This is a genomic window from Streptomyces sp. MMG1121, assembly GCF_001280015.1.
In the GTDB taxonomy this organism is placed as follows: Bacteria; Actinomycetota; Actinomycetes; order Streptomycetales; family Streptomycetaceae; genus Streptomyces.
In genome coordinates this window covers 1-56,590 of record NZ_LGDV01000189.1, presented here as the reverse complement: position 1 = coordinate 56,590, position 56,590 = coordinate 1, and the positions used below count along the sequence as shown (strand labels likewise).

Here is a 56,590-nt window from a genome sequence, read left to right as displayed (position 1 = left end):
ACATCACCGGCGGCGAGACCACGAGGGCCGCGGCGAGATCGAGCCGGCGGCGCATGCCTCCGGAGTAGGTCTTGGCGGGGCGGTCGGCGGCGTCGGCGAGGTGGAACTGCTCCAGCAGCTCCGCCGCGCGCGCCTTGGCCGCCTTCGCCCGCATCTGGTAGAGCTGGCCGACCATCTGCAGGTTCTCCCGGCCGGTCAGGTACTCGTCGACCGCCGCGAACTGGCCGGACAGGCCGATGGAGCGGCGGACGGTGTCGGGATGCCTGAGTACGTCGACACCCGCGACGACCGCCTTGCCGCTGTCGGGGCGCAGCAGGGTCGTCAGGCAGCGGACGGTCGTCGTCTTGCCCGCGCCGTTCGGCCCGAGCAGGCCCAGGACCGTGCCCTCGGGCACGTCCAGGTCGACGCCGTCCAGAGCCCTTACGTCGCCGAAGGTCTTCACGAGGCCTTCCGCATAGATGGCGCCTGGCATGTCTTTTCTCCACGTCGTCGGGGATGGGACGTCCGGAGTTCTCCGGCAAGGGCTAGGTTTGCGCGCTCGGACGCGCCTGCGATGTCCGGTGCGGGCAGGTGGTCCGGCGGCCACACGACACACCATAACGCGATGTATCGCGTCTCTCAATGGGATTTGCTCGAACGGGTGACGGGTTTCCAGAAGGGGCAGGGCCGCGGCCCCTGCCGGGCCGGTGCCGGACTCAGTCGATGACCGTGTAGCCCGAGTCCCGCAGGGCCTGGCCGACCTCGGCGCAGTGCGCCGGGCCCTTCGTCTCGAGCTGCAGCTCCACCTCCGCCTCCGTGAACCCGAGCCGGGGATCGGTTCGTACGTGGCTCACGTCGAGGACGTTGGCGTCGACCGCCGACAGCACCCCGAGGAGTGTGGCGAGGGCACCCGGACGGTCCGTCAGCCGCAGCCGTACGGCCAGGTAACGGCCCTGCGCGGCCATGCCGTGCCGCAGCACGCGCTGCATCAGCACCGGGTCGACGTTGCCGCCGGAGAGCACCGCGACGACCGGGCCCTCGAAGGCGTCCGGCGCGGCCAGCAGCGCCGCCACCGGGCTCGCCCCGGCCGGCTCCACGACCAGCTTGGCCCGCTCCAGGCACAGCAGCAGCGCCGCCGACAGCTGGTCCTCGCCGACCGTGCGCACCTCGTCGACCAGGTCCTTGATGATCCTGAACGGCACCGCGCCCGGCCGGCCCACCTTGATGCCGTCGGCCATCGTCACCGGGTTCCGCACCGACACCGGGCGCCCGGCGGCCAGCGAGGGCGGATAGGCCGCCGCGCCTTCCGCCTGCACTCCGACGATCCTGACGTCCGGCCGGATCGCCTTCACCGCGACCGCGATGCCGGCCGCGAGCCCGCCGCCACCGATGCCCACCACGATCGTGCGCACCTCCGGGCACTGCTCCAGGATCTCCAGACCGACCGTGCCCTGACCGGCGATGACGTCCGGGTGGTCGAAGGGGTGGATGAACACCGCGCCCGTCGCGGCCGCGTACTCCTCGGCGGCGGCCAGTGTCTCGTCGACGACCTGGCCGTGCAGGCGCACCTCGGCGCCGTACTCCCGCGTCGCGCTGATCTTCGGCAGCGGCGCACCCTCGGGCATGAACACCGTGGCGTGCACGCCCAGTAGTGCGGAGGCCAGCGCCACGCCCTGCGCGTGGTTCCCGGCGCTCGCGGCCACGACACCGGCCGCCCGCTCCTCCGGCAGCAGCCCGGCGATGCGCACGTAGGCGCCGCGCAGCTTGAACGAGCCGGTCCGCTGGAGGTTCTCGCACTTGAGCTGCACCGGCGCCCCGACCAGCTGGGACAGGTGCCGGCTGCCCTCCATCGCGGTCATCCGTGCCACGCCCGAGAGCATCTTCTGGGCGCCGCGCACATCGTCGAGGGTGACGGAACGCAAGGAGTCAGCCGTGCCGTAGCTCATGACTCCAGCATCGCAGTTCACGGTCGTACCCGGCTGGTGTGACCAAGCTCCGAGACCGGTTCGCGCAGCGCCGGTACGGTCCGCGCCCGGGCCGCGTACCCTGTCCCCCAACCCAGCAGCCCTTCATGAAGCGAGCCTCCGGCCATGCCCACAACACCTGAAATGTCGATGGACATGACGACTGTCGGTGACCCCGGTCTTCTCGACATCCTCCAGCACGAGGTAGCGGTGTTCGCCCGCCGTGCCGAACAGACGCGGCTCGGCGGTGTCGGGCAGGTGCGCAACTCCATGGACCGCGCGGCGTATCTGCTGCTCAACCGCCTCGACAACGAAGGCCCGATGGGTGTCAAGGCGCTCGCCGCGAGCATGGGCATCGACTCCTCCACGGTCACCCGGCAGGTGGCTCCGCTGGTCGACACCGGGCTCGTCAAGCGCACCTCGCATCCCGAGGACGGGCGGGCCGTGGTGCTTCAGCTGTCCCCGCGCGGGGCGGCGCGGCTGGAGGAGGTGCGCTCCTCCAGGCGTCAGCTGATGGCCGAGCTGACCGACGACTGGGCACCGGAGGAGCGCGAGCAGTTCTGCTCGCTCCTGACGCGCTTCAACCACGCGCTCTCCGCGCGGATGACGCTGCCGGGCACCCCGCAGACGGAACAGCCGCCGGCCTCCTGATCCCGGCAGGCGGCACGCGCAGGACCCCGGCGGGCGGCGGTCGGTCCCGGCCCCTTGACCCCGGGCCACCGCTGGCCTCATATGAGACCGGGTCCTGCGTCGTACGCGGTTCACCTGTCCCGTACCGGACAGGGCCCCTCTAGGGGGGAGGCGCGGTGCGTGATCGGCGAGCGGCCCGAGATGCCCGCCGGGCCCGGGAGTTCGAGGCGTTCGTCGCGGGCGCGGCCGGCCGTCTGCTGCACGCCGCCACGCTGCTCACCGCGGAGGCGCCGGACGCCAACCCGCGCGCGCGGCGCCTGCTGACACAGGCGCTGGCGCACACGTACGCGCGCTGGGACCGGCTGCGCGGCGAGGATCCGTACGACTGCGCCCGCCAGCACCTCGCCGGCCGCTTCGCGCGCGCGACCTGGCACCGGTACGGCGCCTTCGGCCGCGCCCGGCCGGATCCGCGCAGCCCGCTCGCCGCCCTGGCCCCGCAGGAACGGCTGGTCCTGGTGCTGCGGCTCTACGAGGGCGTCGCCGAGCAGCAGACCGCGGCCCTGCTGGGGCTGCCGGCCGAGCGCGTGCACACCATCTGCGACCGCGCGACGGCCACCCTGCTGCATCCTGCCCGCCCGGCCGCCCCGCGCGCGGTGGGCCCGAAGGTGGCGCCGTCATGAGGCGGGGCGGCCGTCCCGAGGCATGCGGTGCGGCCCGCGGCGCCGTGGTGCGTCGCGGTCGTGGGCGCACGTGGAGGATGCCGTGAACCGGCCGGAACGGGAGGCCGCCGTGCGGCAGATCATGGAGCAGGCCCCGGCGCCGCTGCCGCCGGACCTGTACGCGGAGGCGGTGCGCCGCGGTGAGCGCATGCTGCGGCGCGCGCGGCTGGTCCGCCGGATGCTGTGGCTGCTGGCCTGCGCCGCGGCCGTCGCGTTCAGCGTGTGGGCGGCCCACGCGCACCCGTGGATGCTGCCGCCCTCCCAGACGACCCCGCCGGTCACGGGCTGGTGAGCCCACCGGCGCGTGCGTCTGCGGGCTCGGGGCTCCGGTCTCGGCGGTCGCGGCTTGCCGCTTGAGGCCCGTGGGCCTGCGGTGCGGACCCGCCGACCGCCCGTCGGAGGGGATCCGCGCACCGGCCCGCGCCACCGGCCGGCGCCTCCGCGGGCGCCGGCCGCACGGGCTGATGTGGCTGCTAGCCCAGGGCCTGCTGGAGGTCCTGGAGCAGGTCGTCGACGTTCTCGATGCCGACCGACAGGCGCACCAGGTCGGCCGGGACCTCCAGCGCGGAGCCCGCCGCGGAGGCGTGCGTCATCCGGCCGGGGTGCTCGATCAGGGACTCCACGCCGCCGAGCGACTCGCCGAGCGTGAACACCTTGGCGCGGTTGCACACCTCGACGGCGGCCTCCTCGCCGCCCTCGACACGGAAGGACACCATGCCGCCGAACGCCCGCATCTGCTTGGCGGCGATCTCGTGGCCGGGGTGCTCGGGCAGGCCCGGGTAGAGCACGTGCGTCACGCGCGCGTGCCGGGTCAGCATGTCGGCGATCTTCGTGGCGTTCTCGCTGTGCCGGTCCATGCGCACCGCGAGGGTCTTGGTGCCGCGCAGCACCAGCCAGGAGTCGAAGGGGCCGGCGACGGCGCCCATCGCGTTCTGGTGGTAGGCCAGCTCCTCGCCGAGCGCCTGGTCGGAGACGATCAGCGCGCCGCCGACCACGTCCGAGTGCCCGCCCATGTACTTGGTCAGGGAGTGCACGACGACGTCCGCGCCGAGCGACAGCGGCTGCTGGAGGTAGGGCGTGGCGAAGGTGTTGTCGACGACGAGCTTCGCGCCCGCGTCGTGGGCGACCTGGGCGACGGCGGCGATGTCGGTGATGCCGAGCAGCGGGTTGGAGGGGGTCTCCACCCAGACGGCCTTGGTCTTCGGGGTGAGCGCGGCCCGCACGGCGGCCGGGTCGCTGGTGTCGGCGACGGACCACTCCACGCCCCAGCGGGTGGCGACCTTGGCGAACAGGCGGAAGGTGCCGCCGTAGGCGTCGTTGGGGATGACCACGTGGTCGCCGGGGGTGAGCAGTGTGCGCAGCAGGGTGTCCTCGGCCGCGAGACCGGACGCGAACGCGAGGCCGCGACGGCCGCCCTCCAGCGCGGCGAGGTTCTCCTCCAGGGCGGTACGGGTGGGGTTGGCGCTGCGGCTGTACTCGTAACCGCCGCGCAGCCCGCCGACGCCGTCCTGCTTGTAGGTCGAGACCTGGTAGATGGGCGGGACGACCGCGCCGGTGAGGGGATCCGCGGTGTTGCCCGCGTGGATCGCGAGGGTCTCGAAGTGCTGACTGATGTGCCTGTCGCTCATGTGGACCGAGCGTAGTGCGCTTGGCCGGATGCCGTCGCCCGCCCGGCTCGGGGAGCACGGTGTCGAGGACGGACAAAGGGTTTTCCCTGCGTCGGGCACGGCCGCCTCGCCGGTGCCGGTTCACGAACCGCCCGCCCTTCTCTGTCATGACCCGGACCGGAGTTATCCACAGTCTCGCGGCGGGGTTGGCCATGGGGCGGCGGCGTCTGGTTCGCTTGAGGCATGGCGATTCTCTGGCTGCTGATGGCGCTGCTCATGCTGAGCTTCGTCCTGCTCCCGTTTCTGCGGCGCAGGCGCGGGGTGATCGAGCAGGTTCCCCCGGGACACCCGGACGCCGCCGACCCGGCGGACTACGGCTTCTTGCGCCAGGAGGAGCTGGACATACGCATGCCCGGCCCGGACCAGGACCTGCTGGACGTGCTGGAGCTGGTGCAGCGCACCCAGGACTATCGTGCGGCCACCCAGCTGCTGGCCGGCACCGAGGCGGCGGGCGAGCCGCGCTGGCAGCGGGTGCAGGCCTTCGCGGGTGCCGCCGCGCTGGAGCTGCAGCAGCGGCCCGGCGGAGTGCACGAGACGCCGGGCGGCCAGTGGCTGCGGGTGTGGCGGGCCGAGCAGCCCAAGGACGCGGGCGGCGCGGCCGTGCACGCCGAGTTCCTGGTGCAGCAGGCCTGGCGTACGTCGACGCCGGGCACGGACGACTTCCGGATCATCATGGAGGAGGCCCGGGAGGCCTGCGGGCAGGCGGCGCTGCTGGCGCCCGGCGACCCGGTGCCGTACATCGTCGAGCTGTCCATCGCCCGCGGACTGGCCTATCCACAGGCCGAGTTCGAGCAGCTCTGGCTGAAGATCCTCGACCGCGCGCCGCATCACATGGGCGCGCATCTGGCCGCGCTGCACTACTGGTGCGAGAAGTGGCACGGCTCGCGCGAGCAGGCGTACTCCTTCGCCGAGGCCGCCGCCGCCCGCGCCCCGCAGGGCTCGCTGCTCGCCGCGCTGCCGCTCTTCGCGGTCTTCGAGCACCTCCCGGAGGTGAACCTGGTGGCGGGCTTCTACCAGAGCGAGGTCGTCACCAGGGCGATGCACGGCGCCCTGCACGCGGTGCACTCGGCCCGCCCCGACGACCCGATGCTCGCGCACGTCCGCCATCTGCTGATCTTCTTCCTGGTCCGGGCCGAGCGCTGGGCGGAGGCCATGCAGCAGCTGATACACGCCGACGGGCACGTCGGCGCGCTGCCCTGGACCCTGTCCGCCGACCCGGCCGCCGAGTTCGCCGTCTACCGCGCCCTGGCGGTGGCCGGTTACGAGGCGAACGGCGGCAGCCCGGCGAGCCTGCCCGGCTGACGCATACGGAGCCCGGACGGGGCGGCCGGAGGAGAAATGACACACCGGTGACGGCCAAGGGGTGACCGGAATTCGCCCGCGCTCCGGGGCGTTCTGTGTGCGTGCCGACCCGCTGAGGCCGGCTCCCGCCCCAGACCGACAGGGAGACCCCATGCTCTTCGGCCGCACCCCGCAGCTGCCCACCCCCGAGCAGGCACTCACGGGCCGCCCCTCGCTCCCCTACGAGATCCCCGACCGGCACACCGTCCTCGGCACCCCTCTCGTCGGCCCCTACCCCGAGGGCCTGGAGGTCGCCGACTTCGGCCTGGGCTGTTTCTGGGGTGCCGAGCGCAGGTTCTGGCAGCTCCCGGCGGGCGTGTACACGACTCTGGTGGGCTATCAGGGCGGGTACACCGAGTACCCCACGTACGAGGAGGTCTGCTCGGGCCTGACCGGCCACACGGAAGTGGTGCGCGTGGTCTTCGACCCGAAGGTGATCTCCTACGACCGTCTGCTGAAGACCTTCTGGGAGTCCCACGACCCGACCCAGGGCTTCCGCCAGGGCAACGACGTGGGAACGCAGTACCGTTCGGCGATCCACACCCACACTCCCGAGCAGGCCACCACCGCCGAGGCCTCCCGACTCGCCTACCAGAAGGTCCTGTCGGCCTCCGGCCACGGCAAGATCACCACGGAGATCCTCCCGGCCACCGAGCGGCCCTTCTATCCGGCGGAGGCTTACCACCAGCAGTACCTTTCGCGCGACGTTAACGGCTACTGCGGTTTGGGCGGAACCGGCGTTTCTTGCCCGATCGGGGTAGCTCCTGCGGGCGATTGAGGTTCTGGGCCTGCGGTCTCCTCAGACCTCTTTGAGCGGCTGAGCGCGGGCGTGGAAGCGGCCAACGTGCGGACGGAGCGAGGGCTGTGAGCGTGTGCTCGGTGATCCGTCACGAGACGTGGACGCTCACGCCCGGCCGCGAGCCGGACGCAGAGCCGACCACGTACGCGATGGAGTGTGCGGTGTGCGGTCAGTCCTCGGACGGCAGTGAGGACTTCGCGGACGGGCAGAGCCGCGTATTGGAGCACTGCGGCCTGAACCCGTCGCACCACACATTCCGAGAGATCATCACCCGGCCATGGCGCACCTGACGGCACTCGTGATGCGCCGCGCCGTGGGCTGATTAGCCCGCTTCACAGGACCATTGATGATCACCATGGTGTCGGGCTCGTGCGGCTTCGTACTGGGCGTCGCCGCCGCGCACGGCTCCCGCCCTCCGATAGACACCCGCCCTCACCGGAAGTAGCGCGCAGCCGACCGCCCCAGCCGCGACATGACTCTTCTCTGGCGTCAGGCGGCTGGTTGCCGTGCGCGGGACGGGCACTGGCCGGGCCGGTGCAAGGCGGTACATTGCACAGGCCCGGCCGGAGGTCGGGCCACTCATTCCGAATCACAGCCGGCAAGCCGCCTTGAGCCACACCTCTCCCTTCGGCGATCATGCCCTGCCGCGTCAGGCGTGAGTAGGGGCCCCTTCCGCAAGTGATGTGCTGAGCTGGAAGACGTAGCACCGATGATGGGAAAACGCTCCGCCCGTCTTGAAAGGTCTGTGAGCACGGCTTGACGTGGATCAAGCCGTCGTTCCTGGGGATGATGTACCGATGCGGCTGGGGCGCCAAGGACGGGCAGGAGACCGTTCTCGCGGTCGAGATCAGCCGTGACGGCTTCGAGTGGGCGCTGCGACACGCGTGCCTGTCGAGCTACGTCCCCGGGGTACACCCCGACCGCGCCGCCTGGCAGCGTCAGTTGAAGCGCACGCCCACTCGCGTGCGCTGGGACCCCGCGCGGAATCTGCACCTGCAACCCCTGCCGTACCGGTCCCTGCAACTCGGCCTCTGCGGTGAGGCCGCACGACGCTACCCGGACGACTGGACAGTCGCCATCCGCGACGTGACCCCACTCGCCCACGAGATCCAGGCCCTGGTCAACAACGGCGATCCGGACTCCGCCGCCCGGCTGCTGCCCCAGGAACGCTCCTATCCCGTTGAGGACGAACTTCTTGCCCACCTACGCGGATGACGGGCCGCTCCACCCGACAGCCGGCTCCGGCCCCAGGGCCACATGGCAGCACGGGCTCGGCGGGACGGGGGTCAAGCCAAGCCCGCGATCCCGCCCCGCCTGAAAAGCCGTCCCCAGCAAAACTTGAGGTCAAGGGAAAATAGCGTCCGCAGCGTCCGGCCACCCTCCGCTACCAAGGGCGCGTTTCCGCAGGTCAACACGGCTCTTGGCGTGGGGCCGATGGCGAACGCCACCCCCTCCGCAACAACGAAGAGACCACCCAACCGGCCGGGGTGGTCTCTTCGTTCCAGGGCCTGCCCGACGGGTCGCGTCACCGACCCCGCACCCGACAGCAACGTCACCCGAATGGCGCAACATGACGTGCCACCCACATGGGTGAAGATCAAGCTGACTAGTGCCCCAACCGAGGCAATCCGTGAAAGGGGAACTACATGCGCATGCGACGAATCCTCGCAGCCTTCATCGCCACGGCAGCCCTCGCCGGACTCGGCCTCACAGGCGCCGCCACCGCCAGCGCCACCGCACAGGGTGCCCCATCGTACGTCACCCCTTCTCAGTGCAAGCAGGGTGGCGGAACGGCCGATCTGAAGGACAACCTCTGCAAGGGCGGTACGCACGACGGGCAGAAGATCGACTAAACCCCACAAGGCGCCCCGCAGCCACGCGCCGCGGGGCGCTCCCGCGCGAGCGCAGCCGGGAGGGTCGCAGGGGCTGTGCCGACCCGTCGGGCACGCCAGGTCCGAGTCGGCCCGGAAGCACGCGGCGGGCAGGAGCCCCCGAACGCCGTCGCGCGCGAGCGCAGCGAGCTGCCCAGGTTTGCGCGGCCGCACGCCGCACCTTCTCCCGCGGAGATCGCGGCGCGGCTCGGAATCGCTGAGGGCGAGCTGGCGAGCCGTGTGTCCGGACGACGTACGAGTGCCTGGCGGACGGTAGGCCAGTGCAGCTGTGCCAGGTCTCAGGCGTGCCCCAAGCGTGCCCCTTCCGTGCCCGACAGGCCGGGAAACCACACGACCCCAGAGCAGCAGGCCCGCCCCGCCGGGCGGGACGCGGCCGAACCTCCCCGCCCGACGTGGTCACGGAGTGGGTCCGAGGCCTGTCCGCAGCCGTCGGCGGTCGGCCGGCCGACGGCGTCCGCGTCGGTCAGCAGGTGCGGAGACCGCTGGTGTACACGTCCGTACGGTTCTGTGGTGCGCCGGAGTGGGTCTCGGTGAGCACCGCCCGTACTCCCTTGCCGTCTGCCACCAGGCCTTGGTAGTCGCCGAGGAAGTAGCCGCCGGCGAAGGGCGCCTGCAGCCAGTCGAAGACCCGCGAGATCCGTCGTTCGGTCCGGAGCTTCGGGTTTCCGTGGTGCAGCGTGGCCAGTTGGTAGGCGGTGGGCAGGGTGGTGGTGTTGCCGGGCTTGAGGAAGCGCAGGTCGTAGTAAGTGAGCGCGACCGTGTCCCGCTCGGCGACCGCGATCGACGGTGAGAAGGCCGGAACGCCCTTGGGGCTGATCAGCTCCGGGGTCCCCCAGGTGCGTCCGCCGTCGGTGGACCGCACAAGCTGGACGGAGTCGAACTTTCCACCGGAGAAGTCCGAGCCCTCGTAGGCCATGTACAGCGTGCCTGTCCTGGGGTCGACGGCCGGGCTCGGCAGGGTGGCCGAGGCGCGCAGCAGTTTGGTGGGGTCGTTCGGGTCGACCTCCGGTACGGAGGTGTCCCGGGCCACGGTGACCGGGGCGCTCCAGGTCTCTCCGGCGTCGGTCGAGGTGACCACCTCGTAGCGGGCTTCGACGACGGTGCTCAGGTCGTCGGAGTGGGTGATCCGGTCGAAGAAGTCATACAGGGTGCCGGTGCGCCGGTCGGCGACGATCAGATGGCCAATGGTCTGGGTGTTGGGCACGGTGCTGGTGTCGACGAACGGCCGGGCCTTGCTCCAGGTGCGGCCTCCGTCGCGGGTGAGGGAGATGTAGCCGGGACCGTCGAGGGAGCTGGGGCCGGGTGGGTCGTTGTCGAGGCGGTTCCAGACCTGGTAAGCGGTGCCCTTGCGCACCGGGTCGGCGGTGAGTGAGGGCTTGTCGTTGAAGAACGGCTGCTCGTCGACGTGCGTGGTGGTGAGGTTCTGCCAAGTGCGGCCGCCGTCGCGGGAGGTGACTGCCAGGAGGGCGCTGCGCGTGCTCTTCGTGAAGTCGACGCCCTCCCCGCCGGCGTAGACCGTGCCGTCCGGTCCGGTGCTCACCCAGGGGTCGGAGGCCCGTTCGTAGTCCGCGCCGCCGGGGGCGCACAGGCTGAACGGCAGCGTGCTTTGGTGGAAGGTGTGGCCGTCGGTGGTCCAGCCGGCCGCCAGGCCACGGGCGCCGCCGTCGTTCCAGCGGTCCTGCTGGAACACGGTGACCACGCGCTTGGGGTCGCGCGGGTCGACTGACAGGTACGGCTCGACCTCGGTGGCCGGGTAGTCGATGCTGTCGGGGGACCTCGCTCCGATGGTGCACTTCGCGTACGGGTCGCCGTGGGACACCTGGACTAGTGGTGTGCCGTCGGGGTTCCGGTCTGCCGCGGCGGGAGTCGCGCCGGTGGCCGTGACGAGCAGGAGCGCGGCGGTGGTGACGGCGGTCAGGGGCAGGAAGACGCGCATGCGGGATTTCCTCCGGGCCTGTCGGCCTGGGCACGGGACCGCAGTCATCGGGGCGGACTGGGGCGCGGAGGCGTACCGGAACATGAGGGTGAGCCGACTCCGCCTGGTCCTTTTCGGCGTTGCGGCCGGTGCCCTTGATGGGCCGAACGATGGAGTCGTCCACGGGGTCGTCGCGGAGCACGGCGGAGCCGACCGGCGGGTGCACCGTGCCGGTCGGCTCCTTGGTCGTGCTGCTACGGCGCCGTCTCGTAGGTCCCCGGAGAGGGCCGCGCGCCGCGTGCCGGTTGGCGATGCCGACGGGGTCGGCCTTGGCTCGGACGGGTTGGAGCGGGATGACCTGCACATCCAGGCTCGAGGCCGGCGGACTGCATGTTCTTCTGCGCCTGTTCAAGACCTGCCGGGTGTCAACAGCGCTCGTGATCAATGCAGCTGGGAAATCCGAATCAGTACAGCCAGGAGATGCGAACGACCTCGTCGGTCACTGTATGACGACATGGCCGAGGCCGTTCAGGACGGCGGCGAGCGCGGTGTTCAGGACGGCGCGGACCGTCTCGAAGCGGCGCTGACAGCGCTCACGCCGGCAAGGGTTGCCGCGGCCAGGGCGAGGCCCGAGATTCTTCGCATGCGCATGACTCCCCCCTCCTCACAGGCCCCTTCGTTCGGCCTTCGGGATGGACAAGTCTCAAGACGACGGCGCCCTTTTGCTCAGCATGGGCGCTCCGCATGAGGCCCGTGAGGCGAGGCTGGGGGCCGCGCCCGGGCGGTGACCGCCCGGCCTCGGAGAGGCATGGCGTCACCGACCTCGACCGGCCGCATCGGTACCCCGCGTGCGCGTCGGCAGGAGCGGGGCGACGTCGATGTCCTTGGCGTCGGGACTGCCCACCAGGGCCGCATTGTGTCCGGGCAGGCCGGGGGTTGAGGAGGAGACGGGCCGTACCTGCCTCCGCCCGGTGTCGGCGGGCGGCTGCCGCGCGCGGTCCTCTAACGCGGTTCGTGGGCCGCCGCCCGGCAGGCACCGGTCGCGGCGCCGCCCGCCAATCCGGCCCCGGTCAGCCCGGTCACACAACTCTGCAGGTCTCCGACCACGCCACGCCTGCAGGCCGCTGTGACGGAGTCGGACGCGGTGGCACCGGCCAGTTCGGCCATCCGCGTGCAGGCGGGGATGTCCGCCCGAACCGCGGGCGCGGCGAGGACCGCACCACCGAGGGTGAGGGTCAGGCCGGTGAGGGCACCGGCGATACGGGTCAACGTGCGCATGGGACGCACCTGCCTTCCGGGTTGGTCGCGTGGTCCTGGTCCCGGCGGGCCGGATCCGCGCGGTAAGGCCGCCTGGCGACGCTCGGTGAGTGGTGCCCCGGCCGGCGGGCTCACAGACTGACCGCACGGTTCTGCGTCGCATCCATTGAGCCGTACCGGGACATGGTCGCCAGGCCGAAGAAGAGGGCCCCGGACCGGATGAGACGCACTCGGACCTCCACTCGCGGTCCCGTCACTCCAGCGTCGCATCCTCTCCCCCGCCCGTCCTGGGCTCCGGGGGGAAGGCCGCGCTGAGTAACTGCGATTGCGCGAAGCGCGGTAGCCGGCCCGTCCGGCCGACCAGGTGGATCGGACGGGCCGGCGTCCGCCCGGCCTGTCCCCCTGCACACCGCCGGGCGCGGCTCGGCCGGGGCGGCGGCCGGCGTTCGCTTCCCCGCGAGGTGCTGGGCCGCCACTGCGGTGGCACTTCACGGCGAGCGCCGATGGGAGGCCAAGGTGTCGCCGGGGAGAGCGGAGCCCGACAGGGCCGCGAGGGCGGCGCGGCCTGTGTCGGTCTCCTGCCTGGCAGCCAGCGCTGAGTGCTGGGCGGCGGGCCACGGATCGAACTCCTCAAGCGGTGTCGCAGGTTCGAATCCTGCCGGGGCACAGAGGGAAGGGCCGGCTCGGGAGGGCTTTGCTCCCAGGCCGGCCCTTCGCCGTTTCGGGGGTCGTGCCATAGGCGTGCCACTACGAGCCCGCAGGGTCCTTCTCGGAGGGCTCGGAGGCCACTCCCCCACCACCCCGGATCACAGCCCCGAGCCGACCCCCTGGGGACCGAGAAGGACGTGTCCATCGCGGCCGGGCCCGGCGAAGCCGTCCGAAGTGCGCCTTCACATCCGACAGGAGTTCGGTCGGGAAGGCCACGGGGATCGACGTCTTTTCTCTTCACCCCGTCCAGCGTCGGAGGGGTTGCGGCGCCCGCCTGCCACGACTCGCGCGTCTGCTCACCGTCACCCATTCTGAGTAATAGGCCGCCCCTGGCATAAGCCCGGTCATCCCGAAGCACCGAACCAGGGGCACGCGAGAGGAGAAAGCCATGCGTATGCGACGACTGCTTGGGCTCGCCCTCGCCACAGCAACCCTCGCCGGCGCGAGTGCCGTCGACGCTGCCACCGCTCGGGCAGCGACGCATCCGACCATCTCGAACGAACAGTGCACGGAACAGGGTGGAACGGTCATACCGGGCGGCGCCTACATCGGCCCCAAGTGCAAGTTCCCCGACGGGCACACGGAAAGCATTACCTGAGCGCGCCGGACCGGACGGGCGATGACCTTCGGTGGTCCGGCAGATCCGCCGGGGCTCTGCGCGCAGAGCATGACGTGCGCGCACGACTCGACCTCCGGTGAGACGGCACAACTCGGACCTGACCCCCTGCGGTGCACACGGACCCTCGGCAAGCTGCGGTGACGGCCGTCTTCGACGGCAACATCGGCACGCTGAAGCGGCCTTGACCACTTCCCGGATGGCGTACCACCGCCGAGGTGCGACGGGCGTGACCGGGCTCCGCACCACAAGCGCACCGGACAGAGCGGGGAGCAGCGGGGAATCACAGGGCAAGAGGCCCAGTCCGACGGCGCCAGGATGCGACCGTTGGAACTGGTACGGGCATGGCGATTGACGCTGCTCGAACGCAAGAGGGGCCGGCTCGATCGGGCGGTGATCCCGGACGATGACAAGGTCTTCTTGCGGAAGCCGGCGCGAACTGCAGGACGAGTAAGCCGAGTTGCGTTTCGGAACGCCCAAGGGGCCGGCGCACGGGGATGCCGACGTGCAGAACCTCATGGTGGACGATCAGAGCCGCGTGATTCTGATCGACTTCGTGATGTTCCGCTACGACCACCCTGAGCGGGATCTCATGGTTACGGCCGTGGAGCACCACAGCCTCGGTTGGCAGACCGACGGACAGACTGGCGGCGCTCGGGCTTGTGCTCCGCCTCATGACGGGCGGCGGCCCCCAGCATCCGAGCCACCATGCGGCCGGTCGGCGTCGCAAGATCGATCTCTCCGCTCACCACGGCGAGCTCGACACCCTGGCGGTCGGCGAGATCAATAACGTCTTCCAGCTCGCGCGGTGATCGTGTCAGCCTGTCCACGTGCCAAACTCTCTTCCTGGCGCGCGACTCCGAGTCCGGCGCCGCCCCGGTCCTGGCCGATCTGGCAGTAGATCGCTGCTCGCCTCGTACCCGAAGTGCCTTTCACACCAGGGGAGTTCGCCATGGATCACATAGGTGCACCCTCGCAGGAACCGGTGCCTCTTGCCCGATCGGGGCGGCCCCGTCCCATGGCCGACGGCTCGGTGCACACGGCACAGGAGGTGTGCGCTTCCATGGTGCGCGCGCAGATCGCCCCTGGTCTGCGGGGGCTCGGCTGCAAGGGATCGGGGCAGATCCTCGAACTGCCCGACCCGGCTTCCTGGCCTCTCCTCGGCTTCCGGAAATCCGCGCACGACACGGCGGGACATGTCGAGTTCACGGTCGACGTGACCGGGGTACGGCGGTGCGCTCGCCGGCGACGCCGACGAGGGGTGAGGCGACCGCGCCGACGAGGCATGGGAACGCTCCCTCCCGCGGCCCGGGACACCTGGTGGACGATCTCCCCCACGAGCGATCCGAGCCGTGCGGCCCGTGGCGTCATCACCGCCATCACGGACCACGCGCTCCCTGCCGTGAAGGGACAGCTTCCTTCATGAGGGCCGAGTCAGGACACCAGCAGCACCTGGACAAGAGCCCGGCAGGTCACTTCGGACCGGGCCGCCCCGGGGTGTCCCGCACCGGCGGCGTGGCCAAGGCCGAAGGCTGAGGTCACCAGGTGGGATTCAGAACTCACGCAGGCCGCGTGCGCGACGAACAGCTGCCACTGCCCCGACGGCACACCGCCCTGAGGTGTGCCGTCGGGCACTACTGCCCGCTCGGCTTCAACGCGACCTGGGCCTACCTCGCTGCGACAGCACGGCCTTCCCCGGACCTGCGCAGCGACCCGGCGGCCCTGGCGCAGCCGGGTGGTCCCGGTCCCGAGTTCCCCCGCCTGCGCGCGCCCGCAGGCGGACCGGCGTCCCCGGCGGCGCGGCCGCATCGACGACCTGCTGTGCGCCGTAGCCGACGAGGCGCTCTTCGAGGTGTTCGTCACCGACACGGAACCGCGACGGATCCACCCTCCCCACGACGGTGGCGCGGGCGTCGTCCTTGCCACGCCCGCCGAACGAGACCGGCTCCGCGACCGGCACGCCGACTGGCTCTCCTCCCAGCCGGCGAGCCTGTGGCGGCGTGCGGCCGCTCGCGTCCGGTGGCCCCCGCCTCGACCCCCTCCACCAAGGCGTGTGGCCTGCATCACATAGGATAGGGGCGTGGCGCTCTCCGCCTCGGTGCTTCGGTTACCTCGCGTACGCAGTCGCGGTCGACTTCGCCCTCGGTCATCACCGGCGCGTGTAGGCACACGCATGCAGGCAAACGCGTGTAGGCAAAAGGCAGCGGTCATGGCCGAACAAGCGAACCATCCGACCCATCCGGCACACCCGACCTCGTCCGGACCGGGGAAGTCCAGCGTGGGAATCCACAGCATCACCGAATCCGCGCACTACGCCCTGGCGGAGATGGGCCCGAGGAGAAGCCTGCAGACGCTGCTGTCGGTCAACCACGTCGACGGTTTCGACTGTCCGAGCTGCGCCTGGGGCGATCCCGATCCGGAGCACCGGAAGAGCGCGGAGTTCTGCGAGAACGGCGTGAAGGCCGTCGCCTGGGAGGCCACCCGCAAGCGCGTCGACGCCGCCTTCTTCGCCGAGCACTCCCTCACCGACCTGCGCAAGCGCGACGGTCACTGGCTGGAGTCACAGGGGCGGCTCGCCCAGCCGATGCACCTCGCCCCAGGCGCCGCCCACTACACACCCGTCAGCTGGGACGACGCCCTCACGCTCATCGCCGGCCGGCTGCGCGGCCTGGCCGACCCGAACCGTGCCGTCTTCTACACCAGCGGCCGCACCAGCAACGAGGCCGCCTTCCTCTACCAGTTGCTGGCACGCCGGCTCGGCACGAACAACCTGCCGGACTGCTCCAACATGTGCCACGAGTCGAGCGGCGCGGCGCTGGCCGAGACGCTCGGCGTCGGCAAGGGCCTGATCGCGTACGACGACATCACCGATCACGCCGATCTGATCATCGTCGTGGGACAGAACCCCGGCACCTGTCATCCCCGCATGCTCACGGCCCTCGAGGAGGCCAAGCGGCGCGGCGCCCGCATCGTCGCCGTCAACCCGCTGCCCGAGGCGGGCTTCGGCCGTTTCCGCAATCCGCAGACCGCGCACGGGCTGGCCGGTCCGGGCACGCGGCTCGCCGACCGCTGTCTTCCGGTACGGGTCAACGGCGATCTGGCCCTGTTCGCGGGACTGAACCGCGCCCTGATCGACCACGAGGACGGCGAGCCGGGCTCCGCCCTCGACCACGACTTCATCGACCGGTACTGCGACGGCTTCGAGGAGGCCGTAGCCGCGTGGCGGGCCCTGGACCGGTCGCGGATCGAGACGCTGAGCGGTCTGTCCCGCCGCCAGATCGAGGAGTGCGCCGCCGACGTCCTCGCCGCCGACAGCGTGGTCGTCTGCTGGGCGATGGGGCTCACCCAGCACCGCAACGCGGTGGCCACCATCCGCGAGATCGTCAACTTCCTTCTGCTGCGCGGCAACGTCGGACGCCCCGGCGCCGGACCCGCCCCGATCCGCGGACACAGCAACGTCCAGGGCGACCGCACCATGGGCATCTGGGAGAAGATGCCGGACGCGTTCCTCGACCGGCTCCGCGACGAGTTCGGCTTCGACCCGCCCCGCGCGCACGGCCTGGACACCGTCGACTCGATCAGGGCCATGCGCGACGGCGGGATCGACGTCTTCATGGGCCTCGGCGGGAACTTCTCCGCGGCCGCACCCGACACCGACGTCACCGAGGCGGCCCTGGCGCGCTGCGCGCTCACCGTGCACATCGCCACCAAGCTCAACCGGACCCATGTCTGCCCCGGAGCGGAGGCGCTGCTCCTGCCCTGTCTCGGCCGTACGGAGCGCGACAGGCAGGCCTCCGGCGAGCAGTTCGTCACCGTCGAGGACACCATGGCGATGGTGCACGCCTCGCACGGCCGGCTCCTGCCCGGCTCCCCGCACCTGCGCAGCGAGACAGCGATCGTCGCCGATCTCGGCCGGGCGCTCTTCGGCGACGACCTCGGCTGGCGTGCCATGCGCGACGACTATGCCGTGATCCGCCGCCACATCGAGCACGTCGTCCCCGGATTCCACGCCTTCGAGCAGCGCGTCCGGCAGCCGGGCGGCTTCATGCTCCCGCGTGCCCCGCGCGACTCCCGCGTCTTCCCCACGGCGACCGGCAAGGCCCGCTTCACCGTCAACCCGCCGACCGCGGCCGAAGCCCCGCCGGGGCACCTGCTGCTGACGACGGTCCGGTCGCACGACCAGTTCAACACCACCGTCTACGGCCTCGACGACCGCTACCGGGGCATCAAGGGCGGCCGCCGGGTCGTCTTCGTCAACGGCGACGACCTGCGCGAGCTCCACCTCCACGACGGCGACCTGGTGGACCTGATCAGCGTCAGCCCCGACGGCGAACGCCGCGCCCCCGCCTTCCGCGCCGTCCGTTATCCGACGCCGCACGGCTGCGCGGCCGCCTACTTCCCCGAGGCGAACGTCCTGGTCGCCCTGGAGTCCACCGCCGAGACGAGCAACACCCCCGCGGCGAAGTCGATCGTCATCCGCGTGGAGCCCTCGCGACAGCACCCCGATCAAGCACAGGTAAGGTAAGGCTCACCTTAATTATTGATCGGAGTGCGAGTCGTGCGTGCGTTGAGGTGGAGGGCCGTCCTGACCCTGTCCGTCGTCGGGGGGCTGTTGGCCGGGTGCGGCTCGGGCGCCGGGGAGGGGACCGGGAGCGGTTCCGGGAAGGGCGACGGCAGCGGGCGCAACAGCGTCATCGGCTCCGCCAAGGGTCCCTCCGCCGCCCCCAGCGCGCTCGCCTCCGGCATGGGCTCCGACACCGGCACCGACGGCGTCTTCCCGCGTACGGTCACGCACTTCGAGGGCCGTACGACGGTCAGGTCGGCGCCGAAGCGGATCGCCGTGCTCAGCACGGGCCAGCTGGACGATCTGCTCTCCCTCGGAGTCGTACCGACGGCGGCGACCCGGGCCGACAACGCGGGGCTCGTCCCCGACTACCTCGCCGACGCCTTCCCGCGGGACAAGAAGCAGCTCGCCACGATGACCGACGCGGGCACGCGCCAGGCACCCAACCTGGAGTCCCTGGCCGCCGCCAAGCCCGATCTGATCCTGGTCAACGACTCCCTCGGCGACCTCTACCCCAAGCTGTCGAAGATCGCGCCGACCGTCGTCACCGCGGGCAACGGCGTCAACTGGAAGCGGGACCTGCTGCTCGTCGGCGACGCCGTCGGCAGAGGGAAGCAGGCGCAGCGGATGATCGACGACATCGCTGCGGACGCCGAGCAGAGCGGCAGGGCGCTCAGCGGCTCCACGACCGTGTCCATGCTGCGCTTCACGCCCGGCCGCACGCGCATGTTCGGCGTGTCCTCCTTCACCGGGTCCATCGCCGTCGACATGGGCCTCACCCGCCCCGAGTCCCAGCAGTTCAAGGCCATTTCGCAGGACATCAGCACCGAGCGGATCGACACGGCCGACGGTGACTGGATCTTCTACTCGGTGCAGGGGGACCCGGGGAAGACAGACGCCGACAGCGTCCTGGCGGGGCCGCTGTGGAAGTCGATGAAGGCGGTCGGGGCCGGGCACGCGGTGCGGGTGGACGACGACCCGTGGTACCTCAACGCCGGTCCCACGGCCGCCCGTCTGGTCGTACGACAGCTCTCCGAGCACCTGCGGTAAGTGCGCCGCCTGCTCGCCTGGCCGGCGTCCGCCGCCGTGCTGGCCCTCGCCGTCCTGCTCAGCCTCGCGATCGGCACCCGGCCGGTGGCGCCGCACACCGTGCTCGACGCCCTGCTGCACGGCGGGAGTTCGCCGGACGCGCTCGTCGTACGGTCCCTGCGCATGCCGCGCACCCTGGTCGGGCTCACCGCGGGGGCCGCGCTCGGGCTCGCCGGGGCCGCGCTCCAGGCCGTCACCCGCAATCCGCTCGCCGACCCCGGCGTGCTCGGGCTGAGCCAGGGCGCGGCGGCCGGCGTGGTCCTCGCGCTCGCCTTCGGCGCCGGGTACGGCTTCGAGGGGACCGTCTGGTACGCCTTCGCCGGGGCCGTGGTCGCCGCGGGTCTGGTGTACGGCATCGCCTCGCGCGGGCGCGGCGGGGCCACGCCGGTGAAGCTGGCGCTCGCCGGTACGGCGCTGTCGGCGATGGCCGCCGGTGCCACGACCGTGGTGCTGACGTCGAGTTCGGCGACGCTGGACCAGTTCCGGTTCTGGCAGGTGGGCACGCTCGCCGGGCGGGACGCGGGGACGGTCGTACGAATGCTGCCGTTCCTGGTGACCGGGGCCGTACTGGTGCTGGCGTGCGCGCGGGGGCTGGACGCGCTGGCCCTCGGCGACGAGACCGCGCGGGGGCTCGGGCACCGGGTGCACGCGGTACGGGCCTCCGCGGCGCTGGGGGCGACCTTGCTGGTCGCGTCGGCGGTGGCCGCGGCCGGGCCGATCGCGTTCGTGGGGCTGGCGGTGCCGCACGCCGTGCGGCGGACGGTGCGCGGGGCGGGGTACCGGGTGGTGCTGCCGCTGTCCGCGCTGCTGGGGGCCGCGTTGCTGCTGGGCGCCGATGTGGCGGGGCGGGTGGTACGGGCACCGGCGGAGGTGCCGGCCGGGGTGATGACGGCGTTGGTGGGAGTGCCGGTGCTGGTGGTACTGGTGCGCCGGAAAGGAGCCGTGTCGTGACCAGTGCCCCGAAGGAACGCGGGGAACTGCGCGGGCGACCACGACGTACCGGCGGCCGGGAGACGACCCGCAGATCGACGGCGGTTCTCCGCCTCGGCCCCCGTACCGTCCAGCTCCACCGCCGGTCCGCCCTCGTCGCCCTCGCGCTGCTGGTGCTCCTCGCCGCGGCCATGCTCGCCTCGGCCTGTATCGGGCAGACCTTCGTCTCCCCGGCCGGTGTCTGGCGTGCCCTGCGCCACGGCGGCACCCCCTACGACCTGATCGTCACGGAACTGCGGGTCCCGCGCATCGTGCTCGGTGCTCTCGTCGGGGCGGCGCTGGGCCTGGCGGGTGCCCTCGTGCAGACGGTGACCCGGAATCCGCTGGCCAGTCCGGACGTGATCGGTGTCGGACACGGCGCCGCCGCCGCGACCGTGCTGGCGCTCGCCACCGGCACGACGAACTCCCCGAACACCCTGCCCGCCCTCTCCGTCGCGGGCGGACTCGCGGCCGCCGCGCTCGTCTACGTACTGGCCTGGCGGCACGGTATGCACGCCGGCCGGTTCGTGCTCACGGGCGTCGGGATCGGGGTCGCCCTGTCGGCCGTCGTCCAGCTGTACCTCGCGGACAGCGAGCTGGACGCGGCCGAGCAGGTCAAGCTGTGGCTCACCGGGAGTCTCAACGGGCGGGGGTGGGCGCAGGCCGCGCCCCTGGCCGTCGTGATCGCGCTGTGCCTGCCGGGACTCGTGTGGGCGGGCCGGGCCGCCCGGCCGCTGGGGCTCGGGGACGAGACGGCGGCCGGGCTCGGCGTACGGGTGGACCGCACGCGGCTCGCGCTGACCGTGCTCGGCGTCGTACTCGCCGCCGCGGCGACCGGCGCGGCCGGACCGATCGGGTTCGTCGCGCTCACCGCGCCCCAGCTGGCCCGACGTCTCACCCGCACCCCGCACCTGCCACTGCTGTGCTCGGCACTGACGGGTGCGGTGGTCCTGGTCGCCGCCGACCTCGCCGCGCGCACGCTGCTCGCGCCGCTGGAGGTACCGGCAGGTGCCCTCACCGCACTGGTCGGCGGCCCCTACCTGTTGTGGCTGCTGGGCCGCGGCACCCGGACCCGGACGGCGGGCCGGGCGATCGCGTGACCGGTCAGATCGTCGCCGTGTCGATCACGAAGCGGTAGCGGACGTCGCTGGCCAGGACCCGCTCGTACGCCTCGTTGATCTCCTCCGCGCCGATCAGTTCGATCTCCGCGCCGACGCCGTGCTCGGCGCAGAAGTCCAGCATCTCCTGGGTCTCGGGGATGCCGCCGATGCCGGAGGTGCTCAGGCTGCGGCGGTTGCCGGACAGGGACTGCAGGACGATCTGGACCGGCTCCTCCGGCAGGCCGACGTTGACCATGGTGCCGTCGGTGCGCAGCAGGGACAGGTAGGCGGCGAAGTCCAGCGGGGCCGAGACCGTGTTCAGGATCAGGTCGAACGTGCCGGCCAGCTCCTCGAAGGTCTTCGGGTCGCTGGTGGCGTAGTAGTGGTCCGCGCCCAGCTTCAGGCCGTCGTCCTTCTTGCGCAGGGACTGGGACAGGACCGTGACCTCGGCACCCAGCGCGTGCGCGAGCTTGACGCCGACGTGGCCGAGACCGCCGAGGCCGACGACGGCGACCTTCTTGCCGGGGCCGATGTTCCAGTGCCGGAGGGGGGAGTACGTGGTGATGCCGGCGCAGAGCAGCGGGGCGGCCACGTCCAGGGACAGGCCCTCCGGGATGCGGACGACGTAGTTCTCGTCGACGACGATCGTCTGCGCGTAGCCGCCGTAGGTGGGCTGCCCGTCCTTGCCGGTGTCGTTGTAGGTCCAGGTCGGGCCGCCGTTCGAGCAGTACTGCTCCAGGCCCGCCTTGCAGTTGTCGCACTCACGGCAGGAGTCGACCATGCAGCCGACGCCCACCCGGTCGCCGACGGCGTACTTCGTCACGCCGGGGCCCACCTCGGCGACGATGCCCGCGATCTCGTGGCCGGGCACCATCGGGAAGGTGCCGGGGCGCCAGCCGTCCCGGACCTGGTGGATGTCGGAGTGGCAGATACCGGTGAACTTGATGTCGATCAGGACGTCGAACTCGCCGACCGCGCGTCGCTCGATGGTCGTCCGCTCCAGCGGGGCCTTCGGGGCAGGCGCGGCGTACGCAGCAACAGTGGTCATGCCGGGGTTCTCCTAGCGGGGGGTCGTCGTGCCCGGCTGCCTTCCGCCGGGCACGCTTCCAGACTGCCTCATCTGCCATGGTTCACCCAGGTCACGCCCTTGCGTACGACCGCGGTGCGTACTACTGGCGGGGTCAGGATGCTGTGCGTACGACCAGGAATACTGGACGTATGGAACGCAGGGGCGAACAGGACGGGCGGGACGCGCACCAGGAGGAGCCGGCCGCCGCCGGGCGGCCCCTGGACCGGCGGGCCGAGCTGAGCGAGTTCCTGCGCAGCCGGCGGGCCCGGCTCAAGCCGGAGGACGTGGGACTGCCGGACTTCGGCCGGCACCGGCGGGTGCCGGGGCTGCGCCGTGAGGAGCTGGCGCAGCTGGCCGGGGTGTCGGTGGCGTACTACACGCGCCTGGAGCAGGGAAACGGCCGCAACGTCTCGGCGGAGGTCCTGGACGCGATCGCCCGGGCCCTGCGGCTCACGGACGCCGAGCACGCCCACCTGACGCACCTGGCGAAGCCGAAGTCGCACAAGAAGAAGCCGGGGGCGCGGCAGCAGCAGGTGCGCTCCGCGCTGCGGCAGCTGCTGGACACGATGGACGGCGTACCGGCGTACATCGTCGGGCGCCGCTCGGAGATCCTGGCGTGGAACCGGATGGCGGCGGCGCTCTTCGGCGACTGGGCGGAGCTGGCGCCGGCCGAGCGGAACTGGGCGCGTCTGGTGTTCCTGCGCCCCGACTACCGCGATCTCTTCGTCGACTGGGAGCAGAAGGCGATCGACATCGTCTGCGCGCTGCGCATGGACGCCGGCTGCTATCCCGACGACCCACGGCTGTCGGCCCTGGTGGGCGAACTCTCGGTCAAGAGCGAGGAGTTCCGGCGGCTGTGGGCCACGCACGACGTCAAGGAGAGGAACCACGGCGTCAAACGGCTGCACCATCCGCTGGTCGGCGATCTCTCCCTGCACTACGAGTCCTTCCGTCTGAACGACGACTCGGAGCAGTCCCTGCTCACCTACCACGCCGAACCGGGCTCCCCGTCCGCCGACTCGCTGCGCCTGCTGGCGAGCTGGGGGACGGACGCGACCCGCGCGGTTCCCTCGCCGTGACGCGGACGGCCCGCCGGGAGCGGAGCTCACGGCGGGCCGTCGTTCGTCGTGCGCCTAGCGCGTCATGCGGCTGCCACCGCTCATTCGCCGAAGTACGCGTCGTGGATCGTGATCTCCGACGTGTTGCCCTTCTTGTCGGTGATCTCGGAGCGGAGGGTGAGGGACTTGCCCTTCGCGGGGTTCTTCAGCGTGATCCTGCCGCCCCGGACGTCGACCTTCTTGAAGGTCCTGCCGTCGTAGGAGACGTAGACCGTCAGGGACTTCAGGTTCTTGCCGGCGGCCGAGCCCTCGACGGTGACCGGGAAGGTGACGGTCCGGCCGGCCGCGACGCGGCTGTCCAGGCCGGTCCCGATGCCGTAGTGCAGGGCGGAGGAGGGCAGTTCGGCGAAGTCGCCCGACGGCTTGCCGGAGCGGAAGGTCCAGGTCGCGTCGATCCGGGAGGAGGCCGCCGCGACCTCGGCCGAGCGCTTGACCGAGGTGGTCAGCCGGTAGGCGGCGTCACCGGCCGGCACCTTGAAGGTCTTCGCGCCGGACAGCGGGTCGTCGTTGGAGCCGACCTTGGTGCCGTTGCGGTACAGGGTCGTGTTCACCGAGGTGAACGTCGAGTACCCGGCGTGCTTGGCGGAGTCGGCGAACAGTGACAGCGAGCCGAAGATCTCGTCGCCGTTGCGGTACAGGCCCTGGCCGCTGCCCACGTGCGGGCCGAAGACCGCCGTGTTGACCGTCTTGGTGTAGGTGTGACCGGCCTTGAAGGTGAACTGGCCGAGCCCGTACGCCGCGTCGGTGACCGGGAAGCCGTCCTGGTCGAGCCCGCCGTTCTGGGCGAACTCCAGCTGCCAGTTCACCCCGCCCGTCGCGGACAGATGCAGCGTCCGGGTACCGGGCAGCTTCTGCGGGATGCTGATGGAGGAGGCACCGCTGCTGCCGGGCAGCCAGCCGACCGCGTTGACCGAGCCGGTCCTGCCGCTCACCGCGGCGCCGAGCCGGGCCTTGACCGTGGCCAGCTCGCCCGCCCTGAAGTGCTTGGTGTAGCCGGTGGCGAGCTGCCTGACCGGGCCGCCGGCGGTGACGTCGTACTCCTCGCCCGCGCCCTTGGTCCAGTGGCCTTCCCACTGCTGGTACAGCGTCCCGGCGGGCAGTCGCGGGCCCAGGTGGGCGGTGCGGAAGTTCTTGTACGAGTCCAGGAACCAGCCGTAGCCGTAGTCGCCCTTGCCGATCGTGACGTCGTACCCGGGCGCGGCGAACCGCGAGGTGACGCCCTTGGCCGGGACGGTGATGTCCACCGGCTTGGCCTTGCGCGCGTCGATCGTGATCGTCTGCTTCCTGGCGACGGTCAGCTTCGGCTGGACGATCCAGTCCGCACCCTTCGCGCCCTCCGGGTCCATGAAGACGGCGGAGTTGAGGATGTACGTGCCCTTGGGCGCGCGCACCTTCACCGTGCCGGACGGGTCGTACGGGTTCAGGTCCGTGCCGTTCGCGAGACCGGCGACACCGCCCAGGTCGGCGCTGTAGTACTTGGCCGGCTTGCCGTCGCGCCCGATGGCCTTCAGCGTGATGTCGTACGACTCCACCTCACGCGTCACCGCGGCGGCCGTGCGGACCGTCTGGCCGGCGCCGGTCGCGGTCACGTAGGCCGAGTAGGCGCCGTCGAGGGTGCCGCCCAGCCTGGTGTCGGCGGTGAGACCGACGGAGGCCGTGCCGTGGGCCGGGACCGTCACCTCGGTCGCGCCGAGTCTGAAGAAGCCGGCCGGGGCCGCCTTGCCCTTGGGGTCGAGGGCGGTGCTGCGCAGGGTGAGCGTGACGGCCTGGTCGCCGAGGTTGCGGTACGTCACCTTCTTGGTGACCGGCTTGTCGTCGGTGTGCGGCCACTGCTGGACGCCGAAGCTCACCGAGACCGGCTCGGCGATCACGGACTGCTTGATGGCCCGGTCCACCGCGATCCGGCCCGAACCCTGCTGGAACGGGGTGTAGTTCCCGCCCTTGGCGGAGCCGGTCAGCGCGCCCTTCAGCTCGGCGTAGCCCCAGTCGGGGTGCTCCTGCTTCAGGATCGCGGCGGCGCCCGCGACATGCGGGGTGGCCATCGAGGTGCCGGAGATGGTCAGGTAGCCCTCGGGCTTCTCGCCGACCTCCTGGTCGATGACGCTGCCCTTGGCCGCGGCGGCGGTGATGTCCACGCCGGGCGCGGTGACGTCCGGCTTGATCGCGCCGTCGCCGACGCGCGGGCCGGTGGAGGAGAAGTCGGCGAGCTTGTCCTGCTTGTCGACGGCGCCGACGGTGAGCGCGGCGTCCGCGCTGCCCGGCGAACCGAGCGAGTTCGGCCCGTCGTTGCCCGCCGCGACCGCGAAGAGGATGCCCTTGGTGGCGGAGAGCTTGTCGACCTCGGCCTCGAGGGGGTCGACGCCGGGGCTGTCGGGGCCGCCGAGGCTGAGGTTGACGACGTCGGCGCCCTGCGCGGCCGCCCACTCCATGCCGGCGAGGATGCCGGAGTCGTCACCGGAGCCGGAGTCGTCCAGGACCTTGCCGTTGAGGATCCTGGCGCCCGGGGCGACACCGGTGTACTTCCCGCCGGACTCGGCGCCGGTGCCCGCCACGATGGAGGCGACGTGGGTGCCGTGCCCGTAGTGGTCGGCGGCGTCCTCGGCGGAGGTGAAGTTCTGGGACGCGATCACCTGGTCCTTGAGGTCCGGGTGGCGGGTGTCCACTCCCGTGTCGAGGACGGCGACCTTGACGCCCTTGCCGGTGTAGCCGGCCTTCCAGGCGGTCGGGGCGCCGATCTGCGGCACGGACTTGTCGAGGGAGGCCTTGCGGACGCCGTCGAGCCAGACGTGCGCGATACCGGAGGCGGTCCGCTCGCCGTCGGTGACGGCGTGCCACAGCGCGGCGGTGTCCCGGACCGGGGTCTGCACGGCGTCGGCGTTGAGCGCGGCCAGGCTGCGGCGCAGATGGCCCGCCCCCCGGACGTCGGCCTTGGCGGTCACGGCGCTGCCGCGGTAGCCGACGATCACCTTCAGGCCGTTCTTCTGGGCCTTGCGGGTGGCGGCCTTGTTCAGCTCGTTGATGTCGAACAGCCGCTGGTCCAGCGTGCCGGAGGCCACCAGGCGGGCCGCGTCGGCGGGGACGACCAGTGTGTGCCCCTCGCTCCTGCGGACCTGGAAGGGTATGTGCTCGCGGCCCTTGGCCCGCTCCAGGCCGACGATGCGGCCCTTGGCGTCGAGGGCGACCCGGTCACCGGTGATGAGGGTGACGCGGGTCGTGGCGGTGAACGCGGAGGCGGCTGCCGGGGTGCGCTCCGCGGGGTTCGCCGTCGCCGGGCTGGTCATGCCCGCTGCGAGGGCGAAGGCTGCGGCCGTCGCCACACCGGCCGCGGCAGCGCTCTTCACTTGTCTGCGCAAGTTCTCCCCCTGGAGATGGAGTGCCGGGCGAATTCCCCGTTCACCCGGCCGGAGGGAGTGGTCTCGTACGCATGCACGCCACCCCCCGGATCACGCAGTATGCCGGGGGGCGATCGGGCCGCTCAACAAACGAGAGGACGGTAAGAGGAAGGTCGGGAAACTGTTACACAACCGCGAAGTGACCTATGGGAAAGCGGTGTCGTCCGCCGTTTCAGGCGCCGGCGTTCTCCCTTACCGTGATCTTTCCCTTGCGGATGGTGGCCAGTCGCGGCGCCTTCTTCGCGATGGCGGAGTCGTGGGTGACCATGACGAAGGTCAAGCCGTGCTCCTTCCACAGGCGTTCGAGTACGTCCATGATCTCGTCCCGCATGCCCTCGTCGAGGTTGCCGGTCGGCTCGTCGGCGAGCAGCACCTTGGGCTTCTTCACCAGGGCGCGGGCGATGGCGACGCGCTGCTGCTGGCCTCCGGACATTTCGCCGGGAAGATGTCCCAGACGTTCGCCGAGGCCCACGGACTGCAGTGCGTCGGCGGCCAGTTCGCGGCGTTCCTTGGCCTTGATGCCCAGGGGGACGAGGGCCGTCTCCACGTTCTCCTGGGCGGTGAGGGTGGGGATGAGATTGAAGGACTGGAAGACGAAGCCGATGTTCTCGCTGCGGACCCTGGTCAGCCGGGCTTCGTTGAGCTTGGCCAGATCCGTGCCGTCCAGGGTCACCTCGCCCGAGCTGGGACGGTCGAGGCCGCCGAGCATCTGGAGGAGGGTGGACTTTCCGCCGCCGGTGGGGCCCTGGATGACGAGCCTGTCTCCGTCGCCGATGGTGAGGTCCACTCCGTCGAGGGCGTGGACCGTGTCCTTGCCCCTCGCGTAGCGCTTGGTCACGTTTCTGAGTTCGTACATGGTGGCTCCTGGGAGGGTTTTCGGGTGGAACGATGAGGACGGGCGGTCCTTACTCCACGCGCCTCAGCGCATCCGCCGGCCGCAGCCGCGACGCCCGCCAGCCGCCGAACGCTCCGGCGATCAGGCCGCCCGCCACCGCGAGGCCCACCGCGAGGACGATCGTCGTGACGCTGACCGGAGCCGTGAGGGCGACCTCCAGGCTCTTCGCCGCCTGACGGCCCCGGCCGCCGAAGCCGCCGCCGCCACCGAAGCCACCGCCGCCGCCGAAGCCGCTTGCGCCCGTGCCGCCGCCACCGCCGAGCTGTGCCTGGAGGGTCGGGCTGATGGCCGTGACGACGTAGGCGCCGGCCAGGCCGAGCGCGATGCCGAGGGCGCCGCCGACCAGGCCGTTGACGACGGCCTCGCCGACCACCTGCCGGGTCACCCGGCCCGACTTCCAGCCCAGCGCCTTGAGGGTGCCGAACTCGCGGACGCGACGGGAGACGGCCGAGGAGGTCAGCAGACCCGCCACCAGGAAGGCCGCGACCAGCACCGCGATCGACAGCCACTTGCCGACGTTGGTGGCGAGGGAGGAGGCGGTGGACAGGGAGCCGGAGACGGTCTTCGCCAGGTCGGCGGAGGTCGTGACCGTCGTACCCGAGACGTTCTTCTGGATGGCGCTCTTGACGACGTCGATCTGCTGGGAGTCGGTCGCCTTGACGTAGATCGTGGTGACCTTGTTCGCGTTGTCGCTCAGGGTCTGGGCCTGCTTGAGCGGCATGTACAGATTGGCCGCCGCGTCACCGCTGTCGGCCGTCGCGATGCCGATGACCGAGTACTTCACGTCCTTGACGGTGACCGTGGAGCCGACCTTGAGGCTCTTCTCCTTGGCGTACGAAGCGTCGGCGACGACGACCTTCGCATCCGTCTCGGTCGTCTTGAAGGCACGGCCGCTGGTGATCTTCGAAGAGGTCAGCGGGCCGATCTGCGGCCTGGTCACGTCGGTGCCGAAGACCGAGTACTGGTTGACGTCGAAGTTGGCGCCGCCGCCCTTGACCTCACCCTGCGGCTGACCGCTCCCGCCGCCGCGCCGGAATCCGCCGCCGCCCCCGTTCTGCTGGAACTGGCCGCGCGTGAACTGGCCGCTGACCTTGAGCACCCGGAGGCTCAGCCCGCCCACGGCGGACGAGACGCCCTTCTGGTCGCCGACCTTGGTGACGGTGGAGGAGGCCAGGGTGGTGAAGCCCTGCACCATGACACGGTCGCTGCTCTGCGTCGAGCTGTCGCCGTTGTCCTTGGCGTTGAACTGGAAGCGCGGCCGCCCCGAGTCGCCGGTGTCGGCGCTCGCCGCCTTGCTGACCGTCATGTCCGTACCCAGGCCGTACAGCGACTGGAGGACCTTGTCCTGGGCCTTGCCCATGCCGTTCGACACGGAGTTGACCACGATGACCAGCGCGATGCCCAGCGCGAGCCCGGAGGCGACGACGAGGGCCGCCTTTCTGCGGCGGCGCAGTTCGCGCCTCAGGTAGGTGAAGAACATGGCCGCAAGCTAGGCACGGACCGTGACGACACCCTAAGGCCGGCATAAAAGAAGCATGAGAAGGCTGTGCCCGGGCCCAGAAACACCGGTGCCGCCCCTGGGGGGCGGCACCGGAAGGCTGTGAGGTCGACGAGGCGTCAGACGGCCGAACCGGCCTTCCACTGCGCCCAGTCCATGTTCCAGCCGTTGAGGCCGTTGTCCGGGGAGACCGTCTTGTCGCCGGTGTTCTGGACGACCACGACGTCACCGATCAGCGAGTGGTTGTAGAACCACGCGGCCGGCATGTTCGCGTCGCCGGCGCCCTTGACGTCCTGCAGGCCGACACAGCCGTGGCTGGTGTTGGCGCCGCCGAAGACGGACGGGGCGCCCCAGTAGTTGCCGTGGATGAAGGTGCCGGAGTTGGTCAGCCGCATGGCGTGGGGTACGTCCTTGATGTCGTACTCGCCCTTGCCGTCGTCGTCGGTGAAGCCGACCGTCGCGCCGTTCATCCGGGTCTGCGTGAACTTCTCCGAGATCACCATCTGGCCCTCGTACGTGGTGTGCTCGGGCGAGCCGGCGGAGATCGGGATGGTCTTGACGACCTTGCCGTCCTGCGTGACCTTCATCTGCTTGGTCTTCGCGTCGACGTAGGAGACCTGGTTGCGGCCGATGTGGAAGGTGACCGTCTTCTGCTGGACGCCGTAGACGCCGCTGGCGCCCTCGACGCCGTCGAGCGCGAGCTTCAGCGTGACGGTGGAACCCTCCTTCCAGTAATCCTGGGGGCGGCAGTCCATGCGGTTGGCGTTGAACCAGTGGCAGGCGACCTCCTGGCCGCTGCTGGAGCTGACCGTGATGCCCTTCTGCACGGCCGCCTTGTTGGTGATGGCCTTGTCGAAGTTGATCGACACGGGCATGCCGACGCCGACGGTCGAGCCGTTGTCCGGGGTGAAGGAGCCTATGAAGCTGTTGGCCGGGGAGACCGTGGTGAAGGACGCGTTCTCGTGCGCCACGCGGCCCTCGGAGTCCTTGGCCTCGGCGGCGACCTTGTACGTGGTGGAGCGCTCCAGCTGGAGGGTGGGCTTCCAGCTCGTCTTGTCGGCGGAGAGCTGACCGGCGACGGCCTTGCCGTCCTGGGTGGTCATCTGCACGCCCGTGAGGGTGCCCTTGCTGACCGTGACGGCGGCGGAGTTGTTGATGGAGGCGTTGTCGGAGCCGTCCTTGGGCGTGATCGTGATCTGCGCCTCGGACGACTTCTTCGCAGCGGCCGCGTCGGCCTTGGCCTGCGAGGAGTCGCCGTTGCCGGTCGCGGAGGCCTTGTCGCCGCCGGAACACGCCGTGAGCACCAGCACACCGCCGAGCAGAGCGGACGCGGCCACCAGGCTCCTGCGCCGCTTACTGTCCGTCATCACAAGCTTCTCCATCGTTGCCGAGTCGCGATAACCCCGAGAGTCCCCGTAAGAACCTTCAACGCTACGGACGTGCCGTCCCGTTCCCCGCCCAGTGGATCTGTGGGGCACACCACGTCCGCGGCACCGCGAGTGGTGCGGGAGTCGATCCGTGTGCCCCCTGAGACGACGAAACCCCGGACGGCGGTTGCCGTCCGGGGCCAAAACTTCCCCGTGACGCTCAGCCCATGCCACCCTCTTCTTCGTCGCCCTCCTCATCATCCTCGTCCAGGTCCCAGTCGGGCGAATCAGGGTCGTAGTCGATCCGCTCGCTGGACCAGGACGCCTGCTGCAGCTCCACCCCGGGTACCTCGCTGACCAGGTCGAACGGATCGACCAGATACGCGAGGGCCTCCGCGGTGTCTTCCGTCACAGTCCCCTCCGCCTGGGCCCGCTCGGACTCCGGCAGCTCCGGATCCTGCGCGAGCCGGCGCAGCGCGGCCTTGGTCACCTGGTCCTCCTCGTGCACTTCGAGGACCAGCTCCACCCGAAGCCGTACAAAACGTGAAGTCTCTTCAGCGCTCATGGCGCGAGCGTACGACCGAAACCTCCCGTGACTTTCCCGTGACCCGCGACTTTCACTAACATCGCTCCGCACGGCCAATTCGCCAGCGTCACAAGGGGATCGATATTCCGTGTCATCCGCTCGCCGTCCGCTGCTGACCGCCACCGCCGCGGGCACGCTGCTCTGCGCGCTGTGGTTCGTCCCGTCCGCCAACGCCTCGCAGGGCCCCTCGGCGGACGCCCAGGCCAGAACAACGGTGTCCGAGTACTCCACGACGGACGTCACCCAGCAGGCCAGAGTGGTGTCGCAGGTGACCTCACAGACCGCGCGGGACGCGGCGGACGCCACCGAACTCGCCGACACCGGAAGCCCCGACACCACGCCGTACGTCGTCGGGGGCACCCTTTTCCTCGCCATGGGCGCCGGTTTCGTCGCGTATTCGGTGCGCCGCGAGCGGCTGGGCTTTTAATTTCCCTTGACGAACCTTTGAAGACATACACATAGTGCGCCCATGAAGAGATCATCGGGCGTGCGGCTGTGCGCCACCGCAGCTGCGGGTGCACTGTCGCTCGCCCTTGTCGCGGGCTGTTCCGACGGGGGATCGAAGGACTCGGGATCCGGCGGGTCCAAGGGTTCCGGTACGGCCCCGAAGGCGCTGAGCGCCGCGGAGTTGACGAAGCTGGTCCTCGCCGAGGGCGAGGTGCCCGGGTACACGGTCGAGCCCGTCAAGGGGGTGGCCCTCCTCGCCAGGAGCGCGGTCACGGCCACCGACAAGAGGTGCGAGCCGCTGATGCACGTCCTCACGGGCCAGGCACCGGTCGACGCGGCGGCGGAGACCGCCCGTTCGGTCGACGAGAACAGGAAGGTGCCCTCGGACGACGCGACCTCCCTGGACGACATGGCCGACGGCAAGTTCTCCGAGCAGCTGAACAAGTCCCTGGACCGGTCCGCCACCAAGCTCAACCTGTCCTCGTACGCGGGGGACGGCGCCGAGAAGGCCCTGAAGTCGGTCTCCGACGCGGTGCGGGCCTGCGCGGGCGGCTTCACCGGTGAGCAGGCCTCGCTGAAGGCGACGTTCCCCAAGGTCGCCGAGGAGAGGTCCGCGGGCACGGGTGACGCGTCCGTGGCCTTCGTCGTGACCGGCGACTCGGACGACGGGGACCCGGTGCCCGTGCACGCCGAGGTCGTCCGGCACGGGAACGTCCTGGCGTCGTACTACACGCTGAACATCGGCGCGGTCATGGCCAAGAAGGCGTACGCGGTGCCGTCGGCGGTCGTCAAGGCACAGGCGGCCAAGCTCAAGTGACGTGACGACAGAAGGGGCCCTGTCCGGCGGACGGGGCCCCTTCTCGTGCGGGGACGTTACTGCAGCGGGCCGGTGACCGACTCCGCCGCGGTGACCACGTGGCCGCCGCGCACGAACGCGTCGGCGGCGGCGAGGTCGGGCGCCAGGAACCGGTCCGGGCCCGGACCCCGCACTCCGGCGCCGCGCGCGGCCTCGATGACGGCCTGGGAGGCGGGCGCCGGGGCGAGGCCCTCGCGCAGTTCTATGGCGCGGGTGGCCGCGTACAGCTCGATGGCGATGATCCGGGTGAGGTTGTCGACGGCGGTGCGCAGCTTGCGCGCTGCCGACCAGCCCATGGACACGTGGTCCTCCTGCATGGCGGAGGACGGGATGGAGTCCGCGGAGGAGGGCACGGCCAGCCGCTTCATCTCGCTGACCAGGGCCGCCTGCGTGTACTGGGCGATCATCAGGCCGGAGTCGACACCCGCGTCGTCCGCGAGGAACGGCGGCAGCCCGTGGCTGCGGTTCTTGTCCAGCAGCCGGTCGGTGCGGCGCTCGGCGATGGAGCCGAGGTCGGCGGCGGCGATGGCGAGGAAGTCCAGGACATAGGCGACCGGGGCGCCGTGGAAGTTCCCGTTGGACTCCACGCGTCCGTCGGGCAGTACGACCGGGTTGTCGACGGCCGAGGCCAGCTCGCGCTCGGCGACCAGGCGGGCGTGCGTCACGGTGTCCCGGCCGGCACCGGCGACCTGCGGGGCGCAGCGCACGGAGTAGGCGTCCTGGACGCGCGGGGCGTCGCCCTGGTGGTGGCCGGTGAGCTGGGAGCCCTTGAGGACGGCGAGCATGTTGGCGGCGGAGGCGCCCTGGCCCGGGTGCGGGCGGATGGCGTGCAGCTCGGGGGCGAGCACCTTGTCCGTGCCCAGCAGCGCCTCCAGGCTGAGGGCGGCGGTGACGTCGGCGGACTTGTAGAGGGTGTCGAGGTCGGCGAGGGCCATGACCAGCATGCCGAGCATGCCGTCGGTGCCGTTGAGGAGGGCGAGCCCCTCCTTCTCGCGCAGCTCGACGGGCTTGATCCCGTGCTCGGCGAGCAGCTCGCCGGCGGGCCGTACTGCCCCGTCGGGGCCCTCGGCGTCGCCCTCTCCCATGAGGGTGAGCGCACAGTGGGACAGGGGCGCGAGGTCGCCGGAGCAGCCGAGGGAGCCGTACTCGTGCACGACCGGGGTGATCCCGGCGTTCAGCACGTCGGCCATGGTCTGCGCGACCTCGGGGCGCACACCGGTGTGTCCCGAGCAGACGGTCTTGAGCCGCAGGAACATCAGGGCCCGTACGACTTCCCGCTCCACCCTCGGCCCCATCCCGGCGGCGTGCGAGCGGACGATGTTGCGCTGCAGCTGGGCGCGCAGTTCGGGGCTGATGTGCCGGGTCGCCAGGGCTCCGAAGCCGGTGGAGACGCCGTAGACCGGGTCCGGCTTCGCGGCCAGCGCGTCCACGATCTCCCGGGCCGCGGCCAGGGCCGCCACCGCTTCCGCCGACAGCTCGATGCGGGCACCGCCGCGCGCCACGGCGAGAACGTCGGACGCCGTGACACCGGACGTCCCCACCACCACAGTGTGCATATCCATATTCAGGAGCGTACGCATTGAATTCAGGGATGTCACTAGTGGGGAACGGGAGTGACCCTTACCGCCGGTGTGGGCTTCGCCTCACACGCGGCGGCCGCGGAACCGGCGCCGTTCGCCGCGCGCGGGCGGCGCTTCGTCGGCCAGCCGTACGACCGGGTCGTCCGGCCCCGCACGGCCCGCCACCACGGGCCGGTCCGCGCGCAGGGCCTTGGCCCGGTACTGGGCGGCGTCGGCGAGCCGGAAGAGCCGCCGGGCGTCCAGCACCGGGCCGATCGGATCCTCCGTCGAGGCGACCCCGCACGCCACCCCCTCCCCCAGTTCCAACTCGCCCGCCCGGCAGCACAGTTCGTCGGCCGCCTTGACCACGTCGTCGGCGGGCGGGCCGACCGCCAGCAGACAGAACTCGTCCCCGCCGAGCCGCGCGGCCAGCGCGCCCGGCACCATCGCCCCGCACAGCGACAGCACCGAGCCGAAGCGCTCCAGCAGGCGGTCGCCGACGGCGTGCCCGAGGGTGTCGTTGACCCGCTTGAGCCCGTTGAGGTCGCAGACGACGAGGCTGACGACCACGCCCTGGGCGCGGTGCCGCTCGACGGCCTCCTCCAGATGGACGTCCACGGCACGGCGGTTGGCGAGCCCGGTGAGGGCGTCGGTGAACGCGAGCCGGCGGGCCTCCTCCAGCCGCTCGCTCTGTGCGAGCCCGGCGGCGACGACGGCGGCCAGGACGGTGGCGAAGTCGGCCTCGCCCCGCACGAACACGGGCTCGCCGACCGCGCGGGCGACGTACAGCTCGCCCCAGGCCCGGCCGTGCAGCACGACCGGGGCGACGACACAGCAGCCGCGGCCCCGGCGGCGCAGGGCGGCGACGCGGTGGTGGAAGTAGCCGGGGGTGCCGGCGGCGGTTCCCTCGGCGGTCTCCACCCAGGCGCTGGGCCCGCCCCCGCCGGCCCACCTCTCGTGCAGGAACTCGGTGATCTCCGGGAACTGGTGCACCGGGTAGGTCTCGGCCTCGGGGAACTCCTGCTCGTCCGGCCGCCGGTCCCCCACGTTCACCAGGACCCGCAGCCGGCCCAGCTCCCGCTCCCACACCGACAGTGCGGCGAAGCTGCCGTCCAGCGCCCGGCAGGCCCCGAGTGCGGCGGCCCGCCACGACTGCGGCGGGGTGTGCGCCGCGGCCATGCCCTGCGCCAGCGCGACTACGGCGACGAGCCGCTTGTCCTCACCCATTACTCCAGGTTAGGGAGGGTTTGGGGGATTCGGGAGTTCGGTGGGGCGATCAGGTGGACGGGTGTGCGGCGAGGGGCTCGCGGCGCTCTACTCCCCCGGCCACTGCGGCTTGCGCTTCTCGTTGAACGCCGCCACGCCCTCCGCGCGGTCCCCCGAGAACGCCACCGTGCGCCATGCCGCGTCCTCGACCTCCAGCCCGGCCCGCAGATCCAGCCCGTGGCCGAGACGCAGCGCACGCTTGGCGGCGCGCAGCCCGACCGGGGAGTTCGCGGCGATCCTGGCGGCCAGCGCCAGGGCCTCCTCGCGGTCCTGCCCCTCGCCCACCAGCTGGTCCACCAGCCCCAGCTCGGCCGCCTCCGCCGCCTCCACCCGCCGTGCCGAGAAGATCAGCTCGGCCGCGCGCGCCGCTCCGACGCGCCGGGGCAGCAGCTGCGTACCGCCGCCGCCCGGAATCACGCCCACCGACACCTCGGGCAGCCCCACCACCGCCGTGCGGTCGGCCACGATCAGGTCGCAGGACAGGGCCAGTTCGAAGCCGCCGCCCAGCGCGAAGCCGTGCACCGCCGCGATCGTCGGCATCGGCAGCTCCAGCACCCCGGTGTACGAGCCGCGCGTCAAGGGCCGCTGGCGCAGCAGATCGGCGTCGCTGAAGGAGTTGCGCTCCTTCAGGTCCGCCCCGACGCAGAACGCGCGCTCGTGGGACGAGGTCAGCACGACCACACGCGCGTCCCGGTCGGCGGCCAGCGCCGTGCACGCGGCGACCAGGGAGCGGGCCATCTCCGTCGAGACGGCGTTCATGGCCTTGGGCCGGTCCAGCACCAGTTCCGCGACCTGCCCGTGCCACCGCACCAGCACGAACTCCCCGAACCGCTCCTCGCTCATGACACCCTCCGGCTCACGCGTTAACGCGGGTTAACCCACTGTCGGCCCGATCATCGCAGCCGTACCCGATGTCGGGAAAGCCCGGGGGGCTACGCCCGTTCGAGTGACATCCCGGCCGTCTCACCCCACATCACCCACGGCAGCGCATAGCGTGCGTGCGCCACGGCGTGCCCGGGGCGCACGGCGGGGAGGGGAGCCATGACACCGATACGCGCACAGGTCCCGGAGGAGCCGGAGGAGAGCGCCGCGCCCGGCGGTGTACGACGCGGGCGGCACCGCAAGCCGCGCCCTCGCAAGGTGCTGCTCGCCGCGGGCGGTCTCGCCCTGGCCGCAGGGGTGATCAGCCTGGTCCGGGTCGTCCCGGAGTCGGGGGTCGGCTCCCCCGGTACGGCCGAGGCCGACCCGCGCCTGGGCGCCGGCGCCCCGGACCACGCGGCGAACACGGCCGCCACGGCCGCCGCCTCCCCGACCGCGCCGCCCTCGGCGACCTCCGTCATGGGCGGCAGCGCCCCCGTTCCGACTACCACCGGCCCGGCGCGGGCCCGTACGGGGAATCCGGCCACGCCCACGGCACCGGCCGACGCCACCACGTCTCCGACCGGCACACCGGGCACCACCCCGACCTCCTCGGCGACACCGACCGCCCCGCACCCGGCCCCGACGACCCCGCACCCGGCCCCCTCCGCCCCGGCGCCCGGTCACAGCAGCGCGAACCCGGATCCGGGTGGGCTGTGCGTACCGGTGATCGGGCTGTGCGTGGACGTACTCGGCGGTATCGACGGCTGAGGGGCTACGGCTGTCCGTCGCGGCGGGTCAGCAGCCACGGCTCGACCACGCCGAGCCCGCGGACCGGACGCTGCCACATCGGCTGGAGCGCGAAGCGGTACGTCGGCGGCTCCTCGCCCTCCTTCTCGGCGGCCGCCGCGGCCTCGGCCGCCTCCGCCTCCGAGGCGGGCGCCTCGCCGGCGCGGATCAGCTCCTCGGCGAAGGCGCTGTCCACGAGGACGGCGTCGCGCGGCGCTATCGAGGTCAGCCGGGAGGCCAGGTTCACCGTCGTACCGAACACATCGCCCATACGGGTCGTGACCGTGCCGAACGCCATGCCCACGCGCAGTTCGGGCATCGTCTCGTCGTTCGCCATCGTCTCGACCAGGCGCAGCGCGATGTCCGCGGCCGTTCCCCCGTCGTCCGCCGCGTAGAGCACCTCGTCGCCGAGGGTCTTGATGAGCCGGCCGCCGCGCGCGGCCACCAGGTCGGCGGCGGTGGTCTCGAAGGCCTCGACCAGTTCGCCGAGTTCCTCCTCCTCCATCCGTCGGGTCAGCCGGGTGAACCCGACGAGGTCGGCGAAGCCGACGGCGAACCGCCGGTCGACCATCTCCTCGTCGTCCGCCGACTGCACGACCCGTCCGGCCGAGGCGGCGAGCTGGCGGCGCCAGACGTAGACGAGGAACTCCTCCAGCTCGGGCAGGAGCAGCTCGACGATCGGGTACGTCACCTCGGTGCGGGTCATACCGGGCTCGGGCGGCTCGGTCAGGCCCTCCAGGAAGGAATCCATCTGCCACTCGGCCAACCGGGCGGTGGTCTGCCCCGTGGACCGGGCCACCTGCACCGCCATGGCCTCGCTGAGCAGTCCCGCCTCGACGAGACCGGCGAGGCGGCGCAGGGCCAGGACGTCGGCCTCGGTGAGCGCCTTGGCCTGGCCGATGTCGGCGAAGCCCATGGCCCGCCAGAAGCGTGAGGCCAGCTCCATGGAGACACCGGCGCTGCGGGCCGCCTGGAACGGGGTGTAGCGGCGCTCGGCGCCCAGGATGAGCTGTTCCAGGCGCAGGGCAAGCGGGTCCTCGCCGGTGTCGGCGGCGTCCGCGCCCTCGCCGGAGCCCGTGTCGTCGACGGTCACGCCTGCTGCCCTTCCGATCTGCCACGGTCAGGTATCGACCGGCCTCAACTCTACGGCAGGTGTGCGCCAGCTCACTCCGTCGGGTTTGGCCGGGGGGATGTGCCCGGTACCGGGTATGTGCTCCTTTCCCGGGGAGCCGCAGTTCCGTCGCCTGCGCGCGGCAGCGGCACCCGCCCAGCCACAGCACAGGGCACCGTCACGCCGGCCGCAAGTGGACGATGTCCCCCGCGCCCACCGGCTCCTGCACGCCCTCCTTCGTGGCGATGACCAGTCTGCCGTCGCCGTCGACCGCCACCGCCTCGCCCACGATCGCGCGGTCCCCGGGCAGCTCGGCGCGGACGGTACGGCCGAGTGTCGCGCAGCCCGCCGCGTAGGTCTCCTGCAGACCGCTGGCGGCCGGGTCTCCGCCCGCCGCCCGCCAGCGCCCGTACCACTCCTCCAGCGACCGCAGCATGGCCCGCAGCAGTGGATCGCGGTCCGTGCTCACCGCCCCGGCCAGCGCCAGCGACCCCGCCTGCGGGACCGGCAGCTCGTCCGCCCGCAGCGAGACGTTGATGCCGACGCCGACGACCACGCCGTCCTCGCCCGCCCGCTCCGCGAGGATGCCGCCGGCCTTGCGCTCCTGGCCGCCGATGGTCACCAGCAGGTCGTTCGGCCACTTCAGCGCCGTGTCCACGCCCGCCGCGCGGGACAGCCCGGTCGCCACGGCGACCCCCGTGAGCAGCGGCAGCCAGCCCCAGCGGGCCACCGGGACCTCGGCCGGCCGCAGCAGGACGGAGAAGAACAGGCCCGAGCGCGGCGGCGCCGTCCACCGGCGGTCCAGACGGCCCCGGCCGGCCGTCTGCTCCTCCGCCACCAGCACCGCGCCCTCCGCCACCGCACCGGCGGCGGCCTGCGCCACCAGGTCGTTGTTGGTGGAGCCGGTGCGCGCAACCACGTCGAGGTGCGACCACAGGCTCCCCTCCCGCACCAGGGCCCGCCGCAGTGCCGCGGCGTTCAGGGGTGGACGGTCCAGATCGGACCAACGGCTGCCGTTGTCGTCTGCTGCATTGTGCGGCGTCATGCAAGCCACCCTAGGTGTGGTAAACGACGCAGTGCTGATCGGTAGGCCCGCCACTACCCTACGGATCAGTAACCGTCCCCCCTTTTGAGCAGGCAGGGAGCCGCATCCCGATGTCCGAGCCGGAAGAGCGTCAAGAGATCCACGAGACCCAAGGGATCGATATCCACACGACCGCGGGCAAGCTCGCGGATCTGCAGCGGCGCGTCCACGAGGCGACGCACGCCGGCTCGGCACGTGCCGTCGAAAAGCAGCACGCCAAGGGCAAACTGACGGCCCGTGAACGGATCGAGCTGCTGCTCGACGAGGGCTCCTTCGTCGAACTCGACGAGTTCACCCGGCACCGCTCCACCAACTTCGGCCTGGAGCAGAACCGCCCCTACGGGGACGGAGTCGTCACCGGGTACGGCACGGTGGACGGGCGCCCCGTCGCCGTCTTCTCGCAGGACTTCACCGTCTTCGGCGGCGCCCTCGGCGAGGTCTACGGCCAGAAGATCGTCAAGGTCATGGACTTCGCGCTGAAGACCGGCTGCCCGGTCATCGGCATCAACGACTCCGGCGGCGCCCGCATCCAGGAGGGGGTCGCCTCCCTCGGCGCGTACGGCGAGATCTTCCGCCGCAACACCCATGCCTCCGGCGTCATCCCGCAGATCAGCCTGGTCGTCGGCCCGTGTGCGGGCGGCGCGGTGTACTCCCCCGCGATCACCGACTTCACGGTCATGGTCGACCAGACCTCGCACATGTTCATCACCGGCCCGGACGTCATCAAGACGGTCACCGGCGAGGACGTCGGCTTCGAGGAGCTGGGCGGCGCCCGCACCCACAACACCGCCTCCGGCGTGGCCCACCACATGGCCGGCGACGAGAAGGACGCCATCGAGTACGTCAAGCAGCTGCTGTCGTACCTGCCGTCCAACAACCTCTCCGAGCCCCCGGTCTTCCCGGAGGAGGCGGACCTCGCCGTCAACGACGAGGACCGTGAGCTGGACACCGTCGTCCCCGACAGCGCGAACCAGCCGTACGACATGCACACGGTGATCGAACACGTCCTGGACGACGGCGAGTTCTTCGAGACCCAGTCCCTGTTCGCGCCGAACATCCTCACCGGGTTCGGGCGGGTCGAGGGCCACCCGGTCGGGGTCGTCGCCAACCAGCCGATGCAGTTCGCCGGCTGCCTGGACATCGACGCGTCCGAGAAGGCCGCCCGGTTCGTGCGCACCTGCGACGCCTTCAACATCCCGGTGCTCACCTTCGTCGACGTGCCGGGCTTCCTCCCCGGCGTCGACCAGGAGCACACGGGCATCATCCGCCGCGGCGCGAAGCTGATCTACGCCTACGCGGAGGCGACGGTCCCGCTGATCACCGTCATCACCCGCAAGGCCTTCGGCGGGGCGTACGACGTCATGGGCTCCAAGCACCTGGGCGCCGACCTCAACCTGGCCTGGCCGACCGCCCAGATCGCGGTCATGGGCGCCCAGGGCGCGGTCAACATCCTGCACCGCCGCACCATCGCGGAGGCCGACGACGTCGAGGCCACCCGGGCCCGGCTGATCCAGGAGTACGAGGACACCCTCCTCAACCCCTACATCGCGGCCGAGCGCGGCTACATCGACGCGGTGATCATGCCGTCCGACACCCGCTCCCACATCGTTCGCGGCCTGCGTCAGCTGCGCACGAAGCGGGAATCCCTGCCTCCGAAGAAGCACGGCAACATCCCCCTCTAAGGAGCCGCTGTGACGATCAGAGTCGTACGGGGCAACCCGACCCCCGAGGAGCTGGCCGCCGCCCTGGCGGTGGTCCGCGCCCGCGCCGCGGCGGCGGCGGCCACGCCGTCCGGCGCGGAAGGCCCGGGGGACGCGTGGTCCGACCCGAGCAGGATCGCCTCGGCCCGCGTCCCCAAGCCGGGCCCTGCGAGCTGGACCCGCACCTACTGGCCGAGCTGAGGGTGCACAGGGCACCGATTTGAGTACGTCTACTCAGGCGCCCCCACCCGGCCCGGCCCCACGCTGGTGGCATGTTGTGGTCGGACCCGGAAGACGAGCCGCCGGACGAACTGCGCGAAGCGCAGGACATGCTCCGGCGGCTCGGCTTCTTCATGGCCGTGGCCATGGTCCTGGCCATGCTGGTCAGCGGCCTGAGGTGAGCCGACGGCACGACGTGACTAACCTGACCGCATGACCGCTAAGCGCCGCAGGCGACTCGTGCTCGCTTCCCAGTCCCCCGCCCGCCTGGGCCTGCTGAGGCAGGCCGGCCTCACCCCCGAGGTGATCGTCAGCGGGGTCGACGAGGACGCCGTCACCGCCCCCACCCCGGCGGAGCTGGCCCTCGCCCTGGCCGAGGCGAAGGCGTCGGTCGTGGCGGCGCGGCCGGAGGTGCAGGGCGCCCTGGTGATCGGCTGTGACTCGGTGCTGGAGCTGGACGGGCGGGCCCTCGGCAAGCCCGCCGACGCCGAGGAGGCGACCGCCCGCTGGAAGGCGATGCGCGGGCGGGCCGGGACCCTCCAGACGGGGCACTGCATCTGGGACACGGAGGCCAAGCGGTACGTGGCCGCGACCGCCTCCACCGTCGTCCGCTTCGGCGAGCCCAGCGACGAGGAGATCGCCGCGTACGTCGCCTCCGGCGAGCCCCTCTACGTCGCCGGGGCCTTCACCCTCGACGGCCGTTCGGCGCCGTTCATCGAGGGCATCGACGGCGACCACGGCAACGTGATCGGCATCAGCCTGCCCCTGGTGCGCAGGCTGCTGGCCGAACTGGGCGTCGGCATCACGGAGTTGTGGGCGCCGGCCGAGTGACGACCTGGGCGGGGACGGAGTCCTGCGGTTCGTCGTCCCCGTCCTGCGGCCCGTCCGTACGGGGGGCCGGTACCGCCGCTCCGGCCGGGGCCGCGGCCGGCTCGTTCCCGGCCCGCGGGTCGCCGCCCCGGTCCGCTCCGCCGCCGGGCTCGGCCTGCTGGGCGCCGCCGTCACGGTCGTAGGTCATCAGGAGCAGGACGATCAGCCCGAGCACGACGACCATGAACAGGAACGCCGTCCAGCCGACCAGGCCCCAGGCGAACGCGCCCAGCAGGGCGTGCACGACCGCCGCGCTGATCAGCAGCACGCGGCCGAAGCCCGCGGGGGCGCGGTCGCGTATCGCGACCAGGAGGGCCACCAGGGCGCACAGGGCGAAGTAGAGGCCGAAGACGATGCCGCCGATCTTCGAGGACGTCGCCATCGTGGACGGGTCGAGGCCGGCCAGGGACATGTCCTGCCGGTCGACGACGACTCCGAGGAACCAGTTCAGCGCCGCGATGAAGACCGCCTCCGCCAGGAGGACGACCGCCACGACCCACGCCACAGGTCTGCGCACCACCGCGGATCCACCCACTTTCGAGCCAGCGCTCTTGTTACCCCAGGTACGTTCGAGTCATCGCGAACGCTACTAACGGGTAAACCGCGGGACAAGGGTTCGCGCGGCAGCAAAGAATCATTGGGCCATTCGTAGGGACTCGACAAAGAAACAGAGTGTGCCGCAGCACGCTCTCACAGAGACCTTGACCACATGGCAGGGCTAGGGTTTCCCGGAGGAGCCCTGCGTGCCGAGGTGCGACAAGGGGTTTCGCCGGTTGAGCGAGCCTCGAATCACGCTCCGTGTGGGCAAGCTCACCATTGGGGACGGGTCGAAGTGCCGTGTCGGCAGTCCCTAAACTCGGCTTGTTTCAAGGAGGGAGCCTCAATCGTGCGCAAGGTGCTCATCGCCAACCGTGGCGAAATCGCTGTCCGCGTGGCCCGGGCCTGCCGGGACGCCGGGATCGCGAGCGTGGCCGTCTACGCCGACCCGGACCGGGACGCTCTGCATGTCCGCGCCGCGGATGAGGCGTTCGCCCTGGGTGGTGACACCCCCGCCACCAGTTACCTGGACATCCAGAAGGTACTGAACGCGGCGCGTGAGTCCGGCGCGGACGCCGTCCATCCCGGATACGGCTTCCTGTCGGAGAACGCCGAGTTCGCCCAGGCGGTACTGGACGCGGACCTGATCTGGATCGGCCCGCCGCCGCAGGCCATCCGCGACCTGGGTGACAAGGTGGCGGCCCGGCACATCGCCCAGCGCGCCGGTGCCCCGCTGGTGGCCGGTACGCCCGACCCGGTGAGCGGTGCCGAGGAGGTCGTGACCTTCGCCGAGGAGCACGGCCTGCCGATCGCGATCAAGGCGGCCTTCGGTGGCGGCGGCCGTGGTCTGAAGGTCGCGCGGACGCTGGAAGAGGTCCCGGAGCTGTACGAGTCGGCGGTCCGCGAGGCGGTCGCCGCCTTCGGCCGGGGCGAGTGCTTCGTCGAGCGCTACCTGGACCGTCCCCGGCACGTCGAGACCCAGTGCCTGGCGGACAAGCACGGCAACGTGGTCGTCGTGTCGACGCGTGACTGCTCGCTGCAGCGTCGGCACCAGAAGCTGGTCGAGGAGGCCCCGGCGCCGTTCCTCTCCGAGGAGCAGGTCGCCGAGCTGTACCGCGCCTCGAAGGCCATCCTGAAGGAGGCCCACTACGAGGGTGCGGGCACCTGTGAGTTCCTCGTCGGCCAGGACGGCACGATCTCCTTCCTGGAGGTCAACACCCGGCTCCAGGTGGAGCACCCGGTGACCGAGGAGGTCGCCGGTATCGACCTGGTCCGCGAGATGTTCCGCATCGCCGACGGCGAGGAGCTGGGGTACGACGACCCGCAGCTGCGCGGCCACTCCTTCGAGTTCCGCATCAACGGCGAGGACCCGGGCCGCAACTTCCTCCCGGCCCCCGGCACGGTGACGCGGTTCGACGCGCCCTCGGGCCCGGGTGTCCGCCTGGACGCGGGCGTCGAGTCCGGCAGCGTGATCGGCCCGGCGTGGGACTCCCTGCTGGCCAAGCTGATCGTGACGGGCCGCACCCGCAAGGAGGCCCTGCAGCGGGCCGCCCGCGCCCTGGACGAGTTCCAGGTCGAGGGCATGGCCACCGCGATCCCGTTCCACCGCGCGGTCGTGAGGGACCCGGCGTTCGCCCCCGAGCTGACCGACTCCGCCGACCCGTTCACGGTCCACACCCGCTGGATCGAGACGGAGTTCGTCAACGAGATCAAGCCGTTCGCCGCCCCCGCCGACGCGGAGGCGGAGGAGGAGACCGGCCGCGAGACGGTCGTGGTGGAGGTCGGCGGCAAGCGCCTCGAGGTCTCCCTGCCGTCCTCCCTCGGTATGTCCCTGGCCCGTACCGGCCTCGCGGCGGGCGCCAAGCCCAAGCGCCGCGCGGCCAAGAAGTCCGGCCCGGTGGCCTCCGGCGACACCCTCGCCTCGCCCATGCAGGGCACGATCGTCAAGATCGCGGTCGAGGAGGGCCAGGAGGTCCAGGAGGGCGAGCTGATCGTCGTCCTGGAGGCCATGAAGATGGAACAGCCCCTGAACGCCCACAAGGCGGGCACCATCAAGGGCCTGAGCGCCGAGGTCGGCGCGTCCATCACCTCGGGCGCGGCGATCTGCGAGATCAAGGACTGAGGGGCAAGAGTCTGAGCGACGCCCGGCGGACGGTTGGTCCGCCGGGCGTTTCGTTTTCGACGCCCCGGGTGCGCGCCGCGTGGCGGTTCGCGCAGAGGGCGGGCTGCCCGGAGGAACGGTTCGCCGTCAGTCCGGGCATCGCCGGAGAACCGGGCTGCCCCGGCGATCGCCTTGCAGTCGTAGCGCCCCTGCCGTCGTGGACCAGCAGACACCGACGGGCCGGCCGGAGAGGCCGTAGGGCGTGGGGAACGCCTCGCGCGGAACGTTACGCCGGGGCACTCGCGGGCGGGCGCCACCGGGAACCCGCAGCCGCCCACGACCGGATGCCCTACGGCGATCGGTCGCCTCAACGCCTGCGCAGATCGGCCACCCGGCCCCGCTCCGCCCCCGTCGGCTCCACCAGCCCCGCACCCGAGCGGAGCGGTACGTGGCCCCTGCGTGGCCCCGGCAGGGGGGCGCGGCGGGTTGCCGGGACCTGTTCACCCCCCGGGTTTCCGCTCGCCCCGGCCACGGCGATCTGCACCCCCTGGTCGGCGAGGGCCTGCAACTCGGTGGCGGAGCGGTCGTCGTGGCCCGGGGGCTCGTCGGTGACCAGGCGGGTGATGAGGTCCGTCGGCACGGTCTGGAACATCGTGTCCGTGCCGAGCTTGGTGTGGTCGGCGAGGACCACGACCTCGGCCGCGGCCTGGACGAGGGCCCGGTCCACCGATGCCGAGAGCATGTTGGAGGTGGACAGGCCCCGTTCGGCGGTCAGACCGCTTCCGGAGAGGAAGGCCTTCGACACGCGCAGGCCCTGGAGGGACTGCTCCGCGCCGGAACCGACGAGGGCGTAGTTGGAGCCGCGCAGGGTGCCGCCGGTCATGACGACCTCGACCCGGTTGGCATGGGCCAACGCCTGAGCGACCAGCAGGGAGTTGGTGACGACCGTCAGGCCCGGTACCCGAGCGAGCCGGCGGGCCAGCTCCTGCGTGGTCGTACCGGCCCCGACGACGATGGCCTCGCCCTCTTCGACGAGGCCCGCCGCGAGGTCGGCGATGGCCGTCTTCTCGGCGGTCGCGAGATGGGATTTCTGCGGAAAGCCGGACTCTCGCGTGAACCCGCCCGGTAGTACCGCACCGCCGTGCCGGCGGTCGAGGAGTCCTTCTGCCTCCAGTGCGCGCACGTCCCGCCGTACGGTCACTTCGGAGGTCTGGACGACGCGGGCGAGTTCACGGAGCGACACGGCCCCGTTCGCTCGCACCATTTCGAGGATCAATTGGCGACGTTCAGCAGCGAACACGAAACTGACAGTAACCCCAGCGACCGTCTGCTTTCAGCAGTTTGCGCCGAATAACAGAAGTTGTTCGCATGGTAGGGCGGGAAGTGGTATAGGACCCTGAGCGCCCCGACTATGCCGTACGCAAACGCGACAACTCCCCGTGACCAGCGGGTAGTTCGCGAGCGCCTCAGGCTTCCGCGCTCGCCTTGCGGGTGTGCAGCTGCCGGGCCACCTCCGCGATCGACCCCGAAAGGGATGGGTACACCGTGAACGCGTTCGCGATCTGTTCGACCGTCAGATTGTTGTCGACGGCGATCGAGATGGGGTGGATCAGTTCCGAGGCGCGGGGCGCTACGACCACACCGCCGACCACGATGCCCGTGCCGGGGCGGCAGAAGATCTTGACGAAGCCGTCGCGGATGCCCTGCATCTTCGCGCGCGGGTTGCGGAGCAGAGGGAGCTTCACGACCCTCGCGTCGATCTTCCCCGCGTCCACGTCCGCCTGCGTGTAGCCCACCGTCGCGATCTCGGGGTCGGTGAAGACGTTGGACGACACCGTCTTCAGGTTCAGCGGGGCCACCGCGTCGCCGAGGAAGTGGTACATGGCGATACGCCCCTGCATGGCGGCGACGGAGGCGAGCGCGAAGACACCCGTCACGTCACCGGCCGCGTAGACGCCCGGAGCGGTCGTACGCGAGACCTTGTCGGTCCAGATGTGCCCGGAGTCGCGCAGCCTGACGCCCGCCTCCTCCAGACCCAGCCCGGCGCTGTTCGGGATGGCGCCGACGGCCATGAGGCAGTGCGAGCCGGTGATGACCCGGCCGTCGGCCAGCATCACCTCGACCCGGTCGCCGACGCGCTTGGCGGACTGCGCGCGGGAGCGGGCCATGACGTTCATGCCACGGCGCCGGAAGACGTCCTCCAGCACGGCGGCGGCGTCCGGGTCCTCGCCCGGCAGCACACGGTCGCGGGACGAGACCAGGGTGACCTTGGAGCCCAGCGCCTGGTACGCGCCGGCGAACTCGGCGCCGGTCACACCCGAGCCGACCACGATCAGCTCTTGCGGCAGCTCGGTGAGGTCGTAGACCTGGGTCCAGTTGAGGATGCGCTCGCCGTCGGGCTGGGCGTCGGGCAGTTCGCGCGGGTGACCGCCGGTGGCGATGAGGACGGCGTCGGCGGTGAGGATCTCCTCGGTGCCGTCGGCGGCGGTGACGGCGACCTTGCGGGACCCGTCGAGCCCCTGCATCCCGTCGAGCCGGCCGCGCCCGCGCAGCACCCGGGCACCGGCCCGGGTGACGGAGGCGGTGATGTCGTGCGACTGGGCGAGGGCCAGCCGCTTCACCCGGCGGTTGACCTTCCCCAGATCCACGCCGACCACCCGGGCGGCCTGCTCCAGCGGCGGGGTGTCGTCGGCCACGATGATCCCCAGCTCCTCGTAGGAGGAGTCGAAGGTGGTCATCACCTCGGCCGTAGCGATTAGGGTCTTCGACGGCACGCAGTCGGTCAGCACCGACGCCCCGCCCAGACCGTCGCAGTCGACGACGGTCACCTCCGCGCCGAGCTGAGCGGCCACCAGCGCCGCTTCATATCCGCCGGGTCCGCCACCGATGATCACGATCCGAGTCACGTACCCCATTGTCCCGCACGCTTCAAGGTGCTACTGCCCGGGGGCGTCACCGGATCGCTCCTGGGACGGGAGTGGCGTGCGTGGCCCTGCCGTACTCTCGGTGCATGTCGCTCTATGCCGCGTACGCCGGCAACCTCGACGCGCGGCTGATGTCCCGCCGCGCCCCGCACTCCCCGCTGCGCGCCACGGGCTGGCTGAACGGCTGGCGGCTGACGTTCGGCGGTGAGCAGCTGGGCTGGGAGGGTGCGCTGGCCATGATCGTCGAGGACCCGCTCGCGCAGGTCTTCGTCGGCCTGTACGACATCGCGCCCCTGGACGAGGAGTCCCTCGACCGGTGGGAAGGCGTGGGGCTCGGCATCTACCGGCGCGTACGCGTGCGCGTGCACACCCTGGACGGCGAGGAGTCGGCCTGGACGTACGTCCTCGACGGCTACGAGGGCGGGCTGCCCTCGGCGCGCTACCTGGGCGAGGTCGCCGACGCGGCGGAGTCGGCGGGCGCGCCGCACGACTATGTGATGGAACTGCGCAAGCGCCCCTGTTGATCACAGTGCCCCCACAGTCTGTGCACAGATCGCCTGCTCCTGCTCGTGCCACAGCTCTCGTCGGAAACGACAAGACAACGATCGCCATCCCGTGGGCTCTGTCATCTACGCGCGTAGGCGAAGACGAGCTACCCTCGTCGGCGTGAACGCATCTCTTCTTCCGGACGACATCCAGGGCGACCCGTACGCCGCCGCCGACGCCGCCGCCGCGCGCCTGCGCGAACTGACCGGCGCCGAGACCCACGACGTCGCCCTCGTGATGGGCTCCGGCTGGGCTCCGGCCGTCGACGCCCTGGGCGCACCCGACGCCGAGTTCCAGGTCACCGAGCTGCCCGGCTTCCCGCCGCCGGCCGTCCAGGGGCACGGCGGCAAGATCCGCTCGTACTCCTTCGGTGACAAGCGCGCCCTGGTCTTCCTGGGCCGCACCCACTACTACGAGGGCCGCGGCGTCGCCGCCGTCGCGCACGGCGTGCGCACGGCCGTGGCGGCCGGCTGCAAGACCGTCGTGCTGACCAACGGCTGCGGCGGTCTGCGCGAGGGCATGCGCCCCGGCCAGCCGGTCCTCATCAGCGACCACATCAACCTGACGGCCACGTCCCCGATCGTCGGCGCCAACTTCGTCGACCTGACGGACCTCTACTCCCCCCGTCTGCGCGCCCTGTGCAAGGAGGTCGACCCCACCCTGGAGGAGGGCGTCTACGCGCAGTTCCCCGGCCCGCACTACGAGACCCCGGCCGAGATCCGCATGGCCCGTGTCATCGGCGCGGACCTGGTCGGCATGTCCACGGTCCTGGAGGCCATCGCCGCACGTGAGGCGGGCGCCGAGGTGCTGGGCATCTCCCTGGTCACCAACCTGGCCGCGGGCATGACCGGCGAGCCCCTCAACCACGAGGAGGTCCTCCAGGCGGGCCGCGACTCGGCGGCGCGCATGGGGCAGCTGCTGACGCAGGTGCTGGGCAGGATCTGAGCAGTTCGCAGACATCGCGGCACCGCGGTCCCACCCGCCCCCTTCCCGGCCGAGAGGTCCGGCCGGGCGGGCGGGCGCGCGGGGCTCCGGGGGCGCGGTCCCCGGCAATGACGAGGAGAGGTTGATCCCAAGGTGCACGACGATCTCATGGCCCGGGCCAAGGCGTGGCTCGCCGAGGACCCCGACGCGCAGACCCGTGACGAACTCGCCGGGCTGATCGACGCCGGTGACGTGCCGGAGCTGTCGGCCCGCTTCAGCGGCACGCTGCAGTTCGGCACCGCCGGTCTGCGCGGCGAGCTGGGCGCCGGCCCGATGCGCATGAACCGCAGCGTCGTGATCCGCGCCGCCGCGGGCCTCGCCGCGTACCTGAAGAAGCAGGGCCGAGGCGGCGGCCTCGTCGTCGTCGGCTACGACGCCCGCCACAAGTCCGCCGACTTCGCCCGCGACACCGCCGCCGTGATGACCGGCGCCGGTCTGCGCGCGGCCGTCCTGCCCCGCCCGCTGCCCACCCCGGTCCTCGCCTTCGCCATACGGCACCTCGGCGCGGTCGCGGGCGTGGAGGTCACCGCCAGCCACAACCCGCCCCGGGACAACGGCTACAAGGTCTACCTCGGCGACGGCTCCCAGATCGTGCCGCCCGCCGACGCGGAGATCGCCGCCGAGATCGACGCGATCGCCTCGCTGCACGACGTACCGCGCCCGGAGGCCGGCTGGGAGATCCTGGACGAGTCGGTCCTGGAGGCGTACCTGGCCCGTACGGACGCGGTCCTCTCCCCCGCCTCCCCGCGCACCGCCCGCACCGTCTACACGGCGATGCACGGCGTCGGCAAGGACGTCCTGCTCGCCGCGTTCGCCCGGGCCGGCTTCCCCGAGCCGGTGCTGGTCGCCGAGCAGGCCGAACCCGACCCCGACTTCCCGACGGTCGCCTTCCCCAACCCGGAGGAGCCGGGCGCGATGGACCTGGCGTTCGCGCGGGCCCGCGCCACCGACCCGGACCTGATCATCGCCAACGACCCCGACGCCGACCGCTGTGCCGCCGCCGTCAAGGACGGCGCCGACTGGCGGATGCTGCGCGGCGACGAGGTCGGCGCACTGCTCGCCGCCCACCTGGTCCGCCGGGGCGCGACCGGCGTGTTCGCGGAGTCGATCGTCTCCTCCTCGCTGCTCGGCCGGATCGCCGAGAAGGCCGGGCTGCCGTACGAGGAAACGCTCACCGGCTTCAAGTGGATCGCCCGGGTGGACGGCCTGCGCTACGGCTACGAGGAGGCCCTCGGCTACTGCGTGGACCCCGAGGGCGTGCGCGACAAGGACGGCATCACGGCGGCTCTCCTCATCACCGAGCTGGCCTCGCAGCTGAAGGAGGAGGGCCGTACCCTCCTGGACCTCCTGGACGACCTCGCGGTGGAGCACGGCCTGCACGCGACCGACCAGCTGTCGGTACGCGTCCAGGACCTGTCGCTGATCGCGGACGCGATGCGCCGCCTGCGCGAGCAGCCGCCGACGGAACTGGCGGGCCTGGCCATCACGCGGGCCGAGGACCTGACCCGGGGCACGGACAGGCTGCCGCCCACGGACGGCCTGCGCTACACCCTCGACGGCGCCCGGGTGATCGTCCGCCCGAGCGGCACCGAGCCGAAGCTGAAGTGCTACCTGGAGGTCGTGGTCCCGGTCGCCGCGCATGCCGGCCTTCCGGCGGCCCACGCCCGCGCGGGCGAACTCCTCGCCGCGATCAAGCGGGACCTGTCGGCGGCCGCCGGTATCTGAGCCGTACGACACGAAACGGGGTGCCCTCTTCCGGGGCACCCCGTTTCGTCGTTCCCGGGACCGCCGCCGGCCTGTTCAACGGTCGGCCCGTCTCCGAGCCAAAGCAGCTGCGCATCCTGGAGCTGCGGTACGGAACCATCCGGGCGCAGGCCCTCCCACCACGGGAGTCGCTGGCCTTCATCGAGAAACCGCTGGGAGAGACATGACCCGCGAGCCCTCTGCCGGAACCCCCTCCGAAATGGTGTGGTTCACAAGCAGCTACAACGGCGGCACCAACGGCGAATCCTGCCTCGAGATGGCCACCACCCCCGCCACCGTCCACGTCCGCGACTCCAAGCACACCGACGGCCCCCGCCTCACCCTCTCCCCCACCACCTGGGCCGCGTTCCTCCCGTACGCCGCGAAGTGACCCGGAGGCGGCGCGGGAAAAGGCGGCCGGGTCACCCCACCGCCAGCAGAATCGCCAGCAGCACCGCCCCCGCCACCGCTGGCGCGACCACCTCGTACGCCCACCGCACGGTGACCTCCCCCTGCGCCGCCTCCGCCTCACCGCGCCGCTCCAGCAGTTCACGCAGGTCGTCCATGGCCTGGTCGGCCTCCGCGCGGGTCGCACCGGCCGGGGCGGCGGCGCCACCGCCGCCGAGGGCGCCCAGGCCGCCGAGGCCCCGGCCCGCGGGCCGGCCGCCGCGGGCCGCGTCCGCCGCCGCCCGCGCCTTGCGCGTCTCCGCCTTCTTGCGGGCGCGCAGCGAGACGGGCAGGGCCCACAGCTGGTACTTGCCGCCCGCCTTGACGACGACCTCGTTGGAGTAGCTGGAGCGCAGCGCGGCGATCTCACCCCAGGGCAGGCTGATCACGCGGAACGGGTTCCGGATCCGCAGCCGGTCCTCGCCGGCGAAGACCGCCGGGCGGATGGTGAAGGCGATCACCAGCGGCACGGCCAGGATCATCCCGGCGAGCGCCAGCCACGGCGCGCGGCCGTGGCCCTGGATCAGGGCGTCGAAGCCCAACCAGGCCACGACGGCGAGCAGCAGCACACCGCCCGCGAGCGCCATGGGCGAGCGGTAGATCCGGTCCTTCACGACGGGCACCGAGGGCTGCGACGCGGGTGACTGGTGGTCCGGGGTCGTCATGATGCCGATTCTCCACGACACCGGCTCCCCTGCCCCACACACCCCGACACCGGTGCTCATCCGTGACCCCGAAACCAAAGATGAGCAGCCGAAAGCACCCCGGGGCTATACATCCGCTACGCGCGTAGATATGCTCGTCTGGTGACCATGCCCACTACCGCACCCACAGCACACGCGCTCGCCGACGTCGCCGCGTCCGACAGCACGCTGCGCCGCTTCCTGCACGGGCTGCCCGGCGTCGACGCGGTCGGCCTGGAGGCGCGGGCCGCGTCTCTCGGCACCCGTTCCATCAAGACCACCGCGAAGGCGTACGCCATCGACCTCGCCATCTCGATGGTCGACCTGACGACGCTGGAAGGCGCGGACACCCCGGGCAAGGTCCGGGCGCTCGGCGCCAAGGCCGTCCATCCCGACCCGACGGACCGGACGACGCCGACCACGGCGGCCGTCTGCGTCTATCCGGACATGGTGGCCGTCGCCAAGGAGGCCGTCGCCGGTTCCGGCGTGAAGGTCGCCTCGGTGGCCACCGCCTTCCCGGCCGGCCGCGCCGCCCTCGACGTGAAGCTGGCCGACGTCCGCGATGCCGTCACCGCGGGCGCGGACGAGATCGACATGGTCATCGACCGGGGCGCGTTCCTGGCCGGCAAGTACCTGAAGGTGTACGACGAGATCGTCGCCGTGAAGCAGGCCTGCGGCACCAGCGCCCGGCTGAAGGTCATCTTCGAGACCGGCGAGCTGTCGACGTACGACAACATCCGGCGCGCGAGCTGGCTCGGCATGATGGCCGGCGCCGACTTCATCAAGACCTCGACGGGCAAGGTCGCCGTCAACGCGACCCCCGCCAACACCCTGCTGATGCTGGAGGCGGTGCGCGACTTCCGTGCGCAGACCGGCGTCCAGGTCGGCGTGAAGCCGGCCGGCGGCATCCGCACCACCAAGGACGCCGTCAAGTTCCTGGTCCTGGTCAACGAGACCGCGGGCGAGGACTGGCTGGACAACCACTGGTTCCGCTTCGGCGCCTCCTCGCTCCTGAACGACCTGCTGATGCAGCGTCAGAAGCTGGCCACCGGCCGCTACTCCGGCCCCGACTACGTGACGGTGGACTGATCACCATGGCATCCGCATTCGAGTACGCACCGGCGCCCGAGTCCCGCTCCGTCGTCGACATCGCCCCCTCCTACGGCCTGTTCATCGACGGCGAGTTCACCGAGGCGGCCGACGGCAAGGTCTTCAAGACCGTCAGCCCCAGCACGGAAGAGGTGCTGTCCGAGGTCGCCCAGGCCGGTGCGGCGGACGTCGACCGTGCCGTGCAGGCCGCCCGCAAGGCGTTCGAGAAGTGGTCGGCGCTCCCGGGCTCCGAGCGCGCCAAGTACCTGTTCCGCATCGCCCGCATCATCCAGGAGCGCAGCCGCGAGCTGGCCGTCCTGGAGACGCTGGACAACGGCAAACCGATCAAGGAGACGCGGGACGCCGACCTGCCCCTGGTGGCGGCCCACTTCTTCTACTACGCGGGCTGGGCCGACAAGCTCGACCACGCCGGTTTCGGTGCGAACCCGCGCCCGCTGGGCGTGGCCGGCCAGGTCATCCCCTGGAACTTCCCCCTCCTGATGCTGGCGTGGAAGATCGCCCCGGCGCTCGCCACCGGCAACACGGTGGTCCTCAAGCCCGCCGAGACGACCCCCCTGTCCGCTCTCTTCTTCGCGGACATCTGCCGCCAGGCGGGCCTGCCCAAGGGCGTCGTCAACATCCTGCCGGGCTACGGCGACACGGGCGCCGCGCTGGTCGCGCACCCGGACGTGAACAAGGTGGCCTTCACCGGCTCCACGGCCGTCGGCAAGGAGATCGCCCGCACGGTCGCGGGCACGAGCAAGAAGCTCACCCTCGAACTGGGCGGCAAGGGCGCCAACATCGTGTTCGACGACGCCCCCATCGACCAGGCCGTCGAGGGCATCGTGACCGGCATCTTCTTCAACCAGGGCCAGGTGTGCTGCGCGGGCAGCAGGCTGCTGGTGCAGGAGTCGATCCAGGACGAGCTGCTGGACGCGCTGAAGCGCCGCGTGTCCACGCTGCGCCTAGGCGACCCGCTGGACAAGAACACCGACATCGGCGCGATCAACTCCGCCGAGCAGCTGGCCCGGATCACCGCGCTGGCCGAGCGGGGCGAGGCGGAGGGCGCCGAGCGCTGGTCTCCGGCCTGCGAACTGCCCGCCTCCGGCTACTGGTTCGCCCCGACGCTCTTCACGAACGTCACCCAGGCGCACACCGTCGCCCGCGACGAGATCTTCGGCCCGGTGCTGTCCGTCCTCACCTTCCGCACGCCGGACGAGGCGGTCGCCAAGGCGAACAACACGCAGTACGGCCTGTCGGCGGGCATCTGGACCGAGAAGGGGTCGAGGATCCTCGCCGTCGCGGGCAAGCTGCGCGCCGGCGTCGTCTGGTCCAACACGTTCAACAAGTTCGACCCGACCTCGCCGTTCGGCGGTTACAAGGAGTCGGGCTTCGGCCGCGAGGGCGGCCGCCACGGCCTGGAGGCGTACCTCGATGTCTGACCGCAACGACCGTCTGAGCGTCTTCAAGACCTACAAGCTGTACGTCGGCGGGAAGTTTCCGCGTTCCGAGAGCGGCCGGGTGTACGAGGTGACCGACTCCAAGGGCAACTGGCTGGCCAACGCTCCGCAGTCGTCCCGCAAGGACGCCCGGGACGCGGTCGTGGCCGCACGCAAGGCGTTCGGCGGCTGGTCCGGCGCGACGGCGTACAACCGCGGCCAGGTGCTGTACCGGGTCGCGGAGATGCTGGAGGGCCGCCGCGAGCAGTTCGTGCGCGAGGTGGCCGACGCGGAGGGCCTGTCCAAGTCGAAGGCGGCCGCGGTCGTGGACGCCACGGTCGACCGCTGGGTCTGGTACGCGGGCTGGACCGACAAGATCGCCCAGGTGACCGGCGGCGCCAACCCGGTCGCGGGCCCGTTCTTCAACCTCTCCTCCCCCGAGCCGACGGGCGTGGTGGCCGTGCTGGCCCCGCAGGAGTCGTCGTTCCTCGGGCTGGTCTCCGTCGTCGCCCCGGTGATCGCCACCGGCAACACGGCGGTCGTGATCGCGAGCGAGAACTCCCCGCTGCCCGCCCTCTCCCTCGGCGAGGTGCTGGCCACCTCCGACGTCCCGGGCGGCGTGGTCAACGTGCTGTCCGGCCGTACGGCGGAGCTGGCGGCGCCGCTGGCCGCGCACCAGGACGTCAACGCGATCGACCTCGCGGGCGCGGACGAGGCGCTGGCGAAGGAGCTGGAGATCGCGGCGGCGGACAATCTGAAGCGCGTTCTTCGTCCACAGCCTGTGGACTACGCCGAGACGCCCGGGACCGAGCGGATGACGGCGTTCCTGGAGACGAAGACCGTGTGGCATCCGACCGGTTCGCTGGGCGCCTCCGGGTCGTCCTACTGAGTCACGGGACGGGAGCGGGGGCTGCGCGTCGCCGTAGCCCCCGCTCCCTTCGGTGCGCCTTCAGGCACCCAGCACGCCGAGGAGCGGACCCACTCCCGGCACCGCCTCGAACGAGTCCGGCTCGGCGACCGGCTCCGTCACCATCGTCGTTTCGAGCGGCTGGAAGTCGGCCACCCTCGTGGCCACCCCGTTGGCCAGCGGGTCGGCTCCCGTGCCCGCCAGGGGGTTGGGCTTGAGACCGGCCACCGGGCCCGTGACGTAGCCGACCGACCCGGTGAGGACGGTCAGGCCCGCCTGCGGGTCCACGTGGCCGAGCGAGGCCGCTCGCCACGGCACGTCCGCGACCGTGGCGGCGGCGTCCGCGTGCGCCGTCGCCGCACCCGCACCCAGGGCCGCTCCGACACTCGCGAGGGCGATCAGGGCGCGCTGCGCGGCGGGGTGCTGAGGGGTGGTCTGTCGGGCCATCGTTGATGCCGCCTTCTGGTGCGCAGAGTAATGCTGTCGACACGCAGGGTAGTTGAGGCGGGAGTCACGCTCAAAAGCCGACCCGCGGGGTCGGCAGACGGCCCCCCATACGTCAAACTGGTGTTCCGTGAGCCTTCATCCCCCGCCCCCCGCCCGCGTCGTACTGCTGTGCGGCCCCTCGGGCTCGGGCAAGTCACTCGTCGCCGCCCGTTCCGGGCTCCCCGTGCTGCGTCTGGACGACTTCTACAAGGAGGCCGACGACCCGACCCTGCCCCTGGTGGAGGGGAGTTCGGACATCGACTGGGACCATCCGGAGTCCTGGGACGCGGCCGTCGCGGTCGAGGCCATCACCCGGCTGTGCGCCACGGGGTCCACGCCGGTGCCGGTGTACGACCTCGCGCTGAGCGCCCGTACCGGCGAGAGCACCCTGCACATCGACCGCACCCCGCTGTTCATCGCGGAGGGCATCTTCGCGGCGGAGGTCGTCGGGCGCTGCCGGGAGCTGGGCGTGCTCGCCGACGCGCTGTGCCTGAGCCGCGGCCCGGTCACCACCTTCCGGCGGCGCTTCGTGCGGGACCTGAAGGAGGGCCGCAAGTCGGTGCCGTTCCTGCTGCGCCGCGGCTGGCGGCTGATGCGCGCGGAACGCTCGATCGTCGCCCGCCAGGTCTCCCTGGGCGCGTACCCCTGCGACCGCGACGAGGCGCTGGGCCGGCTGGCGGCGGCCGCGGCGGGACGGCAGACGCGACAGCAGACGGCGGCGTAGGAGCCGTGGACACAAAAGCGGGACTGGACAGGCCCCCCCGGCCCTCCAGTCCCGCTTTCTGGTGCTCCCCCGTGGACCCACCCCCAG

General features: G+C 71.6%; 51 protein-coding genes and 1 pseudogene (1 of these 52 cut by a window edge). 30 read left to right on the top strand and 22 right to left on the bottom strand.

Annotated elements, in window-relative coordinates; all coding sequences use genetic code 11:
* Together ADK64_RS18905 and ilvA are read right to left on the bottom strand one after the other, a co-directional pair.
* A protein-coding gene (locus tag ADK64_RS18905; RefSeq protein WP_053660466.1) for an ATP-binding cassette domain-containing protein crosses the window boundary here: on the bottom strand, window positions 1-472 show its beginning. 530 nt of this gene lie to the left of the window's left edge; the window shows 472 of its 1,002 coding nt (coding positions 1-472); it begins with the start codon at window positions 470-472; its stop codon lies off the left edge, out of view.
* A 223-nt stretch (window positions 473-695) separates the two neighbouring features.
* On the bottom strand, window positions 696-1,925 hold the full coding sequence (gene ilvA / locus ADK64_RS18900) for a threonine ammonia-lyase (protein WP_053660465.1): 1,230 nt from the start codon (window positions 1,923-1,925) through the stop codon (window positions 696-698).
* 168 nt (window positions 1,926-2,093) lie between these two features.
* On the opposite strand from ilvA, the gene ADK64_RS18895 reads away from it, so the two are divergent.
* From ADK64_RS18895 to ADK64_RS18885, 3 genes are all read left to right on the top strand, one after another.
* Complete coding sequence (locus tag ADK64_RS18895; RefSeq protein WP_053660687.1) at window positions 2,094-2,594, top strand: MarR family winged helix-turn-helix transcriptional regulator; 501 nt, start codon at window positions 2,094-2,096, stop codon at window positions 2,592-2,594.
* 155 nt (window positions 2,595-2,749) lie between these two features.
* On the top strand, window positions 2,750-3,253 hold the full coding sequence (locus ADK64_RS18890; protein WP_053660463.1) for a sigma factor-like helix-turn-helix DNA-binding protein: 504 nt from the start codon (window positions 2,750-2,752) through the stop codon (window positions 3,251-3,253).
* Between the two features lie 82 nt (window positions 3,254-3,335).
* On the top strand, window positions 3,336-3,584 hold the full coding sequence (locus tag ADK64_RS18885) for a hypothetical protein (protein WP_053660461.1): 249 nt from the start codon (window positions 3,336-3,338) through the stop codon (window positions 3,582-3,584).
* A gap of 181 nt (window positions 3,585-3,765) precedes the next feature.
* On the opposite strand, the gene ADK64_RS18880 is transcribed toward ADK64_RS18885, so the two are convergent.
* Entirely contained in the window at window positions 3,766-4,920 is a 1,155-nt protein-coding gene (locus ADK64_RS18880; protein ID WP_053660459.1) for a cystathionine gamma-synthase, read from the bottom strand.
* Between the two features lie 222 nt (window positions 4,921-5,142).
* Between ADK64_RS18880 and ADK64_RS18875 the strand changes: the two genes are divergently transcribed.
* The 4 genes from ADK64_RS18875 to ADK64_RS18855 all read left to right on the top strand — a co-directional run bounded on the left by ADK64_RS18875 (window position 5,143) and on the right by ADK64_RS18855 (window position 8,952).
* The gene (locus tag ADK64_RS18875) at window positions 5,143-6,261 is read left to right on the top strand and encodes a hypothetical protein (RefSeq protein WP_053660457.1); all 1,119 of its coding nucleotides are present in this window, start codon (window positions 5,143-5,145) and stop codon (window positions 6,259-6,261) included.
* 151 nt (window positions 6,262-6,412) lie between these two features.
* On the top strand, window positions 6,413-7,078 hold the full coding sequence (gene msrA, locus ADK64_RS18870) for a peptide-methionine (S)-S-oxide reductase MsrA (RefSeq protein ID WP_053660455.1): 666 nt from the start codon (window positions 6,413-6,415) through the stop codon (window positions 7,076-7,078).
* A gap of 777 nt (window positions 7,079-7,855) precedes the next feature.
* A complete protein-coding gene (locus tag ADK64_RS18860) occupies window positions 7,856-8,314 on the top strand; it encodes a DUF4291 domain-containing protein (RefSeq protein ID WP_078992713.1) in 459 nt (152 codons plus the stop codon).
* A 431-nt stretch (window positions 8,315-8,745) separates the two neighbouring features.
* Window positions 8,746-8,952 (top strand): hypothetical protein, encoded by a 207-nt coding sequence (locus ADK64_RS18855; RefSeq protein WP_053660452.1) that lies wholly within the window; start codon window positions 8,746-8,748, stop codon window positions 8,950-8,952.
* 502 nt (window positions 8,953-9,454) lie between these two features.
* Here ADK64_RS18855 and ADK64_RS18850 read toward each other — a convergent pair.
* From ADK64_RS18850 to ADK64_RS47420, 3 genes are all read right to left on the bottom strand, one after another.
* Complete coding sequence (locus ADK64_RS18850) at window positions 9,455-10,927, bottom strand: sialidase family protein (protein ID WP_053660450.1); 1,473 nt, start codon at window positions 10,925-10,927, stop codon at window positions 9,455-9,457.
* Window positions 10,928-11,908: 981 nt separating this feature from the next.
* Window positions 11,909-12,184, bottom strand: coding sequence for a hypothetical protein (locus tag ADK64_RS18845; protein ID WP_053660448.1), 276 nt, complete (start codon window positions 12,182-12,184; stop codon window positions 11,909-11,911).
* A 1,899-nt stretch (window positions 12,185-14,083) separates the two neighbouring features.
* Window positions 14,084-14,317, bottom strand: coding sequence for a recombinase family protein (locus ADK64_RS47420; RefSeq protein ID WP_234384634.1), 234 nt, complete (start codon window positions 14,315-14,317; stop codon window positions 14,084-14,086).
* Between the two features lie 791 nt (window positions 14,318-15,108).
* Between ADK64_RS47420 and ADK64_RS49050 the strand changes: the two genes are divergently transcribed.
* The 5 genes from ADK64_RS49050 to ADK64_RS18825 all read left to right on the top strand — a co-directional run bounded on the left by ADK64_RS49050 (window position 15,109) and on the right by ADK64_RS18825 (window position 21,209).
* Window positions 15,109-15,558: a DUF3885 domain-containing protein gene (locus tag ADK64_RS49050; RefSeq protein WP_420712997.1), complete on the top strand. Its 450-nt coding sequence runs from the start codon at window positions 15,109-15,111 to the stop codon at window positions 15,556-15,558.
* Window positions 15,559-15,696: 138 nt separating this feature from the next.
* Window positions 15,697-18,012, top strand: coding sequence for an FdhF/YdeP family oxidoreductase (locus ADK64_RS18840; protein ID WP_053660446.1), 2,316 nt, complete (start codon window positions 15,697-15,699; stop codon window positions 18,010-18,012).
* Between the two features lie 33 nt (window positions 18,013-18,045).
* Entirely contained in the window at window positions 18,046-19,101 is a 1,056-nt protein-coding gene (locus ADK64_RS18835; protein WP_053660444.1) for an iron-siderophore ABC transporter substrate-binding protein, read from the top strand.
* Window positions 19,102-20,091, top strand: a complete 990-nt coding sequence (locus ADK64_RS18830; RefSeq protein ID WP_053660443.1) for a FecCD family ABC transporter permease — start codon at window positions 19,102-19,104, stop codon at window positions 20,089-20,091.
* Between the two features lie 26 nt (window positions 20,092-20,117).
* Window positions 20,118-21,209 (top strand): FecCD family ABC transporter permease, encoded by a 1,092-nt coding sequence (locus ADK64_RS18825; protein WP_053660685.1) that lies wholly within the window; start codon window positions 20,118-20,120, stop codon window positions 21,207-21,209.
* Window positions 21,210-21,213: 4 nt separating this feature from the next.
* On the opposite strand, the gene ADK64_RS18820 is transcribed toward ADK64_RS18825, so the two are convergent.
* Window positions 21,214-22,257, bottom strand: coding sequence for an NAD(P)-dependent alcohol dehydrogenase (locus ADK64_RS18820; protein ID WP_053660441.1), 1,044 nt, complete (start codon window positions 22,255-22,257; stop codon window positions 21,214-21,216).
* A 170-nt stretch (window positions 22,258-22,427) separates the two neighbouring features.
* On the opposite strand from ADK64_RS18820, the gene ADK64_RS18815 reads away from it, so the two are divergent.
* Window positions 22,428-23,357: a helix-turn-helix domain-containing protein gene (locus ADK64_RS18815; RefSeq protein WP_053660439.1), complete on the top strand. Its 930-nt coding sequence runs from the start codon at window positions 22,428-22,430 to the stop codon at window positions 23,355-23,357.
* Window positions 23,358-23,437: 80 nt separating this feature from the next.
* Here ADK64_RS18815 and ADK64_RS18810 read toward each other — a convergent pair whose 3' ends face one another.
* The 5 genes from ADK64_RS18810 to ADK64_RS18790 all read right to left on the bottom strand — a co-directional run bounded on the left by ADK64_RS18810 (window position 23,438) and on the right by ADK64_RS18790 (window position 31,113).
* Window positions 23,438-26,677, bottom strand: a complete 3,240-nt coding sequence (locus tag ADK64_RS18810; protein WP_078992724.1) for a S8 family peptidase — start codon at window positions 26,675-26,677, stop codon at window positions 23,438-23,440.
* Window positions 26,678-26,960: 283 nt separating this feature from the next.
* Entirely contained in the window at window positions 26,961-27,644 is a 684-nt protein-coding gene (locus ADK64_RS18805) for an ABC transporter ATP-binding protein (protein WP_053660436.1), read from the bottom strand.
* A 49-nt stretch (window positions 27,645-27,693) separates the two neighbouring features.
* The gene (locus ADK64_RS18800; RefSeq protein ID WP_053660434.1) at window positions 27,694-29,163 is read right to left on the bottom strand and encodes an ABC transporter permease; all 1,470 of its coding nucleotides are present in this window, start codon (window positions 29,161-29,163) and stop codon (window positions 27,694-27,696) included.
* 137 nt (window positions 29,164-29,300) lie between these two features.
* Complete coding sequence (locus tag ADK64_RS18795) at window positions 29,301-30,548, bottom strand: L,D-transpeptidase (protein WP_199829645.1); 1,248 nt, start codon at window positions 30,546-30,548, stop codon at window positions 29,301-29,303.
* 220 nt (window positions 30,549-30,768) lie between these two features.
* The gene (locus ADK64_RS18790; RefSeq protein ID WP_053660430.1) at window positions 30,769-31,113 is read right to left on the bottom strand and encodes a hypothetical protein; all 345 of its coding nucleotides are present in this window, start codon (window positions 31,111-31,113) and stop codon (window positions 30,769-30,771) included.
* A 109-nt stretch (window positions 31,114-31,222) separates the two neighbouring features.
* Here ADK64_RS18790 and ADK64_RS18785 point away from each other — a divergent pair, with 109 nt between their 5' ends.
* Complete coding sequence (locus tag ADK64_RS18785) at window positions 31,223-31,561, top strand: hypothetical protein (protein ID WP_053660428.1); 339 nt, start codon at window positions 31,223-31,225, stop codon at window positions 31,559-31,561.
* 42 nt (window positions 31,562-31,603) lie between these two features.
* On the top strand, window positions 31,604-32,398 hold the full coding sequence (locus tag ADK64_RS18780) for a hypothetical protein (RefSeq protein ID WP_234384633.1): 795 nt from the start codon (window positions 31,604-31,606) through the stop codon (window positions 32,396-32,398).
* Window positions 32,399-32,454: 56 nt separating this feature from the next.
* Here ADK64_RS18780 and hutH read toward each other — a convergent pair whose 3' ends face one another.
* The 3 genes from hutH to ADK64_RS18765 all read right to left on the bottom strand — a co-directional run bounded on the left by hutH (window position 32,455) and on the right by ADK64_RS18765 (window position 36,105).
* Window positions 32,455-33,993, bottom strand: coding sequence for a histidine ammonia-lyase (gene hutH, locus ADK64_RS18775; protein ID WP_053660424.1), 1,539 nt, complete (start codon window positions 33,991-33,993; stop codon window positions 32,455-32,457).
* An 87-nt stretch (window positions 33,994-34,080) separates the two neighbouring features.
* On the bottom strand, window positions 34,081-35,223 hold the full coding sequence (locus tag ADK64_RS18770; RefSeq protein ID WP_053660422.1) for a GGDEF domain-containing protein: 1,143 nt from the start codon (window positions 35,221-35,223) through the stop codon (window positions 34,081-34,083).
* An 87-nt stretch (window positions 35,224-35,310) separates the two neighbouring features.
* Entirely contained in the window at window positions 35,311-36,105 is a 795-nt protein-coding gene (locus tag ADK64_RS18765; RefSeq protein WP_053660420.1) for an enoyl-CoA hydratase/isomerase family protein, read from the bottom strand.
* A gap of 198 nt (window positions 36,106-36,303) precedes the next feature.
* Here ADK64_RS18765 and ADK64_RS18760 point away from each other — a divergent pair, with 198 nt between their 5' ends.
* Window positions 36,304-36,891, top strand: coding sequence for a hypothetical protein (locus ADK64_RS18760; protein WP_234384632.1), 588 nt, complete (start codon window positions 36,304-36,306; stop codon window positions 36,889-36,891).
* 4 nt (window positions 36,892-36,895) lie between these two features.
* Here the strand turns inward: ADK64_RS18760 and ADK64_RS18755 are convergent, their stop codons facing one another.
* Both ADK64_RS18755 and ADK64_RS18750 read right to left on the bottom strand, forming a co-directional pair.
* Window positions 36,896-38,002, bottom strand: a complete 1,107-nt coding sequence (locus ADK64_RS18755; RefSeq protein WP_053660418.1) for an adenylate/guanylate cyclase domain-containing protein — start codon at window positions 38,000-38,002, stop codon at window positions 36,896-36,898.
* A 196-nt stretch (window positions 38,003-38,198) separates the two neighbouring features.
* Window positions 38,199-39,065: a biotin--[acetyl-CoA-carboxylase] ligase gene (locus ADK64_RS18750; protein WP_053660416.1), complete on the bottom strand. Its 867-nt coding sequence runs from the start codon at window positions 39,063-39,065 to the stop codon at window positions 38,199-38,201.
* 110 nt (window positions 39,066-39,175) lie between these two features.
* Between ADK64_RS18750 and ADK64_RS18745 the strand changes: the two genes are divergently transcribed.
* The 4 genes from ADK64_RS18745 to ADK64_RS18735 all read left to right on the top strand — a co-directional run bounded on the left by ADK64_RS18745 (window position 39,176) and on the right by ADK64_RS18735 (window position 41,854).
* Window positions 39,176-40,786 carry an acyl-CoA carboxylase subunit beta gene (locus tag ADK64_RS18745; RefSeq protein WP_053660414.1) on the top strand — a complete coding sequence of 537 codons (1,611 nt, stop codon included), beginning with the start codon at window positions 39,176-39,178 and terminating at the stop codon, window positions 40,784-40,786.
* A gap of 9 nt (window positions 40,787-40,795) precedes the next feature.
* On the top strand, window positions 40,796-41,005 hold the full coding sequence (locus ADK64_RS18740) for an acyl-CoA carboxylase epsilon subunit (protein WP_053660412.1): 210 nt from the start codon (window positions 40,796-40,798) through the stop codon (window positions 41,003-41,005).
* A 71-nt stretch (window positions 41,006-41,076) separates the two neighbouring features.
* Window positions 41,077-41,205 carry a morphogenic membrane protein MmpB gene (gene mmpB / locus ADK64_RS48450; protein ID WP_267888553.1) on the top strand — a complete coding sequence of 43 codons (129 nt, stop codon included), beginning with the start codon at window positions 41,077-41,079 and terminating at the stop codon, window positions 41,203-41,205.
* 31 nt (window positions 41,206-41,236) lie between these two features.
* Window positions 41,237-41,854, top strand: a complete 618-nt coding sequence (locus tag ADK64_RS18735; RefSeq protein ID WP_107093017.1) for a Maf family protein — start codon at window positions 41,237-41,239, stop codon at window positions 41,852-41,854.
* On the opposite strand, the gene ADK64_RS18730 is transcribed toward ADK64_RS18735, so the two are convergent.
* A complete protein-coding gene (locus ADK64_RS18730; RefSeq protein ID WP_234384631.1) occupies window positions 41,826-42,413 on the bottom strand; it encodes a hypothetical protein in 588 nt (195 codons plus the stop codon). The genes ADK64_RS18735 and ADK64_RS18730 overlap by 29 nt on opposite strands.
* A 366-nt stretch (window positions 42,414-42,779) precedes the next feature.
* Between ADK64_RS18730 and ADK64_RS18725 the strand changes: the two genes are divergently transcribed.
* Window positions 42,780-44,552 carry an acetyl/propionyl/methylcrotonyl-CoA carboxylase subunit alpha gene (locus ADK64_RS18725; protein ID WP_053660407.1) on the top strand — a complete coding sequence of 591 codons (1,773 nt, stop codon included), beginning with the start codon at window positions 42,780-42,782 and terminating at the stop codon, window positions 44,550-44,552.
* A gap of 346 nt (window positions 44,553-44,898) precedes the next feature.
* Here the strand turns inward: ADK64_RS18725 and ADK64_RS18720 are convergent, their stop codons facing one another.
* Together ADK64_RS18720 and ADK64_RS18715 are read right to left on the bottom strand one after the other, a co-directional pair.
* Window positions 44,899-45,831, bottom strand: a complete 933-nt coding sequence (locus ADK64_RS18720; RefSeq protein ID WP_078992711.1) for a DeoR/GlpR family DNA-binding transcription regulator — start codon at window positions 45,829-45,831, stop codon at window positions 44,899-44,901.
* Between the two features lie 166 nt (window positions 45,832-45,997).
* The gene (locus ADK64_RS18715) at window positions 45,998-47,446 is read right to left on the bottom strand and encodes an NAD(P)H-quinone dehydrogenase (protein ID WP_053660403.1); all 1,449 of its coding nucleotides are present in this window, start codon (window positions 47,444-47,446) and stop codon (window positions 45,998-46,000) included.
* Window positions 47,447-47,541: 95 nt separating this feature from the next.
* Between ADK64_RS18715 and ADK64_RS18710 the strand changes: the two genes are divergently transcribed.
* From ADK64_RS18710 to ADK64_RS18690, 5 genes and pseudogenes are all read left to right on the top strand, one after another.
* Window positions 47,542-47,979: a gamma-glutamylcyclotransferase gene (locus ADK64_RS18710; RefSeq protein WP_053660401.1), complete on the top strand. Its 438-nt coding sequence runs from the start codon at window positions 47,542-47,544 to the stop codon at window positions 47,977-47,979.
* A 142-nt stretch (window positions 47,980-48,121) separates the two neighbouring features.
* Window positions 48,122-48,946 (top strand): purine-nucleoside phosphorylase, encoded by an 825-nt coding sequence (locus ADK64_RS18705; RefSeq protein ID WP_053660399.1) that lies wholly within the window; start codon window positions 48,122-48,124, stop codon window positions 48,944-48,946.
* Between the two features lie 132 nt (window positions 48,947-49,078).
* A complete protein-coding gene (locus ADK64_RS18700) occupies window positions 49,079-50,710 on the top strand; it encodes a phospho-sugar mutase (protein WP_053660397.1) in 1,632 nt (543 codons plus the stop codon).
* Window positions 50,711-50,766: 56 nt separating this feature from the next.
* A pseudogene (locus tag ADK64_RS47415) lies at window positions 50,767-50,916 on the top strand (transcriptional regulator); the annotation flags it as partial.
* Complete coding sequence (locus ADK64_RS18690; protein WP_053660394.1) at window positions 50,913-51,119, top strand: DUF397 domain-containing protein; 207 nt, start codon at window positions 50,913-50,915, stop codon at window positions 51,117-51,119. The pseudogene ADK64_RS47415 and the gene ADK64_RS18690, both read left to right, overlap by 4 nt.
* 31 nt (window positions 51,120-51,150) lie before the next feature.
* Here ADK64_RS18690 and ADK64_RS18685 read toward each other — a convergent pair whose 3' ends face one another.
* Complete coding sequence (locus ADK64_RS18685; protein ID WP_053660392.1) at window positions 51,151-51,840, bottom strand: PH domain-containing protein; 690 nt, start codon at window positions 51,838-51,840, stop codon at window positions 51,151-51,153.
* Between the two features lie 147 nt (window positions 51,841-51,987).
* Here ADK64_RS18685 and deoC point away from each other — a divergent pair, with 147 nt between their 5' ends.
* The 3 genes from deoC to ADK64_RS18670 are packed head-to-tail and all read left to right on the top strand — an operon-like array spanning window position 51,988 to window position 55,275.
* Entirely contained in the window at window positions 51,988-52,947 is a 960-nt protein-coding gene (gene deoC, locus ADK64_RS18680) for a deoxyribose-phosphate aldolase (RefSeq protein WP_053660390.1), read from the top strand.
* A 5-nt stretch (window positions 52,948-52,952) separates the two neighbouring features.
* Window positions 52,953-54,389 (top strand): aldehyde dehydrogenase family protein, encoded by a 1,437-nt coding sequence (locus ADK64_RS18675; protein WP_053660388.1) that lies wholly within the window; start codon window positions 52,953-52,955, stop codon window positions 54,387-54,389.
* Window positions 54,382-55,275 (top strand): aldehyde dehydrogenase family protein, encoded by an 894-nt coding sequence (locus tag ADK64_RS18670; RefSeq protein WP_053660386.1) that lies wholly within the window; start codon window positions 54,382-54,384, stop codon window positions 55,273-55,275. The genes ADK64_RS18675 and ADK64_RS18670 overlap by 8 nt, the downstream gene beginning before the upstream one ends.
* A gap of 60 nt (window positions 55,276-55,335) precedes the next feature.
* Here ADK64_RS18670 and ADK64_RS18665 read toward each other — a convergent pair whose 3' ends face one another.
* The gene (locus tag ADK64_RS18665) at window positions 55,336-55,740 is read right to left on the bottom strand and encodes a hypothetical protein (RefSeq protein WP_053660383.1); all 405 of its coding nucleotides are present in this window, start codon (window positions 55,738-55,740) and stop codon (window positions 55,336-55,338) included.
* A gap of 127 nt (window positions 55,741-55,867) precedes the next feature.
* Here ADK64_RS18665 and ADK64_RS18660 point away from each other — a divergent pair, with 127 nt between their 5' ends.
* The gene (locus ADK64_RS18660; protein ID WP_053660380.1) at window positions 55,868-56,503 is read left to right on the top strand and encodes a uridine kinase family protein; all 636 of its coding nucleotides are present in this window, start codon (window positions 55,868-55,870) and stop codon (window positions 56,501-56,503) included.
* Window positions 56,504-56,590 lie beyond the last annotated feature (87 nt).

Bases quoted from the DNA above. Each gene is read 5' to 3' on its own strand.
- ADK64_RS18845 (WP_053660448.1), bottom strand. From the start codon at position 12,184: ATGCGCACGTTGACCCGTATCGCCGGTGCCCTCACCGGCCTGACCCTC.
- ADK64_RS18735 (WP_107093017.1), top strand. From the start codon at position 41,237: ATGACCGCTAAGCGCCGCAGGCGACTCGTGCTCGCTTCCCAGTCCCCC.
- ADK64_RS18875 (WP_053660457.1), top strand. From the start codon at position 5,143: ATGGCGATTCTCTGGCTGCTGATGGCGCTGCTCATGCTGAGCTTCGTC.
- ADK64_RS18795 (WP_199829645.1), bottom strand. From the start codon at position 30,548: ATGACGGACAGTAAGCGGCGCAGGAGCCTGGTGGCCGCGTCCGCTCTG.
- ADK64_RS18690 (WP_053660394.1), top strand. From the start codon at position 50,913: ATGACCCGCGAGCCCTCTGCCGGAACCCCCTCCGAAATGGTGTGGTTC.
- ADK64_RS18805 (WP_053660436.1), bottom strand. From the start codon at position 27,644: ATGTACGAACTCAGAAACGTGACCAAGCGCTACGCGAGGGGCAAGGAC.
- ADK64_RS18850 (WP_053660450.1), bottom strand. From the start codon at position 10,927: ATGCGCGTCTTCCTGCCCCTGACCGCCGTCACCACCGCCGCGCTCCTG.
- ADK64_RS18685 (WP_053660392.1), bottom strand. From the start codon at position 51,840: ATGACGACCCCGGACCACCAGTCACCCGCGTCGCAGCCCTCGGTGCCC.
- ADK64_RS18710 (WP_053660401.1), top strand. From the start codon at position 47,542: ATGTCGCTCTATGCCGCGTACGCCGGCAACCTCGACGCGCGGCTGATG.
- ADK64_RS18790 (WP_053660430.1), bottom strand. From the start codon at position 31,113: ATGAGCGCTGAAGAGACTTCACGTTTTGTACGGCTTCGGGTGGAGCTG.
- ADK64_RS18670 (WP_053660386.1), top strand. From the start codon at position 54,382: ATGTCTGACCGCAACGACCGTCTGAGCGTCTTCAAGACCTACAAGCTG.
- msrA (WP_053660455.1), top strand. From the start codon at position 6,413: ATGCTCTTCGGCCGCACCCCGCAGCTGCCCACCCCCGAGCAGGCACTC.
- ADK64_RS18770 (WP_053660422.1), bottom strand. From the start codon at position 35,223: ATGGGTGAGGACAAGCGGCTCGTCGCCGTAGTCGCGCTGGCGCAGGGC.
- ADK64_RS18815 (WP_053660439.1), top strand. From the start codon at position 22,428: ATGGAACGCAGGGGCGAACAGGACGGGCGGGACGCGCACCAGGAGGAG.
- ADK64_RS18820 (WP_053660441.1), bottom strand. From the start codon at position 22,257: ATGACCACTGTTGCTGCGTACGCCGCGCCTGCCCCGAAGGCCCCGCTG.
- ADK64_RS18880 (WP_053660459.1), bottom strand. From the start codon at position 4,920: ATGAGCGACAGGCACATCAGTCAGCACTTCGAGACCCTCGCGATCCAC.
- ilvA (WP_053660465.1), bottom strand. From the start codon at position 1,925: ATGAGCTACGGCACGGCTGACTCCTTGCGTTCCGTCACCCTCGACGAT.
- ADK64_RS18665 (WP_053660383.1), bottom strand. From the start codon at position 55,740: ATGGCCCGACAGACCACCCCTCAGCACCCCGCCGCGCAGCGCGCCCTG.
- ADK64_RS18810 (WP_078992724.1), bottom strand. From the start codon at position 26,677: ATGACCAGCCCGGCGACGGCGAACCCCGCGGAGCGCACCCCGGCAGCC.
- ADK64_RS18840 (WP_053660446.1), top strand. From the start codon at position 15,697: ATGGCCGAACAAGCGAACCATCCGACCCATCCGGCACACCCGACCTCG.
- ADK64_RS18715 (WP_053660403.1), bottom strand. From the start codon at position 47,446: ATGGGGTACGTGACTCGGATCGTGATCATCGGTGGCGGACCCGGCGGA.
- ADK64_RS18675 (WP_053660388.1), top strand. From the start codon at position 52,953: ATGGCATCCGCATTCGAGTACGCACCGGCGCCCGAGTCCCGCTCCGTC.
- deoC (WP_053660390.1), top strand. From the start codon at position 51,988: ATGCCCACTACCGCACCCACAGCACACGCGCTCGCCGACGTCGCCGCG.
- ADK64_RS18800 (WP_053660434.1), bottom strand. From the start codon at position 29,163: ATGTTCTTCACCTACCTGAGGCGCGAACTGCGCCGCCGCAGAAAGGCG.
- ADK64_RS18855 (WP_053660452.1), top strand. From the start codon at position 8,746: ATGCGCATGCGACGAATCCTCGCAGCCTTCATCGCCACGGCAGCCCTC.
- mmpB (WP_267888553.1), top strand. From the start codon at position 41,077: ATGTTGTGGTCGGACCCGGAAGACGAGCCGCCGGACGAACTGCGCGAA.
- ADK64_RS18765 (WP_053660420.1), bottom strand. From the start codon at position 36,105: ATGAGCGAGGAGCGGTTCGGGGAGTTCGTGCTGGTGCGGTGGCACGGG.
- ADK64_RS18780 (WP_234384633.1), top strand. From the start codon at position 31,604: ATGAAGAGATCATCGGGCGTGCGGCTGTGCGCCACCGCAGCTGCGGGT.
- ADK64_RS18895 (WP_053660687.1), top strand. From the start codon at position 2,094: ATGGACATGACGACTGTCGGTGACCCCGGTCTTCTCGACATCCTCCAG.
- ADK64_RS18745 (WP_053660414.1), top strand. From the start codon at position 39,176: ATGTCCGAGCCGGAAGAGCGTCAAGAGATCCACGAGACCCAAGGGATC.
- ADK64_RS18750 (WP_053660416.1), bottom strand. From the start codon at position 39,065: ATGACGCCGCACAATGCAGCAGACGACAACGGCAGCCGTTGGTCCGAT.
- ADK64_RS18760 (WP_234384632.1), top strand. From the start codon at position 36,304: ATGACACCGATACGCGCACAGGTCCCGGAGGAGCCGGAGGAGAGCGCC.
- hutH (WP_053660424.1), bottom strand. From the start codon at position 33,993: ATGCACACTGTGGTGGTGGGGACGTCCGGTGTCACGGCGTCCGACGTT.